The sequence below is a fragment of the Mesorhizobium sp. M0815 genome, assembly GCF_040319995.1.
In the GTDB taxonomy this organism is placed as follows: Bacteria; Pseudomonadota; Alphaproteobacteria; order Rhizobiales; family Rhizobiaceae; genus Mesorhizobium.
Genome location: NZ_JAMYOU010000015.1, coordinates 112,052 through 155,208 on the forward strand (window position 1 = coordinate 112,052; position 43,157 = coordinate 155,208).

Below are 43,157 nucleotides of genomic sequence, written 5' to 3' on the forward strand. Positions count from 1 at the left end.
GCTTGCTTGAGGGTGCCGGCACCCCACCTATAGGGCGGCCTGGCGGGCAGGGGTTTAGAAGAAGCAGTCATGTTAGCGGGACCAATCGAACCGACCAACACCGAGACGGAGTTGGCTCCCAAGGCCGCAGGCCGGGCGCGGGTCGACGCCTTTGACATCGCGCAGCGTCATTCGCGCCGGGTGCGGATCCTCAAGCTGGCCGTGCCGCTGGTCGCCGCCCTGATCGCGGTCGCGTTTCCGGTCTATTCCTATCTCATGGCTCCCGCTGCAATCGAGGTGCAGGCCGACGGCGGCTCCTTTGCCAATGGCAAGCTGGTGATGGCCAATCCCAAGCTCAACGGCTTCACCAAGCAGAACCTGCCCTATTCGATGACGGCCCTGCGCGCCATACAGGACGTCAGCAAACAAGGCATCATCGATCTGGAAGGCATCAAGGCCAGGCTGCCGATTGCGGCCGACAACACGGCCGCCATCGATGCCGCGCGCGGCACCTATGATCGCGACGGCAACACGTTCAGCCTGACCAGCGACGTGACGGTATCGACCACGGATGGCGTGGTGGCAAAATTCAAATCAGTCTATCTCGACATGGGCGAAGGCACTATGAAGACAAGCGAACCCGTCGATGTCAGCCGCGGCGGGTCGCGGATCAGGGCGGATTCGATGTCGGTCCAGGACAATGGCAAGGTCCTGGTTTTCGAGAACAAGGTGCGCGTCGACATCGATCCCGCCAGTTTGAAGGCGGCAGAGGCAAAGAGCGGAGAGACCAATGCGGTTCAGTAGTTCGGCACGGCGCCTCGCCGCGGTTTCGGCGTTGCTGACCCTCGGGCTGCCATTGGGGCTCACCCTGGGGACGGCTTCGTCGCTGGCGCAGTCCAGCGCCACCAGCCAAATGTCCGGCCTCAGGCTGTCGGGCGACAAGCCGATCCAGATCGAAAGCGACAAGCTCGAGGTGCGCCAGGCGGAAAGCGTCGCCGTCTTCACCGGCAACGTCAACGTCGTCCAGGGTCCAACCGTACTCAAGGCCGGCAAAATGACGGTCTATTACGTCAGGGATGCAGCCGCCGCCAAAGGCGCCGAGCCGGCGGGTGCCGCGGCGATGACCGGATCCGCCAACATCGACCATCTCGTGGTCGACGATAAGGTCTACATCAAATCGGACAATCAGGTTGCCACCGGCGACCGCGGCACCTTCGACATGAAGACCGAGGTGCTGGTGCTTTCGGGCAGCAAGGTCGTGCTCTCGCAAGGCGACAACGTGCTTGTCGGCTGCAAGCTTACCGTGCAGATGAAGAGCGGCCTTGCCCAGGTCGACGCCTGCGGCGGCCGCGTCATGATGTCGATCACGCCGCAGGCGAAGTCTGGAGCAGCGAAACCCTGATGACCGGCATATCGTCGCTGCTGGCGCGTCTTCCAGGGCGCGCCGCCAGCAAACTTGCGGCACCGGCCAGGGTCACCGTCGAAGCGGCAAAGTTCAAGGGAACCTTGATCGCCAAGGGGCTGACCAAAAGCTACAAGGGCCGCAAAGTCGTCAGCGGCGTGACGCTGGGCGTGCGCGCCGGCGAGGCGGTTGGGCTGCTCGGCCCCAATGGCGCCGGCAAGACCACCTGTTTCTACATGGTGACCGGGCTGGTGCCGGTCGACGAAGGCACCATCGAAATCGACGGCTTCGACGTCACGTCGATGCCGATGTATCGCCGCGCCCGTCTCGGCATCGGCTATCTGCCGCAGGAAGCGTCGATTTTTCGCGGCCTGAACGTCGAGCAAAACATCCGGGCCGTGCTCGAAGTGGTCGAAAAGAGCCGCAAGGAGCGTGAGCGCCTGCTCGACGAATTGCTCGAGGAATTCCACATCAGCCATCTGCGCAAGGCTCCATCGCTGTCGCTCTCCGGCGGTGAGCGGCGGCGCCTCGAAATTGCCCGTGCGTTGGCAACCCGCCCCGCCTACATGCTGCTCGACGAACCGTTCGCCGGCATCGACCCGATCGCCGTCGCCGACATCCAGCAGCTCGTGCGCCACTTGACGGCACGTGGCATCGGCGTGCTGATCACCGACCACAATGTGCGTGAGACCCTTGGCCTGATCGACCGCGCCTACATCATCCATGCCGGTCAGGTGCTGACCCATGGCCGAGCCGACGAAATCGTCGCAAATGCCGATGTGCGGCGGCTTTATCTTGGCGAGGGATTTACGCTCTAAATGCGAAATTCCGGTTCGAACGGGATTTCCGGCGTAGTCCGGCAGCTTTTTCTTCGATTTTCTGCCTGAAAAACGCGCTGGCAGGCGAGTTTTTCCGCACCTCGCCTTGACAAGCAAAAGCCGGGCCAGTTTCTATGCTGGCCTGGAAAATTCTTTCCAGCAGTGCGGGCGCGTAGACGGGGCGTTGAAACCGAACCATGGCGTTGGCGGCAAAACTACAGCTACGACAGTCGCAGTCGCTGGTGATGACGCCGCAGCTGATGCAGTCGATCCGCCTGCTGCAGTTCACCCACCTCGAGCTGGAACGCTTCATCGACGACGAGATCGAACGCAATCCCCTGCTGGAACGCGCCGAACCGCAGGACGACGCCGCCAGCGACCAGGCGCAGAAGAGCGACGCCGCATCGGAACCGGCAGCCGACGGCGACTGGTTCGAAGCGGAGACGGCGTGGAGCGCCGAGGCGATCTCGGAAAAGCTCGATACGTCGCTGGAAAACCTGTTTCCCGACGATCCTGGAACGAGCGAGCGGCTCGGCCCCGACCTGACGGCGCAATGGAAATCGGCGTCCGGCAATAGTTCCGCCTCTTCCTCCGACGGCTTCGACGTCGCGGATATGGCGGCGGCTGCCATCACGCTGCGCGACCATGTCGGCGAGCAGGTGGCGCTCGCCTTCGCCGATCCGGCCGCGCGCCTGATCGCCAGCGAGCTTGCCGACGGCGTCGATGAGGCCGGCTACATGCGTGCGGACATGGCCGAGATCGCGGCCCGCCTCGGCACGGACGCCACGGCGGTGGCAAGGGCGCTGGCGATTTGCCAGACATTCGAGCCCGCCGGCATCTTCGCCCGCGACCTCGCCGAATGCCTGTCGCTGCAGCTTGCCGTGCGCGACCGGCTCGATCCGGCGATGAGGGCATTGATCGCCAATCTCGAACTCCTGGCACGGCGCGATTTCCAGACGCTGAAGCGGATTTGCGGTGTCGACGAGGAGGATCTGCTCGACATGCTGGCCGAGATCCGGGCGCTCGACCCGCGGCCGGGAATGGCGTTTTCGCGCGGTGCCAGCGATGCGATCGTGGCCGACGTCGAGGTGCGCGCAGCCAATGACGGCAGCTGGACGGTCGAGCTCAATGCCGAGACGCTACCGCGTGTGCTGGTCGATCACATCTATTTCGCTCAGGTCACGCCGCATGCGAAAAACCAGGCGGAAAAGGATTTCCTCGCCGAATGCCTGCAGAATGCCAACTGGCTGACGCGCAGCCTCGACCAGCGGGCGAAGACTATCCTCAAGGTCGCCTCCGAGATCGTGCGCCAGCAGGACGCTTTTCTCGTCCACGGCGTGCGGCACCTGAAGCCGCTCAACCTGCGCACGGTGGCGGACGCTATCGGCATGCACGAATCGACGGTCAGCCGGGTCACGGCAAACAAATACATGCTGACGCCGCGCGGCGTGTTCGAGCTGCGCTATTTCTTTACCGCCTCGATCGCTTCGTCGGGTGGCGGCGATGCGCATTCGTCGGAAGCGGTGCGCGACCGCATAAAGCAGCTGATCGACGAAGAGAAAGCCGTCGATGTGCTTTCCGACGATGCCATCGTGGACATGCTGCGGGAAAGCGGCGTCGACATTGCCAGGCGCACGGTTGCCAAATACCGGGAAGGCATGAACATACCCTCTTCGGTGCAACGGCGGCGCGAAAAACGCGCTTTGGCCAGCGCCGGCCGTTGAACTCCGGCAGAATTTCCACAGCTTTCGCGTTCATTGACAAGCGGCAACGAAGTGGCTAGAAGCCCGCCCGCATGAGACGGGCTGGCGAGTGGATTTGAGTTCGCTGATGCCCGCACGAGGGATGGTCCGTCACGACGTAGGCCACGGACGGCCAAGAAGGCGGCTTGTGATCAACCGGAAAGTTCGGATTTAAAATCGGCGCAAGTGACGCCGCAAAGCTTGTGCGCACGGACCACGAGTATAAACTCGGGACAGTTTGAAGCCTGAGCAAGGAAGGTCAGTTTTCAGATGACACTGCGCATATCGGGAAAACACATGGATATCGGCGATGCGTTCCGTACGCGCATCAACGACCGTGTCGGGGAAGTGATCGGGAAATATTTCGATCGGGGCTTTTCAGGGCAAATCGTAGTCGTCAAATCGGGGTCGCGCTACACGGCCGATTGCATGATCCGGCTGGATTCCGGTGCTTCGCTGCAGGCGACCGGCGATGCCCAGGATCCGACGCTTGCCTTCGATGCCGCGGCGGACCGTCTGGAAACCCGCCTCAGGCGCTACAAGCGCCGGCTGAAGTCGCACAATTCAGGCAATAGCAATGGCGAACTCACCGACGTCGCCTATACGGTGATGGCCCCGCTTGCCGATGACGACGAGGAGATACCGGAGAATTTCGCGCCGGCCATCGTCGCCGAATCGACCATGACGCTGCGGACCATGTCGGTGGCGTCAGCCGTGATCGAGCTCGACACCAAGGACAGCCCGGTCCTGGTCTTCCGCAATGCCGGAAACGACCATCTCAACATCGTCTATCGCCGGCCGGACGGGAATATCGGCTGGATCGACCCGTCTACGGCCAAGGTCGCGCAGGGGTAAAAACCAGCCGCACGCAAGCGTGGGGACTGGCGACGGCAGGCGAACAAGGGATTTCAAGCATGGATCTGAGCGATCTCGTCAACGTTCCGGCAATCATGCCGGCGTTGAAGGCGAACTCCAAAAAGCAGCTGCTGCAATTGCTGTCTGAAAGGGCGGCGGCAATTTCCGGCATTCCGGAGCGGGAGGTGTTCGACACCATCCTGCAACGCGAGCGGCTGGGTTCGACCGGCGTCGGCAACGGCATCGCCATTCCGCATGGCAAGCTGGCCGGGGTGAAGCGGATCGCTGGAGTTTTTGCCCGGCTGGAGACACCGGTCGATTTCGAGGCCCTCGACGATCAGCCGGTCGACCTGGTGTTTCTGCTTTTGGCCCCCGAAGGTGCCGGCGCCGACCACCTCAAGGCGCTGTCGCGCATCGCGCGGGTGCTGCGCGATGCCGACACGGTTGCCAAGATCAGGGGCACGCGCGATGCCGTGGCTATCCACGCGCTGCTGTCGGATACACAGGCCTCGCACGCCGCCTGAGTTGATTGGACCCGTTGAAGGGCCGCCGTGAGCGGCCCTGTCCGTTTCAGCCAGATCGGCGCGCCGTGTTGTTAGTGGATAGCGACGGGGGTCAGATCGTTTTCCAAGGCGCCGGCCAGCGCCCGGTCGCGAGCATCCGAAAGCAGGATCGGCTGGCCGTTGGCGGCAAACAGGGCCCACAGTTCCAGCCCGGGCGCGATTTCGCCGAGGCCCGGGAAACGGCCGCGCAGATCGTCGCTCGACACTTTCCTGAGATAGGCGACCGAACCTTCGCCGAGATGAGCGAATTCGCCGCTGGTCATGATGATATTTTCGTCAGTTCTGGTCATTTCAAGCCTCCTTGCCGCGAGACGCCGCTCAAGGCCATCCCGCATGAGAGCTATCGGCAAAACTCAGTCTTTCACCGATATGTTTATTTTTCGTACCAGCCGTTCGGACTCCGGCCGATCGAGATCGATCGACAAGAGGCCGTTCTTCAATTCCGCCGCAATCACCCGCATGCCGTCGGCCAGCACGAAACAGCGCTGGAACTGGCGCGCGGCGATGCCGCGGTGGAGGAATTCGCGCTCGGTGTCGTCGTTCTGACGGCCGCGCACGACCAACTGGTTCTCCTCCGTGGAGACATCGAGATCGCTTTCCGCGAAACCGGCGACGGCGAGCGTGATGCGCAGCCTTTCGGTTTTGCCGTCGGCACCGCTGAGGCGCTCGATGTTGTACGGAGGATAGCTGTCACCCGACTTCGCCAAGCGCTCCAGTGTCTTTTCCATGGAATCGAAACCGAGGAGAAGCGGGCTGGAAAAAGGCGTCATTCGGCTCATGTTACAGTGTCCTCTCAAGAGCGACATAAAGTGGAAAAACCCGGATGGCATTTTTCCCGATGGTCTTGATATGGTCCGCCGCCCGGCAGACTTCAAGCCGTCACACGTCCCGCCCAAAAAGACTTGCCAAAACAAGGAATTGAAATGCCCCAATCCCGCAGGATCATCATCGACACTGACCCCGGCCAGGACGATGCCGTCGCCATATTGCTGGCGCTCGGCAGCGCCGAGCTGGAGATCGTCGGCATCACCGCGGTGGCCGGCAACGTGCCGCTGAAACTCACCGAAAAAAACGCACGCAAGATCTGCGAGTTGGCCGGCCGGCCGGATGTCAAGGTCTATGCAGGCGCCATCCGGCCGCTGGCGCGTGAACTCGTCACCGCCGAGGAAGTGCATGGCAAGACCGGCCTCAACGGACCGCAACTGCCTGAGCCAAAGATGAAGCTGCAGGATCAGTATGCGGTCGATTTCATCGTCGAGACGCTGATGAAGGAGGAGACCGGCACGATCACGCTTTGCGCGCTCGGGCCGCTCACCAATGTTGCGCTGGCGCTGATCCGCGAGCCGAAAATCGCGCCGCGCATCAAGGAGATCGTGCTGATGGGCGGCGGCTTCTTCGAGGGCGGCAACGTCACGCCGACTGCCGAGTTCAACATCTATGTCGACCCGCATGCCGCCGATGTCGTGTTCAAATCCGACATTCCGATCGTGATGATGCCGCTCGACGTCACCCACAAGGCGCTGACCACCGCCAAGCGCACGAAGGCTTTCCGCAAGCTCGGCACCAGGGTCGGCACGGCGACGGCGGACATGCTGGAATTCTTCGAACGCTTCGACGAAGAGAAATACGGCACCGATGGCGGCCCGCTGCACGATCCTTGCGTCATCGCCTATCTGTTGAAGCCGAAGCTGTTCAAGGGCCGCAACTGCAATGTCAGCGTGGAAACTGCCTCGGAGCTCACCATGGGCATGACGGTGATCGACTGGTGGGGAGTGACCAAGCGGCCGAAGAACGCCATGGTGATGCGCGACATCGATCATGATGCGTTTTTCGCGCTGTTGCTGGAAAGGCTGGGGCGGCTTTAGTGCCGCTCAGTCATTGAGCAGGCGGTAGGTGCTGGTGCCGTTATTGCGGTGCTGTTGTTCGATCGAGACTTCCGATCCGATCATGTGGGGCGTCTCCACCTCACCATCGATAAATACCAGTGCGTTGCCGTCATGGAGACGGACTTCATATCTATAATAAAGTCCATGGCCGACGGAACCTTTCGGATTTAGAGGCATCGTCGCAACATCTTCGACGATGCCTCCTATGCGTTGCGTGCCCATGATCGGGCTATTCTGTCTTGTTACAATCGCCACGGCGGCCACAAGAGCGAATGAGCAAAAGAAAGCGACGCCAACGACTGTATCGCGAAACTCTTCCCGAAGCAGAAGAAGGCGGTTTCTAAGAGAAAGATTCGTCGGCCCCATCACTTAGAGTTGAATAGCGTAAGGGCTTTGTTCAAGAGCGATTTCTTCGAAGAGAGCTCTGTCACTCGTTTACCTTCGAAAACAGCTTCATTGATCGATCGCCGTTCAATTTGGAAATCGGTAGAAGACAAAGCCATTGTCGCGCGTGACGCGCTCGATGCCGACGTGCGAGCCGATCAGGCGCGGACGATCGTCGTCGATGAAAACAGATGAACCGTCTTCAAGGACCAGCATGTAGACACTTCGGCCTTTGCCCCAATGGGCACTTTTGACGGCTGCATCGATTGGGTCCACCGAGCGGATCGGGCTGGCGTTATTCGTCCACTTGAGCGGATCGAGGGCCAACACCGCCGCAAACAAAGCAACAATCAGGATCACGCCGATCGCGTGCCTTTTCACATCCACAAAAGTCCATGGCACCGGCATGAATCCCCAACTGTCGATTCATGTGGTGCACAGAAGGCTGACTTTCAATCGGGCTTCCTGTTCCAGGAGATTGCTATTTGCGTCCCGGCTCGCGGCTGTTACTTCGCCTTGGAAAACGCCAGCCACAGGCCGCCGCCCACCAGGAAGCTGCCGCTGATTCGCGACAAGAGCTTGACGCGGCCGGCCGAGAGCAGGCGTCCGGCGCGGCCGGCGGCCAACGCGTAGGTCGAATCCGAGACGGCGGCGAAGATCATGGCGGTGAGACCCATGACGCCGATCTGTAACGCGTAATTGCCTTCGGGGGCGATGAACTGCGGAAAGAAGGCGCCGAAGAACACCAGCGTCTTCGGATTGCTGATCGCCACCAGCAGGCCCTGCAGGAAGAAGCCGCCGCGCGGCTTTTTAGCCGATCCGTCGGCGTTCAGCTTGCCTTTCGAGCGGAACATCTGCACGCCCATCCAGATCAGGTAGGCGGCGCCGATCAGCCGGACCCATTCGAACCAGTGGCCCATGCCGGCGATAAGCGAGGTCAGCCCGATGCCGACGATGGCGATCATGATGGCCAGCCCGGCCTGGGTGCCGGCGACATTGGCGAGGCCGGCGCGCGAGCCGTGGCGGATGCTGTTGGCGATGATCAGCGTGACCGTCGGCCCCGGCACAAGAATGATGACGATGCAAGCGACGACGTAGGTGGCGTAGAGTTCCAGCGACATTTTTCCCTCCGCAGAATGCCGCTCGTGCGGCGCGCTGTCGCGATCAATGCATGGCGATGAGTTGCGTGCAAGCCGGCGAGGCGCCGACAATGCGGAGCTGATTTCAGCAGGCGCCGGCCTGCCATGGTAGCGTTGCCTCATAGGCGGCAGCCGCCCCCAGCACCGAGAGGTCAGCGCGTGGCCGCCCGATCAATTGCATGCCCATCGGCCTGCCCTTGGGGTCGAAGCCCACCGGCACATTGATCGCCGGGCAGCCGCCGAGCGTGGCGAACGCTGAAACCTGCATCCAGCGATGATAGCTGTCCATGGCACGCCCGGCCACTTCCCTTGGCCAGTGGGTGGAGACCTCGAAAGGGAAGACCTGCGCGGTCGGCAGCGCGATGAGATCGAATCGATCGAAGAGCGACAGCAGGGTTTTGTGCCATGACGAGCGCCTCACCGTGGCGGCGTGGATCTGCGGTGCGGTGAGGCCCAGTGCATGTTCCACTTCCCACACGGCCTCCGGCTTGAGAAGGCGGCGTTTCAAGGGATCGTCGTAATGCACCTTGAGCGCACAACCGCTGCTCGCCTGGCGAAGCGTTACAAAGGCCTGCCACAGCGCTTCGAACTCGAATTCCGGCATCAGCGGCTCGGCCTCGAAGGATAGATCCGCTAACCGGCCGAGTGCTGCCTCGCAAAGCTGTAGAATGCCTGCTTCAATCGGCAGATGACCGTCAAGATCGCCGAGCCAGGCGATGCGCCCGCCGGCCGCCCGCGATTCCAGCCCTTCGAGGAACGAGCCTGGCTTATCATGCGACAGCGGCGCGCGAGGATGATAGCCGGCCTGAACGTCGAGCAGCAGGGCGATGTCGCGCACGTTACGCCCCATCGGCCCTTCGACGCCCATTTGCGCATGAAACACATCAAGATCAGGGCCGGCCGGTACCAATCCCTGCGACGGGCGGAAGCCATAGACATTGTTGTAGGCAGCGGGATTGCGCAGCGAACCGCCGAAGTCGCTGCCATCGGCAATGGGAACCATGTCGAGCGCCAGCGCGACCGCCGCGCCGCCGCTCGAGCCGCCGGCGGTCAGCGCTGGGTCGAACGCGTTGAGCGTCTGTCCAAACACGGTATTGTAGGTGTTGGAGCCGAGCCCGAATTCGGGAACGTTGGTCTTGCCGATGATGATGGCGCCGGCCTGCCGAACACGCTCGACGAAGAAGTCGTCTTCCTCAGGCACGAAATCGGCGAAGATCGGCGAGCCGAAGGTGGTTCTCAGGCCTTTTGTCAGCGCAAGATCCTTGATCGCGATCGGCAGACCGAACAGCGATCCGGTATCTGCTCCTCGCGCCAAATGAGCGTCTGCCTCGTCGGCCTCGCGCAGGATGTCGGCACGCTCACGCAATGAAACGATGGCGTTGACCTGTGGGTTCACCGCCTCGATCCGGTCCAGGAATGCAGCGATCACTTCGCGCACCGAAAGCTGCCGGCGCCTGATCCTGTCGGCCAGTTCCACGGCGGACAGGCGGCAGATGTCGCCGGCGGGCGGCACGGCATGCCTGGTGGTCGGGCGCGTGGCTGTCATCGCGCTTCAGCCGGCAGATGTCGGCATGGCGGCGTCGACATCCCTGGCCAGCGGGATGGCAGGCTGGGCGCCGGCTTTCAGGCAGGCCAGCGAACCGGCTGCGGCAGCGCGGGCAAGCGCCTGGTCGAGCGGCAGGCCTGCCGCCAGTCCGGCAGCAAAATAGCCGCAGAACGTGTCGCCGGCGCCGACCGTGTCGAGCGGAGTGATCTTCAGCGCCGGAACCATCAGGAGATCGTCCGGCGTCGCGGCGAGAACGCCGTCTGGGCCAAGCGTGACGACGATGGTGCGGCCAGTTCTCGAGGCATAGTCGCGCATCCGTGCTGGGCGGTCGCGGCCACTCAACGACAGCGCCTCACCATAGAGGTCGAACTCGGTCTCGTTGGCGACGAGATAGTCGGCCTTGCCGAGGAAGCCGGCCGCGTCGCCGTGGAAAGGTGCGGTGTTGAGCACGGTGACCGCGTTGGCCGTCCTTGCCGCGTCAAGCGCTGTCTCGACCGTTTGCAACGGGACCTCCAACTGCAGCAGCACGACATCGCCGTTTTTCAGGAAAGCCTTGGAAAGGTCACCCGGCACGACCGAATCATTGGCGCCCGCCACGACGGCGATCACGTTCTCGCCGTCGGCGCCGACCATGATCAACGCGGTACCCGTCGAGGCAAAGGTCTCGCCGACGCCGGACAGGTCGATCTTGCCGTCGCGCAGCAGCGCCAAAGCCTCGCCGGCGAAGCTGTCCTTGCCGACCGCGCCGACCATGCGCACCTTGGCGCCGGCGCGGGCGGCGGCCAGCGCCTGGTTGGCTCCCTTGCCGCCGGGGGCGGTGGCGAAACCGGAGCCGCGCACCGTTTCGCCGGGACCGGGCAAGCGGTCGACACTGGCGATGAGGTCGAGATTGATGGAACCGATGACGACGATCAAGAAGTGCCTCCCGCTAGCGCATGTCACTCTAATTGCGCGGGAAGCTACTCCGTAAGATCGCTGCTTGTCACCCTCGGGGCCCTTCGCTCCTATCGTTCCATTCGTTGGCTATTCAAGAAGAGACTTGTCCCGCCTCCCAGCCGAGGATGGCGCGTTTGCGCGTCAGGCCCCAATGGTAGCCGGTGAGCGCGCCGGACTTGCCGAGAGCCCGGTGGCACGGCACGACGAAGGACATCGGATTGGCACCGACCGCGGCACCGACAGCCCGGCTGGCGCTCTGTGCGCCGATGCGCGCGGCGATCGAGGAATAGGTGCAGGCCTTGCCCATCGGAATGCGCAGCAAGGCCTCCCAGACGCGGACCTGGAAGTCGGTGCCGATCATGACGACGCGCAGCGGCTGGTCGGCGCGCCACAGCGTCGGATCGAAGATGCGCGCGGCATAGGGCGCCGTCGCCGCCATGTCCTCGACATAGGTCGCATTCGGCCAGCGGCTGGACATGTCGGCAAAGGTCGCGCGCTCGCCGCCGGGGTCGTTGAAGGCGAGGCCGGCAAGGCCGCGGTCCGTCACCATGATCAAAGCGATGCCGAAAGGCGAGATATGATAGCCGTAGCGGATGGTGAGCCCTGCGCCGCGGGTCTTGTAGTCGCCCGGCGACATCGCTTCATGGGTGACGAACAGATCGTGCAGCCGGCCTGGGCCGGACATGCCGAGTTCGAACGAAGTTTCCAGCAGCGGCATGCCGGAATCCAGCAGTTTGCGCGCATGATCGAGGGTGACGGCCTGCAGAAAAGCCTTCGGCGACAGGCCGGCCCAGCGGGTGAACAGCTTCTGCAGCCCGGTCGGCGTCTCGCCGACCTCCTCGGCCAGCACTTCCAACGAAGGCTGGTCGCGATAGTCGAGGCTGATCTTTTCGATGGCACGACGGACGATTTCGTAGTCGCCGCCTTCAGGCGTGATGTCTTTCTGAAGGATTGCTGTCGTTTTGAGAGGCATTTGGGCGTTCATGGTAGTATCTCCTTGAGTGCGAATATCGTCCTTCGCGGCGCCGATCACCACCCGAAACTTGCTTTCCCGCAGCATGTACCCAGATAGAGTTGGCTTTGAATGGGGAGGACAATCATGGCCGGCGAGAAGATGCAGCTGACCAAGGAAAAAGAAACGCTGCTGATCACCGTCTACGGCAAGGCGCTGGAAAGCCGGCTTCCCAACTCGCTGCTGAAAGACCGCTTTGCGGACGAGGCGGTTCGCCGCATCGACTACGATTTCTCGCGGCTCAAGGTCGACAACAATCTCGGCGTCGGTCTGGCGATCCGGGCCAAGACGCTGGACGACTGGGTTTCGGCTTTTCTGGCGAACAACCCGAACGCCATTGTACTGCATCTCGGCTGCGGGCTGGACACACGAATATTCCGTATCGACCCGCCAGCCGGCGTCGACTGGTTCGACGTCGACTACGCCGAAGTCATCGAGCTCAGGCGCAAGCTCTACCCGATGCGCGAGCATTACCACCTGATCGGATCATCCGTCACGGAGCCTGGCTGGTTGGATGAAGTGTCCGGCGATCGCCCGGCGATGGTCGTGGCGGAGGGCCTGACCCCCTACCTTGCCGCTGACGAGGGCCCAAGACTGGTTTCGCGGCTTGTGTCGCATCTGGCCAGCGGCGAATTTATCTGCGATGCCTACAGCGACCTGGGTCTAAAGCTCGTGCGCCTCAACCGGTCGTTCCGCGCCACCGGAGCCGAACTCCACTGGGCGATCAACGATCCGCGCGACTTGGAACGGTCAGTGCCCGGCCTGCGGTTGGTCGAGGAAACGATGGCGTACAAACCCGAACATGCCGCCCGTGTGAGCTGGTTCGCCGGACTGGTCTTTCGCCTCTGGAGCCACGTTCCGGCTCTTCGGAGGGTCGGCAGGCTGTTGAGATTTCGGTTTTGATCGTCAGCGCGCCTTGGCGGTCGCCAGAGCGCGCGAAAATGCGGTGGCAAAACTTTCGCGGTCGTCGGGGTTGAGGAAGCCACCGATCGAGACTGTTTTTCCTTGCGCCTCGACCGCCATTCTGGTGATGCCGATTTCGGTGTGGCGGGCGATCGAAAAGCGTGCCCAGAACGGATTGAAGCGATGTGCTTCCGATTTGCCTGACGGGGCAGTCTTGCGGATATCGAGGCTGGTGCGAGACACCGACACCTCCTCGCGAGCCCGAGCGGCACGATAATTGGCGCGGAAGGCGATATAGATGGCAATAACATCGAGGCCGAAGAAGCCGAACACCGGCCAGGCGCCGCGCGACAGGAAAAACGCTCCGGTCACCAGCCACCCGAACAGCAATGCGCCCATCAGGATGACAAAGCCGGTCTTGCCCAGCGACCGGTGCGGTATCAGCAGCGCCTGGAAGAATGGCTCGTCGGCCTGAAATGAGGCGTTTGTGTCGCTCATTACAGAATATTATAGGAAAGCAATGACAAGCCCCAAGTCCAAAAACTCTTCGGCGCTAAAAAAAGACCTGTTGCCCGGCCGCCGCGACGGCTCGAACGCCAAGCCGCGTCCGCGGCCGGCGAGGTCGCGGGCGCTTTACAGCCCGGCCGAGGTGCATGAGATTTTCCGGCGCTTTTCCGTTCAGCGGCCGGAACCGAGAGGCGAACTCGAACATATCAACGCCTTCACGCTGCTGGTGGCGGTGGTGCTTTCGGCGCAGGCGACGGACGCCGGTGTCAACAAGGCGACGCGGGCGCTGTTCAAGATCGCCGACACGCCGCAGAAAATGCTGGCGCTGGGCGAGACCAGGCTCGGCGACCATATCCGCACCATCGGGCTGTGGCGCAACAAGGCCAAGAACGTCATCGCGTTGTCGGAAGCCCTGATCCGCGACCACGGCGGCAAGGTGCCCGATGATCGCGATCAACTGGTCGAGCTGCCGGGTGTCGGCCGCAAGACCGCCAATGTCGTACTCAACGTCGCCTTCGGCCAGCATACGATGGCGGTCGACACGCACATCTTCCGCATCGGCAACAGGCTCGGCCTGGCGCCGGGCAAGACGCCGGAACAGGTCGAACAAGGGTTTTTGAAGATCATTCCGGATGAATATATGCGGCATGCGCATCATTGGCTGATCCTGCACGGCCGCTATGTTTGCAAGGCACGCAAGCCGGATTGCCCGGCTTGCGTCATCGCCGATATCTGCAAGGCCAAGGAAAAGACGACCAGCGTGCCTGCACCACTGGTCGAGATCGCGCCGCTCGGGCCAGTAGAGGCGGCTACTGAATCAGTGCCAGCCAAGTGACTCTGAAGTTCCTCCTATGTGGCGCCGTCCACGTTCAGGAGCTCTCTTCGACAAACACCTCCTCGCGCTTCTTCCTGACCGCGGGGAGAAACACGATGACGAGCACGGCGAGCGCGATGAGGAGCAGGCTGGCGCTGATCGGTCTCGTCACGAAGGTACCCGGATCGCCGCGAGAGAGGATCATGGCGCGGCGCAGGTTTTCCTCGAGCAGCGGGCCGAGCACGAAGCCAAGCAGCAGCGGCGCGGGTTCGCAGCGCAGCTTGGTCAGGAGATAGCCAAGCAAGCCGAAGAGTGCGACTGCATAGAGGTCGTAGACGTTGGTGTTGACGCTGTAAACGCCGATCGAGCAGAACGCCATGATGATCGGGAAGAGCACGTAATACGGGATCGTAAGCAGTTTCACCCAAAGCCCGATTAGCGGCAGATTCAAGACGATCAGCATCAGATTGCCGATCCACATCGAGGTGATGATACCCCAAAACAGTGCAGGCTGTTCGATCGCAACATTGGGGCCGGGTACGATGCCCTGGATGATCATCGCGCCGATCATCAGCGCCATTACCGGGTTGGCCGGAATGCCGAGCGTCAGCATCGGGATAAAGGAGGTTTGTGCGCCGGCATTGTTGGCCGATTCCGGTCCGGCGACGCCTTCGATTGCGCCTTTGCCGAATTCCCCCGGACTTTTCGAGACACGTTTTTCGACGGTGTAGGAGGCAAAGGCGGCAAGGATCGCGCCGCCTCCCGGCAGGATGCCGAGCGCCGAACCGATGATTGTTCCGCGCACGATGGGGGCCGCCATGCGCCGAAAATCTTCGCGGGTCGGCATAAGGCCGGAGATCTTTCGGATCAGCACGGAACGCTCATGCTCGTTTTCGAGGTTGCGCAGTATCTCGGCGACGCCGAAGACACCGACCGCCACTGCGACGAAATTCAGCCCGTCGGCATATTCGCGGATGCCGAGCGTGAAGCGGGGCGTGCCGGTGTAGATATCCGTGCCGACAAGTCCGAGCAGCAGGCCGAGCACGACCATGGCCAGTGCCTTGACGATCGAGCCGTGGGCGAGCGCGACGGACGAGACCAGGCCGACAATCATCAGCGAAAAATACTCGGCTGCGCCGAATCTCAGCGCTATCGCCGTCAGCGGTGGGGCAAAGATGGCAACGAGGAAGGTCGACACCGTGCCGGCAAAGAACGAGCCTATCGCCGCGGTCGCCAGTGCCGCCCCGGCGCGACCGTTCCTGGCCATTTGGTAGCCGTCGATGGCGGTGACGGCCGACGAGGATTCGCCGGGCATGTTGATGAGGATGGCGGTAGTCGAACCGCCATACTGCGCGCCGTAATAGATGCCGGCGAGCATGATGAGGGAGGAAACCGGATCGCCGATCTGGAAGGTGATCGGCAACAGCATGGCAATGGTTGCGGTGGCGCCGATGCCGGGCAGGACACCAATCAGCGTGCCGAGAAGGACGCCGATCAGGCAGAAACCGAGGTTTGCCAAAGATGTGGCCGTCGAAAAGCCGAGTGCGAGATTGTTGAGGAGTTCCATTTCATCTCCTCACAATGATAGGGGCAGCCACGGGCCGAAACGCCGGAACGGCAGGCCGAGTGCGTAGCTGAAGACGACGAATGCGAACAGCGTCAGGCCGGCCGACAGCACGAGCGCGGTCAGCGGCTTCATACGGCCGCTGCCGAACGATGCGATTAGCGCCGTCAGGAAGATCGAGGGGATAAAGCCGAGGCCGCGCACCGTCAGGCCGAAGAAGATCGGAGCGGGCAGAATGAACAGCATGCCGCGCCACGCGATGTGGCCGATCGGGTCGCTCTCGAAACGCACCGCTTGGACGAGGATGACGGCGCCAAGCAGGATCAGCACGATCGCCAGCACCAGCGGGAAATAGCCCGGTCCCATACGGAAGGCGGTGCCGATTTCGAGGCCGAGCGACTGCAGCGCGAAAAATGCGCCGAGGAAGATGAACAGCGCTGCGCAAATGCCGTTGGTTCTGTCGATTGCGAACGGTTTCATGACGTCCTCCCGGGCCGCGCCGCGGGCTTGCCCATGCCGTGTAAAAACGGGGCGCTGGTGGCGCCCCGTTCAAGCTTTAGTCGGCGTACTGGCCGGCCGCTTCGATGATAGGCTTCCACCGCGCGATCTCACTTTCCAGCTTGGCCTTGAGCGCGGCCGGCGTGGCGTCGGCCTCGGGCGACGGCTTGGTGCCGAGTTCGGCAAAGCGGGCGACGACGTTCTGATCCTTCAGCGCCACCTGCAGCGATTTCGACAGGCGCTCGGTGATCTCGGCCGGCGTGCCCTTGGGTGCATAGATTCCGTGCCAGATGCCGACCTGCACCTGCGGAAGGCCGGCTTCCGTCGTTGTCGGCACGTCCGGAAGCACGTCGAGGCGTTGCGCCGAGGTTACGGCATAGCCCTTGATCGTGCCGCCCTGGATCTGCTTGGTGGTGTTGGTCGTCTGGTCGCACATGATGTCGACCTGGCCGCCGAGAAGGTCGGTCATGGCCGGGCCAGTGCCTTTGTAGGGAACGGTGACCAGCGGCGTGCCGATGGCGCTCATGAACAGCATGCCGCACAGATGCGAGGCCGCGCCTATCCCGGCATTGGCGACGGTGACGGTGTCCTTGTTGGCCTTGGCATAGTCGACCAGTCCCTTCAGATCGGTCGGCTCGAGATCCTTGCGGCCGACGATGGTCATCGGCACTTCTGTGACGAGACCGATATATTCGAACGCGTTCAGCGTGTCGTAGGCGAGGTTCCTATACAGCGTCGCGCTGGTCGCCATGCCGATGTGATGCAGGAGCAGCGTATAGCCGTCAGGATCGGCATTCGCGACGCGGCCGGCGCCTAGCGTGCCGCCGGCGCCGCCGACATTCTCGACGATGACCTGCTGGCCGAGGTCCTTCGACATGGCTTCCGCGACAAGACGCGTGACGGTGTCGGTTGGGCCGCCGGCCGAAAACGGCACGACAACGGTGATGGTGCGTTCGGGGTACGTCTGCGCGCCCGCGGCCAACGGGTAAAGCATGGCGACCGCAACGGCAGCCAGCGCGGCGACGAATTTTCTCATCGTGATTTCCTCCCAGAATACGAATTACCAACCGCTGCGCGGAGTTCCTCTCAAACCGAATGTAGATGGAGCAATAACTAGCGCAACCCGACAAATGACAATCGCCTCAAACGGCAAACTGCACGTTTGTCCGCGCAAATGAGTGGAAAGGTCGGGCCGCGCGATGCCCTTCCTCCGACCTATCTTAATAGCCGTAGCCGCGCGCCATCGCCGCCGCGAACACCGGGATCAACAGGAAGATGAATGCCTCGGTGCGGACATAGGTGCGAACGGACGCTAGCTCCGCCGCAGGCACCTGGAAGCCGGGACTGGCGCTCGCCTGCCTGCTCCAGGACAGGAATCGGACGGTCGGGATAATCGACAACAGGCCGACAATTGCGAAAGCGGCCATCTTTGCCCAGAACATCCAGTTGTAGACGTAGAATTCCCAGCCCTTGAGACCATAGATGACGCGGCCGATGCCGACGACGATGATCAGCATGGCAATGATGCCGTAATGGCGATCGATACCGACAAGCCGCTTCAGCGTCGCGGCGGACAGGTCGCTGCGGATCAGGACGAATTCGGCGCCGATGATGCCTGCCAGCGAAAACACCAGCAGATGATGGAAGATGGTAAGCACAAGGTCGGTGGTGTCCATGCTGTTTCCCCTCTGTCGGACGGCAGCGCCGAAACCGAACGCAGTGAACCAAATACTGGCGAAAAACTAACACCGCTTGGCGGGATTCACATCAGCCTGGAAGATGATCTACACAGCCTTGGTTCTTGTTTTACCCAACGGATTTTGATTCCCCATTTTATGCATGTCGCTGTCCTAACCGTTGGATGACCGGCATTAGGCACCGGCAACACAACCGAGGCATGACCATGACCAGTCCGCAGACGATTGTCGCCCCAGTGATTGAGACCTCTCGCACGGTCCTGCGACCGCACCGGCTGGACGATTTCGACGCCTATGTCGCAATGTGGGCCGATCCCGTCGTCACCCGTTTTATCGGCGGCAAGCCGCGCACGCGGGAGGAAAGCTGGATGCGTTTCCTGCGCCATGCCGGCCTGTGGTCGCTTCTGGGCTACGGCTTCTGGGCGGTCGAGGAAAAGGCGACCAGCCGCTTCATCGGCGAGGCCGGCTTCCACGATCTGAAACGCGACATGACGCCGTCGATCGAGGGCATTCCGGAGGCCGGATGGGCTCTGGTTTCGGGCGTGCATGGCCAGGGGTTGGCCAGCGAAGTCGTCGCACGGGTGCTTGCCTGGGGCGATGAGGCATTTGCAGCCGCGAAGACCGTCTGCATCATCGATCCGGAAAACACCGGCTCGCTGAACGTCGCGGCAAAATGCGGTTATGGCGAAGTGCTGCGAACCGTCTATCAAGACAAGCCGACCATCCTGCTGCAGCGGCAGCCCTGACCGATGCTGTCTGGGCACTGCCTGCCACATCGTAGTCGGGCGTCGAGTTCGCCAGCCTGAACATCGCACGGGCCGATTGTGGCGCATGGGGAGTGTTCTGTCTTTGACAGGATGACGCAAACTCTGCATGAATTTTATCGAGCGGGTCTGAATTCAGGCTACGTTTCTGGCAGGCACCGGAGGAGGTGTCGCGATTTGGAGGAATCCCATGCTGAACAGACGCAGATTCTTGATGAGCACCGCGGCGGCAGGTGCTGCCGGGCTCGCGGCATCGCATTTTATCCCCGCTTTCGCGCAGGACGCACCGCAGCTGCAGATTTTCGTGCCGGCGGCGCCGGGCGGCGGCTGGGACCAGACGGCGCGCGCCATGGACCAGGTGCTGCGCAGTGAAAAGCTGATCTCCGGCTCGCAGATCACCAATGTCGGCGGCGCCGGTGGCACCGTCGGCCTGCCGCAGTTCGTCAACCAGTGGAAGGGCAAGGGCAATGCGCTGATGGTGGCTGGCATGGTCATGGTCGGCGCCATCATCGCCAACAAGGCGGCCAACAACCTTACCGAGGTCACCCCGATCGCCCGCCTTACCGGCGAGTTCGAGGCGCTTGTGGTGCCGGCCGCCTCGCCGTTCAAGACTGCGGCCGACTTCGTTGCCGCCCTCAAGGCCGACCCGACGCAGGTTCCAGTCGCCGGCGGTTCGGCCGGCGGCTCGGACCACATCTTGTTCGGCCTCATCGCCAAGACCGTCGGTGTTCCTGCAACCAACCTGTCCTATGTGCCGTTCGCCGGCGGCGGCGAGGCGCTGTCGGCGCTGCTCGGCAACCAGGTCGCGGCCGGCATCTCGGGCTATGGCGAGTTCGCCGAACAGGTCAAGGCGGGCGCGCTGCGGCTGCTGGCGATATCTGCCGACAAACGCCAGGAGGGCATCGATGCTCCGACCATGAAGGAAGCCGGCATCGACGTCGAGCTGTTCAACTGGCGCGGCGTCTTCGCGCCGCCCGGCGTCTCGGACGCCGACAAGGCAGCAATGATCAAGCTGATCGAGACGATGGCCAAGAGCGACGCCTGGGCCACCGAATGCAAGAACCGCAACTGGACGCAGATCCTGCTCACCGGTGACGACTATGCGAAATTCGTCGCCGAAGACACGGCCCGCATCGGGACGATCCTCAAGGACCTCGGCCTGGCGTGATGCTCTCGGCAAGGGGCGGCCTGCGCCAACCCTTGCCGACTTTCGCCAGCCGCATGGACATACGCGGCGCCGGAGGTGAAACTACGCCGAGATCGGCCGAGTGAGACCGGTCCAAGGAGAACCGGCCCCAAGGGACCGACATTGGGAGGACGATGATGAGCACCAGCGACCAGCAGGCGCCGCCGCGCCTTGCAGTGCCCGAACTGCTGATCGGCGTTGGGCTCCTCGCCTGTGCGGGTGCGGTTGCCTGGCAGACGCTGGCAATCCCGGTGTCGCCGCTCTATTCCAAGGTCGGTCCGACCGTCTTTCCCTACATCACCATGACGGGGATGGTGATCCTGTCGCTGCTGCTCATCATTGCCGCCTTGCGGGGCGGATGGCAGCCGGAGGACGAAAAGGAGACGCCGACCGACTGGAAGGCGATGGGCATCGTCGTCCTCGGACTGATCGCCAACCTCGTGCTGATCCAGCCGCTCGGCTTTACCGCCGCATCTGTCATCATGTTCGTTCTCATCTGCCACGGTTTCGGCAGCCGGCGTCCGCTGCGTGACGTGCTGCTCGGTCTGATCCTGGCGCTGGCCGCCTATTTCGGCTTTGCCAGGGCACTCGGCGTCAATATCGGCGCCGGCTTCATCGAAAACCAGCTGAACGCGATCGTCGATTCGGTCGTTGCCGTGCTGAGGGGCTGACGCCATGGAAACGCTCGGCCATCTCGCGCACGGATTTTCGGTCGCCTTCTCGCCGATCAATCTCATATGGTGCCTGGTCGGCACCACGCTGGGGACTGCGATCGGCGTGCTGCCCGGCCTCGGACCGGCATTGACCATCGCGTTGCTGTTGCCGATCACCTACCAGGTGGCGCCGGAGGCGTCGTTCATCCTGTTTGCCGGCATCTATTACGGCGCCATGTATGGCGGCTCGACGACATCGATCCTGCTCAACACGCCTGGCGAAAGCGCCACTATCGTCACCGCGCTGGAAGGCAACCGGATGGCCCGCTCCGGCCGTGGCGGTGCGGCCTTGGCAACCTCGGCGATCGGCTCCTTCGTCGCCGGCACGCTGGGCACGATCGGCGTTGCCTTCCTGGCGCCGATCGTCGTCAAATTCGCGCTGGCTTTCGGTCCGGCCGAATATTTCTCGCTGATGGTGCTGGCCTTCATCACGGTTTCGGCGGTGCTCGGCTCGTCGTCGGTGCGCGGCCTGACCAGCCTGTTCGTCGGCTTCGTCGTCGGCATGATAGGCGTCGATCTGCAGACGGGGCAGCCGCGCTTCACCTTCGGCATGAGCGAATTGTTGGACGGCGTCGACGTCATCGTCGTCGCCGTTGGCCTGTTCGCCGTTGGCGAGACGCTTTACATGGCCTCGCGCCGCTATGCCGGCAAGGACGATATCGTGCCGTTGAAAGGGTCGCTCTACATGACCGCGGCTGAATGGTCGCGCTCGTGGAGGCCATGGCTGCGCGGCTCCCTGATCGGCTTCCCGATCGGCGCCATGCCGGCCGGCGGCGCCGAAATCCCGACCTTCCTCTCCTATGCCATCGAGAAGAAACTCTCCAGACACAAGGAGGAGTTCGGCACGGTCGGTGCCATCGAGGGCGTTGCCGGGCCGGAAGCGGCCAATAATGCATCCGCCGCCGGCGTGCTGGTGCCGATGCTGACGCTCGGCCTGCCGACCTCGGCGACGGCCGCGATCATGCTGTCGGCATTTCAGAGCTACGGCATCAATCCGGGGCCGCTGCTGCTGACGACGCAGGCCGACCTGGTGTGGGGGCTGATCGCCAGCCTGTTCATCGCCAATGTCATCCTCGTCGTCCTCAACCTGCCGCTGATCGGGCTCTGGGTGCGATTACTGAAGATTCCGGCGCCGCAGCTCTATGCCGGCATTCTGGTGTTCGCCACGGTCGGCACCTACGGCATTTCGCAATCGCCGATCGACCTCATCATCCTCTATCTGCTCGGTGCCGCCGGCTTCCTGATGCGGCGTTTCGATTTCCCGACCGCGCCAGTCATCATCGGCATGATTCTCGGGCCGCTTGCCGAAACGCAGTTCCGCCGCGCGATGACCATCTCGAACGGCGATTGGACGGTGTTCTACAAGCATCCGCTGTCGCTGACGCTGCTGACGCTGGCCTTCATCGGGTTGGTTGGACCGCATATCTGGGCTTACATCGAGCACAGGCGCATGCGCGGACCGGAGCACGTGCCGGGCGATGCCTGAGCTGTTCGTGACGTCATGACAGACCTGCTTTCCGGCATCCGCATCCTTGACCTGACCAATGTGCTGGCCGGCCCCTATTGCGCCTACCAGCTGGCATTGCTCGGGGCCGACGTCATCAAGGTCGAGACGCCGCAAGGCGGTGATCTGGCGCGCCAGCTTGGCGCCTCGCCGGAGCTCAACCGGGTGGGCATGGGCGCTTCGTTCCTGGCGCAGAATGCCGGCAAACGCTCGGTGGCGCTCGATCTCAAGCAGGAGGCCGACCGCGAACGCTTCCTCGATCTGGTCGCTTCGGCCGACGCGCTGGTCGAGAATTTCCGCCCCGGCGTCATGGACCGGCTGGGGCTTGGCCATGCCAGGCTGAAGGAGGTCCGGCCAAGCCTTGTCTATTGTGCGATATCGGGCTTCGGCCAGACCGGGCCGATGCGCGACAATCCAGCCTATGACCAGATCATCCAGGGTCTTTCCGGCATCATGAGCATCACCGGTACACCGGAAACGGCGCCGCTGCGTGTCGGCTATCCCGTCGCCGATACGCTTGGCGGGCTGGTCGGGGCGTTCGCCATTACCGCCGCGCTGGTCAAGCAGAAGACGACAGGCGAGGGTGCGTTCCTCGACGTCTCTATGCTCGAATGCACGCTTTCTGCGCTCGGCTGGCCGGTGTCGAACTATCTGACGGCGGACGTCGAGCCGCAGCCGATGGGCAATGAAAACATGACGGCCGCACCGTCTGGCGCGTTTCGCACCGGCGACGGCTTGCTCAACATCGCAGCCAACAAGCAGGAGCAGTTCGTCACACTGTGCCGGTTGATCGATCGGCCGGAGCTGGCGTCGGATGTCCGCTTTGCCGAGCGCGAAACGCGCAAGCAGAACCGCATTGCATTGAAAGCGCTGATCGAGGATGCCTTGGCGAGCGGCTCTGCCGCCGCCTGGGAGGAGACGTTCAATCGCGCCGGCGTGCCGGCAGGCCGGGTGCTGACAATCCCGCAGGTACTGCAAGAGCAACAGGTGATCCAGCGCGGCATGACGGCGCGCTTCCAGGCTGTGTCCGGGATGGACCGGCCGCTGACCGTGGTGCGCGGCGGCTTCATGGTCGATGGCGAGGCACCTTTGCCGAGCAGGCCGCCGCCGGGGCTCGGCGAGCATATGGACGAGGTTTTTGCCGGTTTGCCGCCACGCGCCAAGAAAAGAGCGAAGGTATGAGCGGCACGGAAAAGAAGGCATGAGCGACACGGAAAACAAGACTGGCCGCGCGCGCGGCGAGGAATGGTGGCAGACCGGCATCATCGAGATGCGGCCCGGCGTCATCCGGCTGCGCGGCTATGAGATCCAGGATCTGATCGGCCGCGTCAGCTTTCCGGCAATGATCTGGCTGATGCTGCGCGGCGAACTGCCGAGCGAGGAGCAGGCGGCGCTGCTTGGCATCGCGCTTGGTGCCGCCGTCGACCATGGGCCGCAGGCGCCGTCCATCGCCATCGCCCGCATGGCGATCACGTGCGGTGTCGGCATCAACAGCGCCATGGCGTCGGCCGTCAACGTGCTTGGCGACGTGCATGGAGGCGCCGGCGAACAGGCGCTCTCCTTCTACGGAGACATCGCCGCCGAACTGGACGCCGGCGTGCCGCTCGCGGACGCGGTGTCGGCGCGGGTTGATCGTGTCCTTGCTGGGGAAGACGGCTATGTGCCGGGGCTGGGCCACCGCTTCCACCCGGTCGACCCGCGGGCGCCGCGCCTCATCGAACTGACCCGCGACTTTGCCGCGCGCGGCGTCGTCAGCGGGCGCTTCGCCGACATCGCCGAGATGGTCGAGGCGGAAGTTGCGCGGGGCAAGGGCAAAAAAATCCCGCTCAATATCGACGGCGCCACGGCCGTCATCTACGGAGAGCTCGGCTTCCCGCCGCCGCTGACGCGAGGCCTTTTCGTACTGTCGCGCTCGGTCGGCATCCTGGCCCATGCATGGGAACAGTCGCAGGAAAGCGACCGCAACAAAGGGCCGCTGCCGCGCGAATGGCTGTGGGCCTATACCGGCACGCCGGCGCGGCCTTTGCCCGAGGAAGACGAAGGCAGTCAGTGAGATGTCGGCTCAAGCGACAGCGGAGGGCGCTGGAGCCAATTCCCGATAGAGTCGGGATAGACCCCCATGTTTTATTGAGCGTGATCTTTTCCGAAAGCCGGATTCTGCTTTTTGGGGGTATGCTCCAGCTCGGGACTCCTGATGTTCCTCACCAGCGTCGAAAGATCCGGCTCGTCGATGAGCAGCGCCGCGTCGGCCGGTGCCAGCCATGCCCGCTGCCGCCTGTTGGCTTCTTGCCAGTCGGCAAGTTCCTCGGTTACCTCCAGCAAATAGACGACGACGTCGACGCGGACGAAGCGGTTCGCCAGCCGCTTCCAGTAGCAATAGGTGCCGGCCGGCTGTTTCAATATCCTGCCGAGGACGCCGGCTTCTTCCTGTGCTTCGATGGTGGCCGCCTTGCGACCGCCCTTGCCCTTCATCGGCCAGCCTTTCGGCACGATGAAGCGCCTCGTCGTTCGCGATGTGACGAGCATAACCTCGACATCGCCATGCTCGCTCAGCCGAAAGGGGATCGCCGCGACCTGGCGAATCCGGGCGCCCTTCCTTGCCTTACGGACGACCTTCTTTCTGCTGGCTGCCATTCAAAAATCCAGTCGAAGCGGTGCCCAAAGCACGAAGGGCAGCATTGCTAAATCCAAACCGCCTTCGATGTTATCTCAGGTGCGGCGGCATCCAAGCATAATAAGTCGGCTAAATAAATGAAAACGTTAGCGGCAAGTGCTGACAAAGCCGCTCCCTGACGGCAGCAACTGACAAGTCGGCTTCATCTGCGGCACCACCTGCGGTTGGGGCGCCGGGATTTGGCGGTCCTGCGCACGGTATTGCTGTTGCTGCTGCTGATATTGCTGCCGCTGCAGCCTGTTCTCCAGCATCTGCAACTGGTTTTGCTGGATCAATGCGTTGCGGTCGGCGGGGCTGACGATCTGTGCCGATGCGGCAGGATTTACGCCCGACAGCATCACCGTTGCCAGCATTGCCGACCCTAAAAACGTCAATAGACGAAGCTGTGACATTCATTAATTCCCGCACAAAACCGACCTCAGATTAATATAGGGGTTTTGCCCGGCGATGCCATGGCCGCCGCTGATTCGCGGCGAATTGCTACGTCGTCCTGCCGGCTTTGAGGAGGCATTGCGGTACGCGAGGCTGGCTCTCCCATTTCACTCGACTTCGCGCAGCCGATATCCGACGCCGGTCTCGGTGGTGATATAACGGGGCTGGTCGGGCATCTTTTCGATCTTTTGCCTGAGTTGCCGGACATAGACCCTGAGATATTGAACGTCGGTGGAATCGCCCCAGACCTGCTTCAGCAGGAATTGGTGGGTGAGAACCTTGCCGGCGTGCTGTACGAGGATGCGGAGGATGTCGTATTCCTTCGGCGAGAGCTTTATCTCCTTGTCCTCGACCTTGACGATGCGCTTCACCAGATCGACGGAGAGGTCGCCGGTGTGGAACACCGGTTTCTCACCCTGCTGCTGGAACTTGTGGCGCAGCGCCACGCGGATGCGTGCCACAAGCTCGTTCATACCGAACGGCTTGGTGACATAATCGTCGGCGCCGAGTTCGAGGGCCGAGACGATGCCGGCCTCATCAGTGCGGCTCGAAAGAATAACCACGGGAATGTCCAGGCCATCATCCCGCCATTTGCGCAGCAGCTCATGCCCGCTCATGCCGGGCAGGCCGAGATCGAGGAGGACCAGGTCCGGCTTTTCCGTCTCCATGAGTTCAATCGCCGCGCTGGCGTTCGGCGCCTCGCTGATCGCATAGCCTTGGCTGCCGAGCCCGACGCGAAGCAGTTTCCGGATCGGCGGCTCGTCGTCGACCACCAATATCCTGACGTCCAAATTCGTCATGACAGGTGGTCCATGTTTCGATCGTCAGCATCGGGTTCACCGACATCGGGGAGTTCTGCCGGCACCGGCATTCTTATGGTGAAAACCGCGCCCGAGCGGTCGGTCCTGTTCGCCGCCGAGAGCGTCCCGCCCATCGCTTCGATGAAGCCGCGGCAAATCGACAATCCAAGCCCGGTGCCGGCACGCACCTGGTCACCCTTGCGCACACGGTAGAAAGTGTCGAAAACGCGCTCCAGGTCCGCTGGCGGAATGCCTGGTCCCTCATCCATGATCTGCAGGATGACGCTGCCATTGTCGGCCCAGGCCTGCAGGCGGATCGTCGAACCTGGCGGCGCGTATTTTGCAGCATTGTCGAGGAGATTGAACAGCACCTGCTCGAACAGAACGGGGTCGAGCCGCAACATCGGCAGATCCGATGGAATATCGGTCTCGGTCTTATGCTCGCCGACGATTTTGCGGGCCCGATGCAGGGCTGAGCCGACAATGTCGCCGACATAGTGGAATGCATAATTCGGCTCCATCGTGCCGGATTCTATCTTGGTCATGTCGAGCAGATTGGCGATGAAGCGGTTCAGCCTTTCCGATTCATCAAGCACGGTCGACAGCAGTTCCGCCCGGTCCTGCTCGGGCAGTGCGGCCTCGAAGTCCCTGAGTGTTCCGGCCGCGCCCATGATGGCGGCAAGCGGCGTTTTCAAATCGTGGGAAATGGAGGTGAGCAAGGCCGAGCGCAGACGGTCTGCCTCGGCCGCAAGCTTGGCCCGGTCAACATCGGCGACGAGCTGGATGCGCTCGATGGCGACCGCCGCCTGGTCGGCGAGCGCATCGAGCAGACGTTGCTGCTCGGGTGTCAGCAGCGGACCTTGCTTGTCGTTGTCGAGGCCGACGACGCCCACCGCCGTGCGTCCGGTCCGCAAGGGCAGATAGAGGCGTTTTGCTCCGGGCAGCGTGTCGGCGCCGCGCCCGGCGGCGCGGTTATGCTCCCACGCCCAGCGGGCTGCTGCGATGTCGGCCTCGGCCAGCGTGTCGTCGGGTGGGTAGCCGGCTTTGACCGCGATTGTGCCGTCCTCGGGCAAAAGCAGCACTACGCGCAGCTTCAGCATCAAGGCGATCTGGAAGGCAGTGGCCCATAGCACGTCGTCCAGGGTACCGGCGCCGGCGAGCTTCTTTGAAAACTGATAGATGTCTTCCGTGGCGCGCGCCCGTGAGCTGGCAGCGATCGCTTGACGCTGCACCCGCGCCGTCAGATTGCTGGCGATAACGGCGACAACAAGGAAGACGGCAAGCGCAACGATGCTCTCCGGATCCCTGATCGTCAGTGTGTAGCGCGGCTCTAGGAAAAAGTAGTTGAATGCAAGGGCGCTGACGACACAGGCGTACAACGCTGGCCAGAGCCCGCCCATTACAGCCGATGTGAGCACCGCCAGCAGAAAGACAATGGCCAGATTGCGAACGTCGAGAAACTGGTCGAGAACAGTGCTGAAGGCCAGCGAGCCCATGACATAGGCTGTAGCTAGCAGGTAGGGCCTAACCTGAAACTGCTTCTGCTCGGTTGCCGCGCTGACATTTTTCGAGGGTGCGTCGGTGCCCTGGTCGGTTCCCGAAATTACATGGACGCTGATGTTGCCGGCGTCGCGGATGAGATCATAGGTGAGCGAGCCTTCGATCAATTCGCGCCAGCGTGATCGGGTCGGCCTGCCGATCACGATATGGGTGAAGTTGTTCGCCGTCGCATGGCGAACGATGTCTTGCGCGACATTCTGACCCGGAATGGTCGTCACCTCGGCACCGAGCTGCTCGGCAAGGCGCAACTGCGTCGCCAGCCGATCCTTGTCCTCCTCGGGCATGGCGGCTGAGCGAGGGGTGTCCACATGAAGCGCCGTCCAGGGGGCACGGAGGCGGTCGGCCAGCCTGCGCGCATAGCGTATGCGAGCCGCTCCGCCAGGACGCGCGTCGACGCAGACGAGAACCCTTTCTCCGGCCGCCCACGGTCCCGGGATCGCGTGTGCCTGCATATGGTTGAGCAACTGCTCATCGACCCGCTGGGCGGTGCGGCGAAGCGCCAACTCCCTGAGCGCCGTCAGATTGCCCGGCGAGAAATAGTTCTCGATGGCGCGCTGGGCGGTGTTGGGGAAGTAGACCTTGCCTTCCTCCAGCCGCTTGATCAGGTCGTCGGGGGTGAGGTCGATGATCTCGACATCGTCGGCTTGATCGATGATGGAGTCGGGGACGGTTTCACGCACCCTGACGCGTGTGATCTGGGCCACGACGTCGTTCAGGCTTTCGACGTGCTGGATGTTCAGTGTCGTGTAGACATCGATCCCGTGCGTCAGGATTTCCTGGACGTCGAGGTAGCGCTTGGGGTGGCGGCTGCCGGCGACGTTGGTGTGGGCGAGTTCGTCGACCAGAACCAGCGCCGGGCGCCGGGCGAGGATGGCGTCGAGATCCATCTCCTCGAGAATGCGCCCCTTGTAGTCGATCTCAAGGCGAGGAATGACCTCGTAGCCTTCGACCAGCGTCTGCGTCTCCTTGCGACCATGCGTCTCGACGATGCCGATCACCACGTCGATCCCGTCGGCCAGCCTGGCGCGGCCTGACATCAGCATCTCGTAGGTCTTGCCGACACCGGGAGCGGCGCCGAGAAATATCCTCAGGCGACCTCGCTCCTCCCGCTCGGCATGCTCAAGCAGCGCGTCGGGAGAGGGCCTGGTTTCGGCGGTGCGGCTGTCGTCTGGCATTAGGATCAATCATGAACGGCGCCGGCTTCGGTGTCGATCCCGGCGCCCGCCATCATTGTTTCGTGGCATCGTCCAGCGCAAGGTTGAGGGCCAGCACATTGACCACCGGCTCGCCTATAAAGCCCAATTCGCGATCCTCGACATGGCTGTCGACAAGCGATTTGATCCTGGATTCATCGACGTTCCTGGCCCTGGCCACCCTGGTGACCTGAAAATAGGCCGCATCGGGGCTGATATGCGGATCGAGGCCGCTGCCGGACGTGGTGACCAGATCCATCGGCACCGGCTGGTTCGGGTTTTCGGCCCTCAACTTTTCGGCGTCGCTCTTGATACGGTCGATCAGCTTCGGGTTAGTCGGGCCGAGATTTGAGCCGCCCGAGGCGGCGGCATTGTAACCGTCGCCGGCAGCTGACGGACGGCCATGGAAGTAGCGATCGCTGGTGAAAGTCTGGCCGATCAGCTCGGAACCGATGACCTTGCCGTTCCTCTCGATCAGGCTGCCATTGGCCTGGCCCGGAAACAGCGCCTGGGCAATGCCGGTCATGCCGATCGGATAGACCAAACCCGTCAGAACGGAGAAGAAGACGATCATGACGATAGCGGGCCTGATTTGATTGAGCATCGACGTGGTTCCTTATGCGAGACCGAGAGCAGTGATGGCCATGTCGATCACCTTGATGCCGACGAAGGGGACGATGACGCCGCCAAGGCCGTAGACAAGAAGGTTGCGGCTGAGCAGCGCACCGGCGCCGACCGCGCGGTATTTGACGCCCCTCAGCGACAGCGGGATCAGTGCAATGATGATCAGCGCGTTGAAGATGATGGCCGAGAGGATAGCGCTCTGCGGCGTCGCCAGATGCATGACATTGAGCGCTTGCAGCGGCCCGGCGGTCTGGCCCGGGGCGATGTAGAAGACGGCGAATATTGCCGGGATAATGGCAAAATACTTGGCCACGTCGTTGGCTATGGAGAAAGTGGTCAGCGAGCCACGCGTCATCAGCAGCGCCTTGCCGATTTCGACGATCTCGATCAGCTTGGTCGGATCGCTGTCGAGATCAACCATGTTGCCGGCCTCGCGCGCCGCGACCGTACCGGTGTTCATGGCGACGCCGACATCGGCCTGCGCAAGGGCCGGCGCGTCGTTGGTGCCGTCGCCGCACATGGCGACCAGCTTGCCCTTGGCCTGCTCGTCGCGGATCAGCTTCAGCTTGTCCTCGGGCGTCGCCTGGGCAAGGAAATCGTCGACGCCGGCTTCCGCCGCGATCGCCGCCGCGGTCATCGGATTGTCGCCGGTGATCATCACCGTGCGGATACCCATGCGGCGCAATTCGGCAAAACGCTCGCTGATGCCGCCCTTGACGATGTCCTTCAGATGGACGACGCCGAGCAGGCGCCCGTCGCGCTCGACCGCCAGCGGTGTGCCACCGGATTTGGCGATCTCGTCGGCGATCGCCTGGAGGTCGCGGACTGTGTCGCTGCCGGGCCGAGTACCGCCCGTGGCAACGGTCGAGAGGTTGACGTCGGCGAGCACCGCATCGACGGCGCCTTTGCGGACCGAGGAGCTCTCCAGGTCGACGCCGCTCATGCGGGTTTGCGCGGTGAAGGGCACGAAAGTCGCGTGCAAGCTTGCCATGTCGCGGGCGCGGATGGCGTATTTCTCCTTCGCCAGCACGACAATCGAGCGGCCTTCCGGTGTTTCGTCGGCAAGCGAAGCAAGCTGGGCGGCGTCGGCCAGTTCCTGTTCGGTGACGCCCCTCACCGGACGGAACGCCGTCGCCTGGCGGTTGCCCAGCGTGATGGTTCCGGTCTTGTCGAGCAGCAGCGTGTCGACGTCGCCGGCCGCTTCGACGGCGCGGCCCGACATGGCCAGTACATTGAAGCGCACCAGGCGGTCCATGCCGGCAATGCCGATGGCCGACAGCAGCGCGCCGATCGTGGTCGGGATCAAGGTGACGAACAGGGCGACCAGCACCGTCACCGAGATATAGCCGCCCGAATAGGAGGCAAAGCTTGGGATTGTAGCGGTGGCCAGCACGAAGATCAGAGTCATGCCGACGAGCAGGATGTTGAGCGCGATCTCGTTGGGTGTCTTCTGGCGCTCGGCGCCCTCGACCAACGAGATCATGCGGTCGAGGAACGTATGGCCGGCAGCCGCGGTGATGCGCACGCGGATCCAGTCGGACAAGACCTGCGTGCCGCCGGTCACCGCCGAACGGTCACCGCCGGATTCGCGGATGACCGGTGCGGATTCGCCGGTGATCGCCGCCTCGTTGACCGAAGCCACGCCTTCGACCACCTCGCCGTCCGAGGGGATGATGTCGCCGGCTTCGACGAGCACGATGTCGCCGACCTTCAGGCTGGTGCCGGGCACCAGCTTGAACTTGCTCCGATCGCCGCCGGTCAACAGCTTGGCCTGCGTCTCGGTGCGCGCCCGGCGCAGCGAGTCTGCTTGCGCCTTGCCGCGGCCTTCGGCCACCGCTTCGGCGAAATTGGCGAAAAGCACGGTGAACCACAGCCAGATGATGATCTGCAGCGTGAAGCCGAGATCACCGCCGCCGGTAACGAGATCCTTGACGAACAGCACGGTGGTGAGCGCCGAGACGACGGCGACGACGAACATCACCGGGTTTCGCACCAAGGTGCGCGGGTTCAGTTTTCTGAAGGAACCGCCGATAGCGGGCCACAGGATGCGGGTATCGATGATGCTCACGGATTTCGACTGGCTCATTTGGTGGCTCCAGTGTCGATGTTGTTGACCGGTCGATCGTGTGCCGAACGAAGGTGCGGCGGCCCGTAAGCCAGCAGCCAGATCATGATCAAGGCTGCCGCAATAGCGAGGAATGTGGACAGGGTCGGGAAAGGAGGGGGCGTTTTCTCCCCCTCCGGCTCGGAACGATGCCGGACCTTTCGAGACATGATCTTGAACCTGGGCATGGCCGTTTCAGCGTTTCAGAAGGTCTGACCGTTGATCATGGCCAGGTGCTCGACGATCGGTCCGACCGCGAGGGCCGGGAAGAAAGTCAGGCCACCGACGATCAGGATGACACCGACCAGCAGCCCGACGAAGAGCGGCCCGTCGGTCGGGAAGGTGCCGGCGGAGGCAGGGACGGTCTTCTTCGCCACCAGCGAGCCAGCAATCGCCAGCGCCGGAATAATGACCAGGAAGCGGCCCATCAGCATGCCGATGCCGAGCGTCATATTGTACCAGGGCGTGTTGCCGCTGAGGCCGCCAAAGGCGGAGCCATTGTTCGCCGCGGCCGAGGTGTAGGCATAGAGGACTTCGGAGAAACCGTGCGGGCCGGTGTTGGCGATGGAAGCAACACCGGTCGGCAGCACCACCGCGATAGCGGTGAAGATCAGCATTGCCAGCGGCAGGCAGAGGACGGCAAGCATCGCCATCTTGACCTCCTTGGCCTCGATCTTCTTGCCGAGATATTCGGGCGTGCGTCCGACCATCAGCCCGGCAACGAAGACGGCGATCACGATGAACATCAGGATACCGTAGAAGCCGGCCCCGACGCCGCCGACAATGACCTCGCCGAGCTGCATGTTGATGATGGGGATCATGCCGCCGAGTGCGGTGAAGCTGTCATGCATGGCGTTGACCGCGCCGCAGGACGCGGCGGTGGTGATGACGGCAAACAGTGCCGACAGAGCGATGCCGAAGCGGCTTTCCTTGCCCTCCATGTTGCCGCCGTCGATGCCCAGCGCATGGACGAGCGGATTGCCGGCGGCCTCGGCCCAGTAGCAGACGGCAACGCCGGCGATGAACAGCACGCCCATCGCCGACAGAATTGCCCAGCCCTGGCGCTGGTTGCCGACCATGCGACCGAAGACATTGGTTAGCGCCGCGCCGAAGGCGAAGATCGTCACCATCTGGATCAGGTTCGAGATCGCGTCGGGATTTTCGAAGGGATGCGCTGCATTGGCGTTGAAGAAGCCGCCGCCATTGGTGCCGAGCATCTTGATGGCAACCTGCGAAGCGACCGGCCCGACCGCGATCGTCTGTTGCGCGCCTTCCAGCGTCGTCGCGTTGACGTAAGCACCAACCGTCTGCGGCATACCGAGATAGACATAGACAAGCGTCAACACGATGCAGAACGGCACAAGCAGATAGAGCGTGCAGCGGGTCATATCGACCCAGAAATTGCCGATCGATTTGCCTGAGGCTCTAGCAAAACCGCGGATCAGTGCGACCGCGATGGCGATGCCGGTCGCGGCCGACAGAAAGTTCTGCACGGTCAAGCCGGCCATCTGCACGAGATAGGACATCGTGCTTTCGCCGCCGTAGTTCTGCCAGTTGGTGTTGGTCATGAAGCTGGCGGCGGTGTTGAAGGCAAGCCCAGGTTCGACGGCGGTCATGCCGGCCGGATTGTAGGGCAGGCCGCCTTGCAGCCGCTGCAGGAAATAGAGCACCAGGAAGCCGGCCAGGTTAACGAACAGCAGGGCCGCCGCATAGGAGGTCCAGTGCTGCTCCTCGCGCTCGCTGGTCCCGGACATACGGTAGAGCCCGCGCTCGAGCGGGGCCAGAATTGGCGACAGGAATATGCGCTCGCCGCTGAAAACGCGATGCATGTAGCCGCCGAGCGGCTTGGCCAGCAAAACGACGATCCCGCAATAGACGAGGATCTGCAGCCATCCGTTGATTGTCATGGGGTTGGCTCCTTGCCAGCGGAGATCAGAAGCGTTCCGGGCGAACGAGGGCGTATGTCAGGTAAGCGAGAAGGAACAGGGTCACGGCGCCGCCGAGGATATAGTCGAAGAGCATGTTTCGATCCCCTAAACTTACAGCCCGTCGCAGGCTTTGATGTAACCGAAGCATAGAGCAAAGAACGAGATTCCTATCCCGACAACAATGATGTCCATCGTGCAATTTCCTATATTGAGTTTGTTCTTTTCAACTTGGACAAAACTGTCCAAGCCCGCTCACCGCTTCACATCGGCGGCCGGATACATCGCTCTGCCGAATATGGATCAAAGTGCCATAAAGGTTCGAGACGGGACGCGGAGCAAAGAAATCAAAATCCCATAAGGATTTCGCCGCCTCGGCGCTGGCCACAGCTTCAGGGGGAGGTGCGCACCGGCGCGCGAAGCTGCCGGGGATCAGTCTGCGCGGGTATAGATCAGAGCGTAATCGTCCGCATAGGCCCGCTTCCAGCCCAGTTCGTCGAAGAACGGAATGCGGCTGTCGTCGGCGGTCAACAATGCCCAGCCTATCGCATATTTCTCGAGCTGGGCTTTCAGGATCGGCTTGCCCCGGCTGTGCCCAGTCTGCTCATCCGTTTCCGTAAAGCCGTTCAGGAAGAGCTGATCCGCCCGGCCGTCGATAAACGTCTTGATGCCATGGAAAATCAGCGTGCCGCCGAAATTGTAGGAATTCAGCAGATTGCCTGACAGATTATGGGCTTGGGCGAAGGCCAGCGCATCCCTCGCCGAAGTCTTCTGGCTCGGCACGACCGGATAGGCCAGGAAGACCGCGGCCGCCAAAACCAGCAAAACGGCAAGTCCAGCGCAAATTCTGGAAAATTGCCGCGCGAAAAATTGTTCAAGTCCGTCGCGCTTTTCCGCGGCCCATGTAGGGGCTGAAAGCGCTGGATATTGTTGCGCAACCTCGACGGCAAGGACGACCGGGACAAGAAGAAAGAACAGGTACATGAACCGTATGTGGGTGAGATAGACGTGCAAGGTGAAGACAAGGAACAGCGCCTTGGCCCAGCCAATACGCAATCTCGACACGAGCAGCCCGAAAAACGCCACCAGCAGGGCCACCTCCTGGAGGGTATGCCGCGAGGCGTCGAAGGGTTGCCACTCCGCAATGTAAGGCACCGCCTCATTGCCATAGGCCACGGTGAATGTGGCGAGTATGGCCTTGACGCCATAGGGATTGAGCAGGCTGACCAGCGGGCAAAGCAGCCCGAAAGCGATCCACTTGGCCAGCAGCCGGGAGTTCGACAAGCGCGTGCGCATGACGAGATCGAGGCCGGCGAAGGCGGCGATAATGAAACCGAAGGTGAAGGTGGCATGGAGATTGGCCCACAGGCAAAGCAGCGCCAGCAGCCATAGAGGCGGCGCTTTCTCGTTGCGTGCGGCTTGGAAAAGACCGGCGGTCCAGACGACGATAATGGGCAAGGTAAAGATGTGGGGTCGGGCGACATAGATTGGCCCGATCAAGAGCGCGAGCACCAGTGTCAGTGCTATCGCCAGCGTCGGCTTCAACGACGCGCTGAGATACCACGACGTCAAGAAGGCCGTCAGCGCGATTACCGCAGTCGCCAGCAGTACCACGCCGTTCCAGCCGCCGGCTTCGAAGGCAAGGGCAAGGAGAACCTGGCTAAGCCATTCCTTGGCGATCCATGGCTGGCCGGCAAAAGTGTAGGAGTAAATGTCGACGGAGGGGAATGTGCGGCTTGCCAGCATATCCATGCCGACCTTGATGTGCCACCAGCTATCGGGATCCTGCAGGAGGGAGGTGGCAAAGGCGAGGAGCGCCGTCGCCATCACGACGGCCGCCAGCAGGCAAAACACCAACCTCACATGCCGTATGTCGTCTATCGACGGCCTCGCCTCACCAGACATCCCGCGCATATGGCATCCCTGAGCCGCGATAGCGGAAGGGATAGCCCGAATTTGTTAGAAAACCGATAAGCTGCAGGATTGCGGCTACAACCCTGTGCCGCGCGTCTAACCGGCTGGGCACGTTGAGCAGCGACTACTAAGTTGCGGGTGAGGGGCAGACCTCCGGCCGTTCAGCCCTCGGCCTTGAAGTTCTTGGCTTCCTTCTCGACTTTCGGGCTGTCCTTGCCGTGCTTGCGCATCAGATCCTTCGCCTGCTTCGGCGAAACGTCGGTGGTTTCGGCCAGGTGCAGAGCCTTCTTTTCGTCCGGATCGCGCGTCTTGCGGTCGGCCATTGCGGTTTTCTTGTTAGCCATTACGACGCTCTTATGCTCTCGGCGATTTCGTTCAGCACCTTGCGGTCGGTGCCGTGGCGCTTGATCAGCGTGCGTGCCTGATCAGGGGTAATGCCCGCTTCCTCGGCGAAATGGCGTACCTCATAGTCTTCGCCGCCCGCCACTCGTGAGCGGTCGCGACTGTCGGTCCTGGTTTTGTCGTCGGCCATGGCAGCTCTCCTCATCTCAACGAGAGCATAACGGGCAAGATTTCAGCGAGTTCCTTCGAGCGTGTCGCCCAGTTGCCTACCCTCGGGCATGACCCGACATGAGCGGCGGTTTTTGCTCAAAGCAAGGGCACGGCGCCAGGCTGGCCTTCGCGCACAAAAAGGCTCGCTTCCTTGGCCGCACCAGTAAATTTCCGCCGCGCGCTGCCAACCGCCCGCACTGCTCCTGGGCGCAGCCTGGTATTCGTTGCGGATTGCTAAGGGTAGCGATGGTCGAACACGACCCCCATGGTCCTACCAACGGCCGTCATGACGATAATCTCGACCAGATCGTCGTCACTGTCACCGCAGGCCGGGGCCGTCCGGCGAACGATGTCCAGCATCGCCCTCGTCGATATGGTGTCGCCGGCGCCGAATCTTGAAAGCGCAGATGAAACAAGCTCTTGGGCCGTCAAGTCGGCGACAGTCACCCTCTGCACCACGTTCATTGGCTTCCTCCCACCATGAACCCTCTCCCGCGAGAATGATACGCCGAACGTCGGGTTTCGCCAGCGAAATGGTGGTCCTACCAGCGCGCGGGGCAGCGACCGAAATCGTCGGTTTTGCGTGAGGCAATCCAGGCGCGAGGCGGCAGCACTTTTGTGCCATGCGACTTCGCCACAGACCCATCCCGGCGGCCGGGATGGGTCTCAATTTATTTACTTGGCAGTTTGATTGCTTGGCAGTCGGGTCTGCTCGGTTGCGGTCGAAGTCAGCGCAGCAAGAACCACGGTGCGGGCAGGACCAGGACGGTTCTTCGTTTCACGGAACGCCGAACCGGTCTGTCTTTTTTGTTTGACGCAATTCCGGATGGAAAACCGTTCACACGTTTTCCTGGAATTGCTTGTCTTATGACTCTAGGCGGCCAGATCGCTCGGAAGCTTGCCGCCATTCTCGACCAGCTTTTTCATCAGTGCATCATGCAGCCACAGATTCATCGTTACGGTGTCGTTCATGTCGCCGGTGTAGTTCAGCTCGTGAGCAAGCTCCTTGCGGGCGCCGAGGCTGCTATCGATATTCAGAGCCTTCATCAGGTCGACGATCGAATTCTTCCAGTTGAGCTTTTGCCCTTTCGCGGCCACCGCCTTGTCGAGAATGGCAGCGATGTCAGGAGCAGAGGACGGCGCGGATGGCGTTGCCGGAGCCGGGGTTGCAGCCGGGTCGGGTCGGGTAGGCGCCGTCGGCTGGGTGGCCGTGCTCGAAGCAGGCGCGGGAGACGGTTGCGCCGGCGGCGCTTCGGCCGCAACCGCGTTTCCGAAAATCGCACCTTTGATACTGTCGAAAATGCCCATTGCTATCTCCTGGGTTGCCTTCACGGTGTGTTGCCTTGACGGTCGGTGAGGCGACCGTTGCCGAATTCGCATTGAGCGCCCTGGTTGTACCGGACCACGAACGCAACGCAGGGGCAACTCCAAACTGGCTGAAAGGTAAAGGCTTGGTTGCATGGTGAAATCGGCTCAGTGATCCGATCCCAGAGTAGAATGGTCAGATCGCGGCACGACAAATAGTTACGCGCAATGGGCGAGGGAAACGGTTGGCAGCCAGTTTTGCTGACGCAGACCAGAAAAATCATCTAGATTCGTGTTCGCCATTCGCTGAGAGGAACGAAGCCATGACAGCAGTCGTCGCATCCGACAGGCTCGAACGTTCGCTGGTTTGGGCAGAGGACGATCCGTCGGTCAAATGGGCCGGCGCTTTCGCGGTTTACGGCGGGCACGGCACCACCCAGTCCTCAGTCATTGTCTACGAGATCGAGCCCGGCAAGCGGCTCGGCTGGCACACCGACGCCACCGAGGAGACGCAATACATCATCGCCGGCACCGGCGAGCTGCACATCGAGGGCGGCAGCATCCACCCGGTCAGGCCCGGCAGCGTCCTGGTACTTCCGACGCCGGTCCGGCACGACCTCGTCAACACCGGCACCGAAACCCTGCGCGCCGTCGCTTTCTTTGCGGCGGCGATGTTCACGCAGACATTCGACGACGTCATGCTGCCGCCGAAATCCCATGTCCTCGGCACGCCCAATCGCGCAGGCTGAACGCGTGCCAGCGGGAATCATCCGGCCTGCGGATTGCGGACTTGGAGCTGAGATGAGCGCGCGCGCGGCCGGCAAGCGGTTCGGCGTCGTTACGCGCCTGTGTCACGGGCGGACCGGCTGATGGCGCCCGTCAAGGTCGACCCGGCCAAGGTGCGCGAGTTCAGGGATGCCGAAAGCTTCCATGCCTGGCTTGGCGAGCATCACGACAGCGAGGACGAAGTCTGGATCAAGATCCATAAGCGCGATTCGGGGCTGCCGTCGATCACGCCGAAGCAAGCCATCGACGTGGCGTTATGCTGGGGCTGGATCGATGCGGTGCGCAAGGCCCTGGACGGCAAAAGCTATTTGCAGCGTTATACCCCGCGCGGCAAGAAGAGCACCTGGAGCCAGATCAACGTCGACAATGTCGCCCGGCTGATCGAGGAGGGCCGGATGACCGAGCATGGGCTGAGGCAGGCCGAGGCAGCCAAGGCCGACGGCCGCTGGGCGCGCGCCTATAGGAGCGGCAAGGAGATGAAGATCCCCGACGACCTCCAGGCGGCAATAGACGCCGAGCCCAAGGCGAAAGAGATGCTGGCGAAGCTCAGCGAGCAAAACCGCTTCGCGCTCGCCTTCCGCACCCACAACATGAAGACCGAAGCCGGACGCAAGAAGAAGATCGCGGCGTTCGTGGAGATGCTGAAGCGCGGCGAGACCATCCATCCGCAACGAAAACGCGATTCTGGCTGAACATTCTGACCGCGCTTGTCTCCCGCATCTTGTGCTTGTCCCGAACGCGGCCGGATCGCTGCTCAGCCTTCGATCCTGGCGATGTCGCCGACGATTGTTTTCGGCGAGCGTCGCCTGACATTTCGACAACATCTCTCATTCGTTTGATCGATGCAGGAACAAAGCTCCGTCCTCACAGTCGGTATGGTATATTAGCAGGCGCTGTTATGAGGTTTTTGCCCGTTCAGGAGCCGACTGGCACGTGGGCCGTGTTTGATGCGACCGTGGACGTGCCTGCGGATTTCGCAGGCAGTTGCCTTATCGGCTTGCCGCGGGAGCGGGCGGAGTGGCTCGCAGCAAGAGCCAATCGAGATGCTGCAAAAGGCACTTCGACTTGGCGGTTGTCAGCTGCCGGACCGGCAAAAGCCGCGGTTCTTAGACTTAGACCGTTAGGAGAGATTTCGATGATGCACGAACAGGTAATGGAAGCTGCGTTGGCAGCCAGAAATCAGGAAGTGGATATTTGTGGTGTCTTCGACATCACCAACAAAACCGATGCGCCAATTGGCTCTCGCCGATTGGGCGAGGCTATCCACTTTGTCGCCAATGCACCTATCGTTGGCTATGATGTTCACGCCGCCGTCATCCGATATGGCCCACTCGGAACCCCCAGCCTCAGAGCAACAGATTGCACACAGCTGTGGGAGAAGTTTGGCGAGGCCTTGCTGCAACACTGACGGGCTGACCTTTGGCGCGTATGGCACCACCATCGTGCAGGACACTTCCCTTGTGAGAACGACGTGGAAGCCTGGCGGGTGATATTGCAATCAAATTAGCGTGAGCGCATATTTTTTACCGGCTGGACTCGCAACCGGCCAGGCCCGGCGGCCGGCCGCCAACGGGCCGTCAGGCCGCCAACAAATGGTTCGGCAGGCCCGACGGTCCCCCCCTTGGCAAGGTCGCCGGAAACAAAGCATGATGCGGCGGCAAAACGGGTTTGGGAGAATGACATGCCTAAGGTTTCGGAGCTCTTTTTCAAGACAGCCATCGTCTTTCTTATTCTGGGAATTGCAGCTGGCCTGCAGATGGCAATTTCAGGCGATCACGGCGCGTTTCCGGCTCACGCGCACATCAACCTGCTGGGATGGGTCACTAGTGCAATATTCGGCGGCTACTATGCGCTGAACCCGGCGAAGGCTGCCCGCAGGACGGCGATGATCCACTACGGCGTGTACAATCTCGGCTTGGTCGTGATGCTGCCGGCGCTTTACCTGATGCTGCAGGGAAATCCGGCGCTCGAGCCGATCGTCGCCACCGGCTCAATGATTGTCGCTGTCGCCGTGCTGATCTTTGCCTTCGTGGTTTTCTCCGGCGAAACAGAGCGCTCGGTCTCGGGAATACAAGCGGTTCCGCGCTAGACGCGTAGCGACACTAACGAGCCTGTCGAAGCCCGCGCTCTGGTGGAGCGCGGGTCGTTCGGCTTGTGGGCTGATCTGGGGTAAGGGGTGCGGCGCAGATGGAGCCGCTCAGTAGCGATCCTTCGCGCCCTCTGCAAATTACGAATTACGGTGACAGTGCACCATTTTCTTTTTCCCGCCTGTCGCGTTTCCCAATTTCACTGCTCTTTCCGGTTTGCTCGGCAATCACGGTCGAGAAGTGCTTCGCTGCCCATCGGTTGCGCGACATCGGCGGAGCGGTAATGCAAGTCGAGCCATGCGTTCAATTTACGCACAGCGACAGCCGAGCAAACATGACAAATAGTGCACTGTCACCGTAATTCTGTCGCCGTAATTCAAAGTGCACTGTCACCGTAATTCAAACGTCCGCTTGCTGACCCTTAGCTGACTCTCACAAGCTTCTTGCAAAGTGCAATGTTGTACGGAACGCATCCTTGCGACCCAAAGAAATGCCGCGCGTCGAGATTGGCTGCCCAGATGCCCATAGCAATTTCGTCGATACCTTCGCAAGCAGCTCGCTGTTCAACATGGCACATCAAAGCTGCGGCAACTCCACGACGACGAGCTTCCGGCATAACCGAGATGTGGTGCACCTAGATCAGGGGCCGAGGGAAAGTGAACGGCGTTTCTGGCAGCGACTGAATTTCAAACCAGACGTAGCCGACTGGAGCACGATCAATCTCAGCAATCGCGATCGAGCTCTTCGGATCAGCCAGCCTCGCTGCGAAGAATGTCCTCACCGCAGACGGATCGGCTGCCTGTTTGAAAACGTCTGGATGCAATTCAGCATGGAGACTCTGAACCACCTGATTGAGCCGAACGAGCGCGTCAAAGTCTGCCTCCGAGGCAGCCCGGATTTCCACTGACATTGAGACACCTCCCCGTTTGTAGACGACGCTGCGACGGTGATGTCTTTCTGTCAGCGAACGTCGGTCTTCCACCCATCTCGGCCATTGGCGGAGTTTTGACCCTAGTGATTAGTAGGCTGGTTAGTAGGCTACTAACCGAACCTTACCAAACGCCCGGAAAATAAAGGGTTTCTCGGGATTAGCTGGCGGAGAGAGCGGGATTCGAACCCGCGTTACGGTCTCCCGTAAACACACTTTCCAGGCGTGCGCCTTCAACCACTCGGCCACCTCTCCGTCCTTTTAGCATCTTCGACGCGGCCGGTTTCGCCGTGCGGGTTGGGGAGATGCATCTCCTTTGGGATTCCGGCCCGGAATTCCGGCCGTGGGCGCCGTCAACCAGCGGATACCCTTTCCCCGCACCCGAGCCGTCAAGCAACAGGCGCGGGGCTCATCTAGTCGATCCGGTGCCGAATGCCAAGACACTCTATTCGCTTTGCCGGACAGGGATGCTCAGCCCATGGCATCAGTGTGCTCGTTGGGCGCCTACAAACCAGTCGGCCGCGGCGTCTTCGCCGTCTGGCTCGTCAGCCGGCCCAGGTGCAAGCCGCCGGCGTAAGTTCAACTTCGCGTGTCGCGATTGCAGACGAAGCAGGTAAATCCTATTTAACAGTCCGACACGACATTCCGATAAACTCCTGGGGAGGAAGGGTCTGGATGTTCCGCTTCGTCTTTCGTCTCGCTGCAATGGTCGCGCTTTCGGTTTCGGTCATCATGGCCGTGCTCGACGCGACCCGGTCGGTGGCGGCTTCGGCGCTGGTGATGACCCCGCTCAACACCAGCTGGCTCGCCGTCTCACCGGCCACGCGCAGCGCCTTTGAAAGCTTCGTCCGCGACAAGCTCAATCCGCTGCTGTGGGACGGCGCCATCGCCTGGGTGCTCAGCCAGCCCGGCTTTGCCGTGTTCGCGGTGCTGGCCTTCGTTCTTTATGCCATCGGCTACAGGCGGCAGCGCCCCAGCGGGCGGTTCGCCGCGACCTAAAATTCCTGCGTTCCCGGATCCAGCATTCCCCGGATCGGGGAAGGCTCAAGCAAGAAGAAAAGGAAATCGCACATGTTTCTCAGCGATATGCTGAACAAGAAGCTCAACCTGCCGAAGCCCTCCGAGGCGTTGCCCGGCCGCGACCGGCCGATCCCGACGGCATCGAAGCATTTCGTCTCGAACAGGCCGCTCAAGGGTCCCTATCCCGAAGGGCTTGAGACGGCGATGTTCGGGCTGGGCTGTTTCTGGGGTGCCGAGCGCCTGTTCTGGCAGGTCGATGGCGTCTGGGTCACGGCGGCCGGCTATGCTGGCGGCGTCACGCCCAACCCGACCTATCAGGAAACCTGCACCGGGCTCACCGGCCATGCCGAAGTCGTGCTCGTCGTCTACGATCCGAAGATCGTGTCCTATGCCGAGCTTTTGAAGCTGTTCTGGGAAAGCCACGACCCGACGCAAGGCATGCGCCAGGGCAATGATGTCGGCACCACCTACCGTTCGGCGATCTACACGTTCAACGACGCGCAACACCAGGCGGCGCTCGCTTCGCGCGATGCTTACGAGGCTTCGCTGCGCGGTGCCGGACGCGGCAAGATCACCACCGAGATCGCGCCGGCGCCGGAATTCTACTTCGCCGAGGAAGACCACCAGCAATATCTGGCGAAGAACCCCTACGGCTATTGCGGCCTGCACGGAACCGGCGTCTCCTGCGCCATTCCGGCCGCCGTCTCCGCCTGATTTTGCGCCCCTGACGCAAGGAATATGCTGTGGGGGGGGGGGGGGGGGGGCCGGCGGTTTGAAATGTGGGTAATAAAAAAGGATGTTTTTTTTTTGGGGGGGGAGGGTTGGGGCGGCGGGGGGGGGG

The 43,157-nt window shown here is 62.1% G+C and carries 49 protein-coding genes and 1 tRNA gene; 21 read left to right on the forward strand and 29 right to left on the reverse strand.

Features of this window, described 5'->3' with window-relative positions; translation table 11 throughout:
• The first annotated feature begins 69 nt into the window (after positions 1 to 69).
• The 6 genes from lptC to ptsN all read left to right on the forward strand — a co-directional run bounded on the left by lptC (position 70) and on the right by ptsN (position 5,320).
• Positions 70 to 783 carry an LPS export ABC transporter periplasmic protein LptC gene (gene lptC, locus NKI01_RS18125; RefSeq protein WP_023718957.1) on the forward strand — a complete coding sequence of 238 codons (714 nt, stop codon included), beginning with the start codon at positions 70 to 72 and terminating at the stop codon, positions 781 to 783.
• Complete coding sequence (locus NKI01_RS18130) at positions 770 to 1,381, forward strand: LptA/OstA family protein (protein WP_023718958.1); 612 nt, start codon at positions 770 to 772, stop codon at positions 1,379 to 1,381. Before lptC ends, NKI01_RS18130 begins: the two co-directional genes overlap by 14 nt.
• Positions 1,381 to 2,199, forward strand: a complete 819-nt coding sequence (lptB, locus tag NKI01_RS18135) for an LPS export ABC transporter ATP-binding protein (RefSeq protein ID WP_023718959.1) — start codon at positions 1,381 to 1,383, stop codon at positions 2,197 to 2,199. Before NKI01_RS18130 ends, lptB begins: the two co-directional genes overlap by 1 nt.
• 197 nt (positions 2,200 to 2,396) lie before the next feature.
• The gene (gene rpoN / locus NKI01_RS18140) at positions 2,397 to 3,923 is read left to right on the forward strand and encodes an RNA polymerase factor sigma-54 (protein WP_023718960.1); all 1,527 of its coding nucleotides are present in this window, start codon (positions 2,397 to 2,399) and stop codon (positions 3,921 to 3,923) included.
• A gap of 288 nt (positions 3,924 to 4,211) precedes the next feature.
• Entirely contained in the window at positions 4,212 to 4,796 is a 585-nt protein-coding gene (gene hpf, locus NKI01_RS18145) for a ribosome hibernation-promoting factor, HPF/YfiA family (RefSeq protein ID WP_352483585.1), read from the forward strand.
• Between the two features lie 59 nt (positions 4,797 to 4,855).
• Complete coding sequence (gene ptsN, locus NKI01_RS18150; protein ID WP_023718962.1) at positions 4,856 to 5,320, forward strand: PTS IIA-like nitrogen regulatory protein PtsN; 465 nt, start codon at positions 4,856 to 4,858, stop codon at positions 5,318 to 5,320.
• Between the two features lie 71 nt (positions 5,321 to 5,391).
• On the opposite strand, the gene NKI01_RS18155 is transcribed toward ptsN, so the two are convergent.
• Both NKI01_RS18155 and NKI01_RS18160 read right to left on the reverse strand, forming a co-directional pair.
• A complete protein-coding gene (locus NKI01_RS18155; protein ID WP_352483584.1) occupies positions 5,392 to 5,649 on the reverse strand; it encodes a BQ00720 family protein in 258 nt (85 codons plus the stop codon).
• 63 nt (positions 5,650 to 5,712) lie between these two features.
• Entirely contained in the window at positions 5,713 to 6,138 is a 426-nt protein-coding gene (locus NKI01_RS18160) for an Hsp20 family protein (RefSeq protein WP_023718964.1), read from the reverse strand.
• Between the two features lie 144 nt (positions 6,139 to 6,282).
• On the opposite strand from NKI01_RS18160, the gene NKI01_RS18165 reads away from it, so the two are divergent.
• The gene (locus NKI01_RS18165) at positions 6,283 to 7,224 is read left to right on the forward strand and encodes a nucleoside hydrolase (RefSeq protein WP_352483583.1); all 942 of its coding nucleotides are present in this window, start codon (positions 6,283 to 6,285) and stop codon (positions 7,222 to 7,224) included.
• 6 nt (positions 7,225 to 7,230) lie between these two features.
• On the opposite strand, the gene NKI01_RS18170 is transcribed toward NKI01_RS18165, so the two are convergent.
• From NKI01_RS18170 to NKI01_RS18195, 6 genes are all read right to left on the reverse strand, one after another.
• The gene (locus tag NKI01_RS18170) at positions 7,231 to 7,467 is read right to left on the reverse strand and encodes a hypothetical protein (protein WP_023718966.1); all 237 of its coding nucleotides are present in this window, start codon (positions 7,465 to 7,467) and stop codon (positions 7,231 to 7,233) included.
• 249 nt (positions 7,468 to 7,716) lie between these two features.
• The gene (locus NKI01_RS18175) at positions 7,717 to 8,037 is read right to left on the reverse strand and encodes a hypothetical protein (protein WP_023718967.1); all 321 of its coding nucleotides are present in this window, start codon (positions 8,035 to 8,037) and stop codon (positions 7,717 to 7,719) included.
• 98 nt (positions 8,038 to 8,135) lie between these two features.
• Positions 8,136 to 8,750: a LysE family translocator gene (locus NKI01_RS18180; RefSeq protein WP_023675274.1), complete on the reverse strand. Its 615-nt coding sequence runs from the start codon at positions 8,748 to 8,750 to the stop codon at positions 8,136 to 8,138.
• Between the two features lie 103 nt (positions 8,751 to 8,853).
• The gene (locus NKI01_RS18185) at positions 8,854 to 10,314 is read right to left on the reverse strand and encodes an amidase (protein WP_352918539.1); all 1,461 of its coding nucleotides are present in this window, start codon (positions 10,312 to 10,314) and stop codon (positions 8,854 to 8,856) included.
• A 6-nt stretch (positions 10,315 to 10,320) separates the two neighbouring features.
• Positions 10,321 to 11,229, reverse strand: a complete 909-nt coding sequence (locus tag NKI01_RS18190; RefSeq protein ID WP_023718970.1) for a ribokinase — start codon at positions 11,227 to 11,229, stop codon at positions 10,321 to 10,323.
• A gap of 112 nt (positions 11,230 to 11,341) precedes the next feature.
• Entirely contained in the window at positions 11,342 to 12,235 is an 894-nt protein-coding gene (locus NKI01_RS18195; protein WP_352495482.1) for a methylated-DNA--[protein]-cysteine S-methyltransferase, read from the reverse strand.
• Positions 12,236 to 12,349: 114 nt separating this feature from the next.
• Between NKI01_RS18195 and NKI01_RS18200 the strand changes: the two genes are divergently transcribed.
• Complete coding sequence (locus NKI01_RS18200) at positions 12,350 to 13,165, forward strand: class I SAM-dependent methyltransferase (protein WP_352495481.1); 816 nt, start codon at positions 12,350 to 12,352, stop codon at positions 13,163 to 13,165.
• A gap of 3 nt (positions 13,166 to 13,168) precedes the next feature.
• On the opposite strand, the gene NKI01_RS18205 is transcribed toward NKI01_RS18200, so the two are convergent.
• Positions 13,169 to 13,663 (reverse strand): DUF2244 domain-containing protein, encoded by a 495-nt coding sequence (locus NKI01_RS18205; RefSeq protein ID WP_023718973.1) that lies wholly within the window; start codon positions 13,661 to 13,663, stop codon positions 13,169 to 13,171.
• Between the two features lie 22 nt (positions 13,664 to 13,685).
• Here NKI01_RS18205 and nth point away from each other — a divergent pair, with 22 nt between their 5' ends.
• A complete protein-coding gene (gene nth / locus NKI01_RS18210) occupies positions 13,686 to 14,507 on the forward strand; it encodes an endonuclease III (RefSeq protein WP_352495480.1) in 822 nt (273 codons plus the stop codon).
• Between the two features lie 34 nt (positions 14,508 to 14,541).
• Here nth and NKI01_RS18215 read toward each other — a convergent pair whose 3' ends face one another.
• From NKI01_RS18215 to NKI01_RS18230, 4 genes are all read right to left on the reverse strand, one after another.
• A complete protein-coding gene (locus NKI01_RS18215; protein ID WP_352964153.1) occupies positions 14,542 to 16,053 on the reverse strand; it encodes a tripartite tricarboxylate transporter permease in 1,512 nt (503 codons plus the stop codon).
• Positions 16,054 to 16,062: 9 nt separating this feature from the next.
• The gene (locus tag NKI01_RS18220; RefSeq protein ID WP_023718976.1) at positions 16,063 to 16,530 is read right to left on the reverse strand and encodes a tripartite tricarboxylate transporter TctB family protein; all 468 of its coding nucleotides are present in this window, start codon (positions 16,528 to 16,530) and stop codon (positions 16,063 to 16,065) included.
• Between the two features lie 76 nt (positions 16,531 to 16,606).
• The gene (locus NKI01_RS18225) at positions 16,607 to 17,584 is read right to left on the reverse strand and encodes a tripartite tricarboxylate transporter substrate-binding protein (protein WP_023718977.1); all 978 of its coding nucleotides are present in this window, start codon (positions 17,582 to 17,584) and stop codon (positions 16,607 to 16,609) included.
• 184 nt (positions 17,585 to 17,768) lie between these two features.
• Positions 17,769 to 18,224: a DUF2214 family protein gene (locus NKI01_RS18230; RefSeq protein WP_352483580.1), complete on the reverse strand. Its 456-nt coding sequence runs from the start codon at positions 18,222 to 18,224 to the stop codon at positions 17,769 to 17,771.
• A 227-nt stretch (positions 18,225 to 18,451) separates the two neighbouring features.
• Here NKI01_RS18230 and NKI01_RS18235 point away from each other — a divergent pair, with 227 nt between their 5' ends.
• The 6 genes from NKI01_RS18235 to NKI01_RS18260 all read left to right on the forward strand — a co-directional run bounded on the left by NKI01_RS18235 (position 18,452) and on the right by NKI01_RS18260 (position 24,465).
• The gene (locus NKI01_RS18235) at positions 18,452 to 18,991 is read left to right on the forward strand and encodes a GNAT family N-acetyltransferase (protein ID WP_352483639.1); all 540 of its coding nucleotides are present in this window, start codon (positions 18,452 to 18,454) and stop codon (positions 18,989 to 18,991) included.
• A 208-nt stretch (positions 18,992 to 19,199) separates the two neighbouring features.
• A complete protein-coding gene (locus NKI01_RS18240) occupies positions 19,200 to 20,177 on the forward strand; it encodes a Bug family tripartite tricarboxylate transporter substrate binding protein (protein WP_352453995.1) in 978 nt (325 codons plus the stop codon).
• Positions 20,178 to 20,332: 155 nt separating this feature from the next.
• Positions 20,333 to 20,866: a tripartite tricarboxylate transporter TctB family protein gene (locus NKI01_RS18245; protein WP_023718981.1), complete on the forward strand. Its 534-nt coding sequence runs from the start codon at positions 20,333 to 20,335 to the stop codon at positions 20,864 to 20,866.
• 4 nt (positions 20,867 to 20,870) lie between these two features.
• On the forward strand, positions 20,871 to 22,394 hold the full coding sequence (locus NKI01_RS18250; protein ID WP_352483579.1) for a tripartite tricarboxylate transporter permease: 1,524 nt from the start codon (positions 20,871 to 20,873) through the stop codon (positions 22,392 to 22,394).
• 15 nt (positions 22,395 to 22,409) lie between these two features.
• Positions 22,410 to 23,594: a CaiB/BaiF CoA transferase family protein gene (locus NKI01_RS18255; protein WP_352483578.1), complete on the forward strand. Its 1,185-nt coding sequence runs from the start codon at positions 22,410 to 22,412 to the stop codon at positions 23,592 to 23,594.
• 19 nt (positions 23,595 to 23,613) lie between these two features.
• Positions 23,614 to 24,465, forward strand: coding sequence for a citryl-CoA lyase (locus NKI01_RS18260; RefSeq protein WP_352483577.1), 852 nt, complete (start codon positions 23,614 to 23,616; stop codon positions 24,463 to 24,465).
• Between the two features lie 71 nt (positions 24,466 to 24,536).
• Here NKI01_RS18260 and NKI01_RS18265 read toward each other — a convergent pair whose 3' ends face one another.
• From NKI01_RS18265 to NKI01_RS18325, 13 genes are all read right to left on the reverse strand, one after another.
• On the reverse strand, positions 24,537 to 25,046 hold the full coding sequence (locus NKI01_RS18265; protein ID WP_352483576.1) for an NUDIX hydrolase: 510 nt from the start codon (positions 25,044 to 25,046) through the stop codon (positions 24,537 to 24,539).
• A 126-nt stretch (positions 25,047 to 25,172) separates the two neighbouring features.
• Complete coding sequence (locus NKI01_RS18270) at positions 25,173 to 25,478, reverse strand: hypothetical protein (protein ID WP_023718986.1); 306 nt, start codon at positions 25,476 to 25,478, stop codon at positions 25,173 to 25,175.
• A 147-nt stretch (positions 25,479 to 25,625) separates the two neighbouring features.
• Entirely contained in the window at positions 25,626 to 26,318 is a 693-nt protein-coding gene (locus NKI01_RS18275) for a response regulator transcription factor (RefSeq protein WP_023718987.1), read from the reverse strand.
• The gene (locus NKI01_RS18280) at positions 26,315 to 29,053 is read right to left on the reverse strand and encodes a DUF4118 domain-containing protein (protein WP_352910487.1); all 2,739 of its coding nucleotides are present in this window, start codon (positions 29,051 to 29,053) and stop codon (positions 26,315 to 26,317) included. Before NKI01_RS18280 ends, NKI01_RS18275 begins: the two co-directional genes overlap by 4 nt.
• Positions 29,054 to 29,105: 52 nt before the next feature.
• Positions 29,106 to 29,675 (reverse strand): potassium-transporting ATPase subunit KdpC, encoded by a 570-nt coding sequence (kdpC, locus tag NKI01_RS18285; protein ID WP_023718989.1) that lies wholly within the window; start codon positions 29,673 to 29,675, stop codon positions 29,106 to 29,108.
• Positions 29,676 to 29,687: 12 nt separating this feature from the next.
• Positions 29,688 to 31,781, reverse strand: a complete 2,094-nt coding sequence (gene kdpB, locus NKI01_RS18290; RefSeq protein ID WP_352964156.1) for a potassium-transporting ATPase subunit KdpB — start codon at positions 31,779 to 31,781, stop codon at positions 29,688 to 29,690.
• A 221-nt stretch (positions 31,782 to 32,002) separates the two neighbouring features.
• Positions 32,003 to 33,706: a potassium-transporting ATPase subunit KdpA gene (kdpA, locus tag NKI01_RS18295; RefSeq protein WP_352964158.1), complete on the reverse strand. Its 1,704-nt coding sequence runs from the start codon at positions 33,704 to 33,706 to the stop codon at positions 32,003 to 32,005.
• Positions 33,707 to 33,731: 25 nt separating this feature from the next.
• Positions 33,732 to 33,821 (reverse strand): K(+)-transporting ATPase subunit F, encoded by a 90-nt coding sequence (locus tag NKI01_RS18300; RefSeq protein WP_023675300.1) that lies wholly within the window; start codon positions 33,819 to 33,821, stop codon positions 33,732 to 33,734.
• 335 nt (positions 33,822 to 34,156) lie between these two features.
• Positions 34,157 to 35,638 (reverse strand): hypothetical protein, encoded by a 1,482-nt coding sequence (locus NKI01_RS18305; protein WP_352495474.1) that lies wholly within the window; start codon positions 35,636 to 35,638, stop codon positions 34,157 to 34,159.
• A 161-nt stretch (positions 35,639 to 35,799) separates the two neighbouring features.
• Entirely contained in the window at positions 35,800 to 35,982 is a 183-nt protein-coding gene (locus NKI01_RS18310) for a hypothetical protein (protein WP_036244723.1), read from the reverse strand.
• The gene (locus NKI01_RS18315) at positions 35,982 to 36,170 is read right to left on the reverse strand and encodes a DUF3606 domain-containing protein (protein WP_023718995.1); all 189 of its coding nucleotides are present in this window, start codon (positions 36,168 to 36,170) and stop codon (positions 35,982 to 35,984) included. Before NKI01_RS18315 ends, NKI01_RS18310 begins: the two co-directional genes overlap by 1 nt.
• Positions 36,171 to 36,424: 254 nt before the next feature.
• Positions 36,425 to 36,655, reverse strand: a complete 231-nt coding sequence (locus NKI01_RS18320) for a hypothetical protein (protein WP_023718996.1) — start codon at positions 36,653 to 36,655, stop codon at positions 36,425 to 36,427.
• 408 nt (positions 36,656 to 37,063) lie between these two features.
• Positions 37,064 to 37,498, reverse strand: a complete 435-nt coding sequence (locus NKI01_RS18325) for a DUF3597 domain-containing protein (protein ID WP_352483570.1) — start codon at positions 37,496 to 37,498, stop codon at positions 37,064 to 37,066.
• A 320-nt stretch (positions 37,499 to 37,818) separates the two neighbouring features.
• Here NKI01_RS18325 and NKI01_RS18330 point away from each other — a divergent pair, with 320 nt between their 5' ends.
• From NKI01_RS18330 to NKI01_RS18345, 4 genes are all read left to right on the forward strand, one after another.
• Positions 37,819 to 38,244 carry a cupin domain-containing protein gene (locus NKI01_RS18330; RefSeq protein ID WP_031194003.1) on the forward strand — a complete coding sequence of 142 codons (426 nt, stop codon included), beginning with the start codon at positions 37,819 to 37,821 and terminating at the stop codon, positions 38,242 to 38,244.
• Between the two features lie 120 nt (positions 38,245 to 38,364).
• Positions 38,365 to 38,973, forward strand: coding sequence for a YdeI/OmpD-associated family protein (locus NKI01_RS18335; protein WP_023718999.1), 609 nt, complete (start codon positions 38,365 to 38,367; stop codon positions 38,971 to 38,973).
• A 443-nt stretch (positions 38,974 to 39,416) separates the two neighbouring features.
• Positions 39,417 to 39,689 (forward strand): hypothetical protein, encoded by a 273-nt coding sequence (locus NKI01_RS18340; protein WP_031194005.1) that lies wholly within the window; start codon positions 39,417 to 39,419, stop codon positions 39,687 to 39,689.
• Between the two features lie 273 nt (positions 39,690 to 39,962).
• Positions 39,963 to 40,370, forward strand: a complete 408-nt coding sequence (locus NKI01_RS18345) for a heme-copper oxidase family protein (RefSeq protein ID WP_023719001.1) — start codon at positions 39,963 to 39,965, stop codon at positions 40,368 to 40,370.
• A 419-nt stretch (positions 40,371 to 40,789) separates the two neighbouring features.
• Here the strand turns inward: NKI01_RS18345 and NKI01_RS18350 are convergent, their stop codons facing one another.
• From NKI01_RS18350 to NKI01_RS18360, 3 genes are all read right to left on the reverse strand, one after another.
• Positions 40,790 to 40,984, reverse strand: coding sequence for a GNAT family N-acetyltransferase (locus NKI01_RS18350; RefSeq protein WP_352847443.1), 195 nt, complete (start codon positions 40,982 to 40,984; stop codon positions 40,790 to 40,792).
• Between the two features lie 18 nt (positions 40,985 to 41,002).
• Positions 41,003 to 41,278, reverse strand: a complete 276-nt coding sequence (locus NKI01_RS18355; RefSeq protein ID WP_352847446.1) for a GNAT family N-acetyltransferase — start codon at positions 41,276 to 41,278, stop codon at positions 41,003 to 41,005.
• Between the two features lie 183 nt (positions 41,279 to 41,461).
• Positions 41,462 to 41,551 (reverse strand) — tRNA-Ser (locus tag NKI01_RS18360).
• Positions 41,552 to 41,971: 420 nt separating this feature from the next.
• Between NKI01_RS18360 and NKI01_RS18365 the strand changes: the two genes are divergently transcribed.
• Positions 41,972 to 42,295 carry a hypothetical protein gene (locus tag NKI01_RS18365; protein WP_352847449.1) on the forward strand — a complete coding sequence of 108 codons (324 nt, stop codon included), beginning with the start codon at positions 41,972 to 41,974 and terminating at the stop codon, positions 42,293 to 42,295.
• A gap of 72 nt (positions 42,296 to 42,367) precedes the next feature.
• On the forward strand, positions 42,368 to 43,030 hold the full coding sequence (gene msrA / locus NKI01_RS18370) for a peptide-methionine (S)-S-oxide reductase MsrA (RefSeq protein ID WP_023719003.1): 663 nt from the start codon (positions 42,368 to 42,370) through the stop codon (positions 43,028 to 43,030).
• Positions 43,031 to 43,157 lie beyond the last annotated feature (127 nt).

Excerpts from the sequence above, each read along its gene's own strand:
- NKI01_RS18270 (WP_023718986.1), bottom strand. The coding sequence starts at position 25,478 with ATGTCACAGCTTCGTCTATTGACGTTTTTAGGGTCGGCAATGCTGGCA.
- lptB (WP_023718959.1), top strand. The coding sequence starts at position 1,381 with ATGACCGGCATATCGTCGCTGCTGGCGCGTCTTCCAGGGCGCGCCGCC.
- rpoN (WP_023718960.1), top strand. The coding sequence starts at position 2,397 with ATGGCGTTGGCGGCAAAACTACAGCTACGACAGTCGCAGTCGCTGGTG.
- ptsN (WP_023718962.1), top strand. The coding sequence starts at position 4,856 with ATGGATCTGAGCGATCTCGTCAACGTTCCGGCAATCATGCCGGCGTTG.
- NKI01_RS18320 (WP_023718996.1), bottom strand. The coding sequence starts at position 36,655 with ATGAACGTGGTGCAGAGGGTGACTGTCGCCGACTTGACGGCCCAAGAG.
- NKI01_RS18300 (WP_023675300.1), bottom strand. The coding sequence starts at position 33,821 with ATGCTCTTCGACTATATCCTCGGCGGCGCCGTGACCCTGTTCCTTCTC.
- NKI01_RS18265 (WP_352483576.1), bottom strand. The coding sequence starts at position 25,046 with ATGGCAGCCAGCAGAAAGAAGGTCGTCCGTAAGGCAAGGAAGGGCGCC.
- kdpA (WP_352964158.1), bottom strand. The coding sequence starts at position 33,706 with ATGACAATCAACGGATGGCTGCAGATCCTCGTCTATTGCGGGATCGTC.
- msrA (WP_023719003.1), top strand. The coding sequence starts at position 42,368 with ATGTTTCTCAGCGATATGCTGAACAAGAAGCTCAACCTGCCGAAGCCC.
- NKI01_RS18165 (WP_352483583.1), top strand. The coding sequence starts at position 6,283 with ATGCCCCAATCCCGCAGGATCATCATCGACACTGACCCCGGCCAGGAC.
- NKI01_RS18325 (WP_352483570.1), bottom strand. The coding sequence starts at position 37,498 with ATGGGCATTTTCGACAGTATCAAAGGTGCGATTTTCGGAAACGCGGTT.
- kdpB (WP_352964156.1), bottom strand. The coding sequence starts at position 31,781 with ATGAGCCAGTCGAAATCCGTGAGCATCATCGATACCCGCATCCTGTGG.
- NKI01_RS18175 (WP_023718967.1), bottom strand. The coding sequence starts at position 8,037 with ATGCCGGTGCCATGGACTTTTGTGGATGTGAAAAGGCACGCGATCGGC.
- NKI01_RS18225 (WP_023718977.1), bottom strand. The coding sequence starts at position 17,584 with ATGAGAAAATTCGTCGCCGCGCTGGCTGCCGTTGCGGTCGCCATGCTT.
- NKI01_RS18240 (WP_352453995.1), top strand. The coding sequence starts at position 19,200 with ATGCTGAACAGACGCAGATTCTTGATGAGCACCGCGGCGGCAGGTGCT.
- NKI01_RS18330 (WP_031194003.1), top strand. The coding sequence starts at position 37,819 with ATGACAGCAGTCGTCGCATCCGACAGGCTCGAACGTTCGCTGGTTTGG.
- NKI01_RS18195 (WP_352495482.1), bottom strand. The coding sequence starts at position 12,235 with ATGAACGCCCAAATGCCTCTCAAAACGACAGCAATCCTTCAGAAAGAC.
- NKI01_RS18220 (WP_023718976.1), bottom strand. The coding sequence starts at position 16,530 with ATGAAACCGTTCGCAATCGACAGAACCAACGGCATTTGCGCAGCGCTG.
- NKI01_RS18340 (WP_031194005.1), top strand. The coding sequence starts at position 39,417 with ATGATGCACGAACAGGTAATGGAAGCTGCGTTGGCAGCCAGAAATCAG.
- NKI01_RS18185 (WP_352918539.1), bottom strand. The coding sequence starts at position 10,314 with ATGACAGCCACGCGCCCGACCACCAGGCATGCCGTGCCGCCCGCCGGC.
- NKI01_RS18355 (WP_352847446.1), bottom strand. The coding sequence starts at position 41,278 with ATGTCAGTGGAAATCCGGGCTGCCTCGGAGGCAGACTTTGACGCGCTC.
- NKI01_RS18315 (WP_023718995.1), bottom strand. The coding sequence starts at position 36,170 with ATGGCCGACGACAAAACCAGGACCGACAGTCGCGACCGCTCACGAGTG.
- NKI01_RS18245 (WP_023718981.1), top strand. The coding sequence starts at position 20,333 with ATGAGCACCAGCGACCAGCAGGCGCCGCCGCGCCTTGCAGTGCCCGAA.
- NKI01_RS18160 (WP_023718964.1), bottom strand. The coding sequence starts at position 6,138 with ATGAGCCGAATGACGCCTTTTTCCAGCCCGCTTCTCCTCGGTTTCGAT.
- NKI01_RS18310 (WP_036244723.1), bottom strand. The coding sequence starts at position 35,982 with ATGGCTAACAAGAAAACCGCAATGGCCGACCGCAAGACGCGCGATCCG.
- NKI01_RS18365 (WP_352847449.1), top strand. The coding sequence starts at position 41,972 with ATGTTCCGCTTCGTCTTTCGTCTCGCTGCAATGGTCGCGCTTTCGGTT.
- NKI01_RS18180 (WP_023675274.1), bottom strand. The coding sequence starts at position 8,750 with ATGTCGCTGGAACTCTACGCCACCTACGTCGTCGCTTGCATCGTCATC.
- kdpC (WP_023718989.1), bottom strand. The coding sequence starts at position 29,675 with ATGCTCAATCAAATCAGGCCCGCTATCGTCATGATCGTCTTCTTCTCC.
- NKI01_RS18230 (WP_352483580.1), bottom strand. The coding sequence starts at position 18,224 with ATGGACACCACCGACCTTGTGCTTACCATCTTCCATCATCTGCTGGTG.
- NKI01_RS18335 (WP_023718999.1), top strand. The coding sequence starts at position 38,365 with ATGGCGCCCGTCAAGGTCGACCCGGCCAAGGTGCGCGAGTTCAGGGAT.
- NKI01_RS18350 (WP_352847443.1), bottom strand. The coding sequence starts at position 40,984 with ATGCCGGAAGCTCGTCGTCGTGGAGTTGCCGCAGCTTTGATGTGCCAT.
- lptC (WP_023718957.1), top strand. The coding sequence starts at position 70 with ATGTTAGCGGGACCAATCGAACCGACCAACACCGAGACGGAGTTGGCT.
- NKI01_RS18250 (WP_352483579.1), top strand. The coding sequence starts at position 20,871 with ATGGAAACGCTCGGCCATCTCGCGCACGGATTTTCGGTCGCCTTCTCG.
- hpf (WP_352483585.1), top strand. The coding sequence starts at position 4,212 with ATGACACTGCGCATATCGGGAAAACACATGGATATCGGCGATGCGTTC.
- NKI01_RS18215 (WP_352964153.1), bottom strand. The coding sequence starts at position 16,053 with ATGGAACTCCTCAACAATCTCGCACTCGGCTTTTCGACGGCCACATCT.
- NKI01_RS18155 (WP_352483584.1), bottom strand. The coding sequence starts at position 5,649 with ATGACCAGAACTGACGAAAATATCATCATGACCAGCGGCGAATTCGCT.
- NKI01_RS18305 (WP_352495474.1), bottom strand. The coding sequence starts at position 35,638 with ATGCGCGGGATGTCTGGTGAGGCGAGGCCGTCGATAGACGACATACGG.
- NKI01_RS18130 (WP_023718958.1), top strand. The coding sequence starts at position 770 with ATGCGGTTCAGTAGTTCGGCACGGCGCCTCGCCGCGGTTTCGGCGTTG.
- NKI01_RS18170 (WP_023718966.1), bottom strand. The coding sequence starts at position 7,467 with ATGGGCACGCAACGCATAGGAGGCATCGTCGAAGATGTTGCGACGATG.
- NKI01_RS18255 (WP_352483578.1), top strand. The coding sequence starts at position 22,410 with ATGACAGACCTGCTTTCCGGCATCCGCATCCTTGACCTGACCAATGTG.
- NKI01_RS18280 (WP_352910487.1), bottom strand. The coding sequence starts at position 29,053 with ATGCCAGACGACAGCCGCACCGCCGAAACCAGGCCCTCTCCCGACGCG.
- NKI01_RS18235 (WP_352483639.1), top strand. The coding sequence starts at position 18,452 with ATGACCAGTCCGCAGACGATTGTCGCCCCAGTGATTGAGACCTCTCGC.
- NKI01_RS18275 (WP_023718987.1), bottom strand. The coding sequence starts at position 26,318 with ATGACGAATTTGGACGTCAGGATATTGGTGGTCGACGACGAGCCGCCG.
- NKI01_RS18260 (WP_352483577.1), top strand. The coding sequence starts at position 23,614 with ATGAGCGACACGGAAAACAAGACTGGCCGCGCGCGCGGCGAGGAATGG.
- NKI01_RS18205 (WP_023718973.1), bottom strand. The coding sequence starts at position 13,663 with ATGAGCGACACAAACGCCTCATTTCAGGCCGACGAGCCATTCTTCCAG.
- NKI01_RS18345 (WP_023719001.1), top strand. The coding sequence starts at position 39,963 with ATGCCTAAGGTTTCGGAGCTCTTTTTCAAGACAGCCATCGTCTTTCTT.
- nth (WP_352495480.1), top strand. The coding sequence starts at position 13,686 with ATGACAAGCCCCAAGTCCAAAAACTCTTCGGCGCTAAAAAAAGACCTG.
- NKI01_RS18200 (WP_352495481.1), top strand. The coding sequence starts at position 12,350 with ATGGCCGGCGAGAAGATGCAGCTGACCAAGGAAAAAGAAACGCTGCTG.